The 57,671-nt window shown below is 70.2% G+C and carries 47 protein-coding genes, 1 tRNA gene and 2 pseudogenes (1 of these 50 only partly in view); 26 read left to right on the top strand and 24 right to left on the bottom strand.

What is annotated here, in order from left to right:
- Positions 1-222 precede the first annotated feature (222 nt).
- The 3 genes from ACIBK6_RS07370 to ACIBK6_RS07380 all read left to right on the top strand — a co-directional run bounded on the left by ACIBK6_RS07370 (position 223) and on the right by ACIBK6_RS07380 (position 3,090).
- Positions 223-912, top strand: a complete 690-nt coding sequence (locus ACIBK6_RS07370; protein ID WP_399049580.1) for a maleylpyruvate isomerase family mycothiol-dependent enzyme — start codon at positions 223-225, stop codon at positions 910-912.
- Positions 913-933: 21 nt separating this feature from the next.
- Positions 934-1,590, top strand: coding sequence for an MBL fold metallo-hydrolase (locus ACIBK6_RS07375; RefSeq protein WP_399049581.1), 657 nt, complete (start codon positions 934-936; stop codon positions 1,588-1,590).
- 213 nt (positions 1,591-1,803) lie between these two features.
- Entirely contained in the window at positions 1,804-3,090 is a 1,287-nt protein-coding gene (locus tag ACIBK6_RS07380) for an MFS transporter (RefSeq protein ID WP_399050158.1), read from the top strand.
- A gap of 32 nt (positions 3,091-3,122) precedes the next feature.
- On the opposite strand, the gene ACIBK6_RS07385 is transcribed toward ACIBK6_RS07380, so the two are convergent.
- The 5 genes from ACIBK6_RS07385 to ACIBK6_RS07405 all read right to left on the bottom strand — a co-directional run bounded on the left by ACIBK6_RS07385 (position 3,123) and on the right by ACIBK6_RS07405 (position 10,196).
- A complete protein-coding gene (locus ACIBK6_RS07385) occupies positions 3,123-4,103 on the bottom strand; it encodes a TerC/Alx family metal homeostasis membrane protein (RefSeq protein ID WP_399049583.1) in 981 nt (326 codons plus the stop codon).
- Positions 4,104-4,418: 315 nt separating this feature from the next.
- Positions 4,419-6,329, bottom strand: a complete 1,911-nt coding sequence (locus ACIBK6_RS07390; RefSeq protein ID WP_399049585.1) for a TerD family protein — start codon at positions 6,327-6,329, stop codon at positions 4,419-4,421.
- Between the two features lie 104 nt (positions 6,330-6,433).
- Complete coding sequence (locus ACIBK6_RS07395; protein WP_399049586.1) at positions 6,434-7,012, bottom strand: TerD family protein; 579 nt, start codon at positions 7,010-7,012, stop codon at positions 6,434-6,436.
- A 166-nt stretch (positions 7,013-7,178) separates the two neighbouring features.
- A complete protein-coding gene (gene uvrB / locus ACIBK6_RS07400; protein WP_399049588.1) occupies positions 7,179-9,284 on the bottom strand; it encodes an excinuclease ABC subunit UvrB in 2,106 nt (701 codons plus the stop codon).
- 51 nt (positions 9,285-9,335) lie between these two features.
- Positions 9,336-10,196 carry an MHYT domain-containing protein gene (locus ACIBK6_RS07405; protein WP_399049590.1) on the bottom strand — a complete coding sequence of 287 codons (861 nt, stop codon included), beginning with the start codon at positions 10,194-10,196 and terminating at the stop codon, positions 9,336-9,338.
- Between the two features lie 240 nt (positions 10,197-10,436).
- On the opposite strand from ACIBK6_RS07405, the gene ACIBK6_RS07410 reads away from it, so the two are divergent.
- On the top strand, positions 10,437-10,988 hold the full coding sequence (locus ACIBK6_RS07410) for a methylated-DNA--[protein]-cysteine S-methyltransferase (RefSeq protein WP_399049592.1): 552 nt from the start codon (positions 10,437-10,439) through the stop codon (positions 10,986-10,988).
- A gap of 98 nt (positions 10,989-11,086) precedes the next feature.
- Complete coding sequence (locus ACIBK6_RS07415; RefSeq protein ID WP_399049594.1) at positions 11,087-12,373, top strand: MFS transporter; 1,287 nt, start codon at positions 11,087-11,089, stop codon at positions 12,371-12,373.
- A gap of 140 nt (positions 12,374-12,513) precedes the next feature.
- On the opposite strand, the gene ACIBK6_RS07420 is transcribed toward ACIBK6_RS07415, so the two are convergent.
- Positions 12,514-12,912, bottom strand: a complete 399-nt coding sequence (locus ACIBK6_RS07420; protein ID WP_399050159.1) for a cupin domain-containing protein — start codon at positions 12,910-12,912, stop codon at positions 12,514-12,516.
- Between the two features lie 295 nt (positions 12,913-13,207).
- Between ACIBK6_RS07420 and ACIBK6_RS07425 the strand changes: the two genes are divergently transcribed.
- Positions 13,208-14,122, top strand: coding sequence for a pseudouridine-5'-phosphate glycosidase (locus ACIBK6_RS07425; protein ID WP_399049596.1), 915 nt, complete (start codon positions 13,208-13,210; stop codon positions 14,120-14,122).
- A 62-nt stretch (positions 14,123-14,184) separates the two neighbouring features.
- Positions 14,185-15,084 (top strand): carbohydrate kinase family protein, encoded by a 900-nt coding sequence (locus ACIBK6_RS07430; RefSeq protein WP_399049598.1) that lies wholly within the window; start codon positions 14,185-14,187, stop codon positions 15,082-15,084.
- On the opposite strand, the gene ACIBK6_RS07435 is transcribed toward ACIBK6_RS07430, so the two are convergent.
- Complete coding sequence (locus ACIBK6_RS07435) at positions 15,081-15,719, bottom strand: uridine kinase (protein ID WP_399049600.1); 639 nt, start codon at positions 15,717-15,719, stop codon at positions 15,081-15,083. The genes ACIBK6_RS07430 and ACIBK6_RS07435 overlap by 4 nt on opposite strands.
- Positions 15,720-16,130: 411 nt before the next feature.
- On the bottom strand, positions 16,131-16,862 hold the full coding sequence (locus ACIBK6_RS07440; RefSeq protein ID WP_399049602.1) for a hypothetical protein: 732 nt from the start codon (positions 16,860-16,862) through the stop codon (positions 16,131-16,133).
- Positions 16,863-17,015: 153 nt separating this feature from the next.
- On the opposite strand from ACIBK6_RS07440, the gene ACIBK6_RS07445 reads away from it, so the two are divergent.
- Together ACIBK6_RS07445 and ACIBK6_RS07450 are read left to right on the top strand one after the other, a co-directional pair.
- Positions 17,016-17,678: a DUF2293 domain-containing protein gene (locus ACIBK6_RS07445; protein WP_399050160.1), complete on the top strand. Its 663-nt coding sequence runs from the start codon at positions 17,016-17,018 to the stop codon at positions 17,676-17,678.
- A gap of 95 nt (positions 17,679-17,773) precedes the next feature.
- Complete coding sequence (locus ACIBK6_RS07450; protein ID WP_399049604.1) at positions 17,774-18,316, top strand: hypothetical protein; 543 nt, start codon at positions 17,774-17,776, stop codon at positions 18,314-18,316.
- A 56-nt stretch (positions 18,317-18,372) separates the two neighbouring features.
- Here the strand turns inward: ACIBK6_RS07450 and ACIBK6_RS07455 are convergent, their stop codons facing one another.
- The 3 genes from ACIBK6_RS07455 to ACIBK6_RS07465 form a co-directional block, all read right to left on the bottom strand.
- Positions 18,373-19,614, bottom strand: a complete 1,242-nt coding sequence (locus tag ACIBK6_RS07455) for an SWIM zinc finger family protein (protein ID WP_399049606.1) — start codon at positions 19,612-19,614, stop codon at positions 18,373-18,375.
- Positions 19,611-22,661, bottom strand: coding sequence for a DEAD/DEAH box helicase (locus tag ACIBK6_RS07460; RefSeq protein ID WP_399049607.1), 3,051 nt, complete (start codon positions 22,659-22,661; stop codon positions 19,611-19,613). Before ACIBK6_RS07460 ends, ACIBK6_RS07455 begins: the two co-directional genes overlap by 4 nt.
- A gap of 61 nt (positions 22,662-22,722) precedes the next feature.
- Positions 22,723-24,177: a carboxylesterase/lipase family protein gene (locus ACIBK6_RS07465; protein ID WP_399049608.1), complete on the bottom strand. Its 1,455-nt coding sequence runs from the start codon at positions 24,175-24,177 to the stop codon at positions 22,723-22,725.
- A gap of 413 nt (positions 24,178-24,590) precedes the next feature.
- On the opposite strand from ACIBK6_RS07465, the gene ACIBK6_RS07470 reads away from it, so the two are divergent.
- Entirely contained in the window at positions 24,591-24,959 is a 369-nt protein-coding gene (locus ACIBK6_RS07470) for a hypothetical protein (RefSeq protein WP_399049610.1), read from the top strand.
- Positions 24,960-25,027: 68 nt separating this feature from the next.
- On the opposite strand, the gene ACIBK6_RS07475 is transcribed toward ACIBK6_RS07470, so the two are convergent.
- Entirely contained in the window at positions 25,028-25,924 is an 897-nt protein-coding gene (locus ACIBK6_RS07475; protein ID WP_399049611.1) for an acyltransferase domain-containing protein, read from the bottom strand.
- Between the two features lie 182 nt (positions 25,925-26,106).
- Here ACIBK6_RS07475 and ACIBK6_RS07480 point away from each other — a divergent pair, with 182 nt between their 5' ends.
- A complete protein-coding gene (locus tag ACIBK6_RS07480) occupies positions 26,107-26,376 on the top strand; it encodes a DUF6343 family protein (RefSeq protein WP_399049613.1) in 270 nt (89 codons plus the stop codon).
- A gap of 231 nt (positions 26,377-26,607) precedes the next feature.
- Here the strand turns inward: ACIBK6_RS07480 and ACIBK6_RS07485 are convergent, their stop codons facing one another.
- The 5 genes from ACIBK6_RS07485 to rpsA all read right to left on the bottom strand — a co-directional run bounded on the left by ACIBK6_RS07485 (position 26,608) and on the right by rpsA (position 31,248).
- Positions 26,608-27,012, bottom strand: a complete 405-nt coding sequence (locus tag ACIBK6_RS07485; protein WP_399049614.1) for a tetratricopeptide repeat protein — start codon at positions 27,010-27,012, stop codon at positions 26,608-26,610.
- Positions 27,013-27,069: 57 nt separating this feature from the next.
- The gene (locus tag ACIBK6_RS07490; RefSeq protein ID WP_399049615.1) at positions 27,070-27,456 is read right to left on the bottom strand and encodes a DUF3592 domain-containing protein; all 387 of its coding nucleotides are present in this window, start codon (positions 27,454-27,456) and stop codon (positions 27,070-27,072) included.
- Positions 27,457-27,730: 274 nt separating this feature from the next.
- Positions 27,731-28,330 carry a dephospho-CoA kinase gene (gene coaE / locus ACIBK6_RS07495; RefSeq protein WP_399049617.1) on the bottom strand — a complete coding sequence of 200 codons (600 nt, stop codon included), beginning with the start codon at positions 28,328-28,330 and terminating at the stop codon, positions 27,731-27,733.
- 122 nt (positions 28,331-28,452) lie between these two features.
- Positions 28,453-29,391, bottom strand: coding sequence for a PAC2 family protein (locus ACIBK6_RS07500; protein ID WP_399049619.1), 939 nt, complete (start codon positions 29,389-29,391; stop codon positions 28,453-28,455).
- A 357-nt stretch (positions 29,392-29,748) separates the two neighbouring features.
- Positions 29,749-31,248 (bottom strand): 30S ribosomal protein S1, encoded by a 1,500-nt coding sequence (gene rpsA / locus ACIBK6_RS07505; RefSeq protein ID WP_100574468.1) that lies wholly within the window; start codon positions 31,246-31,248, stop codon positions 29,749-29,751.
- 364 nt (positions 31,249-31,612) lie between these two features.
- Here rpsA and ACIBK6_RS07510 point away from each other — a divergent pair, with 364 nt between their 5' ends.
- The 3 genes and pseudogenes from ACIBK6_RS07510 (at position 31,613) to hrpB (ending at position 35,650) form a co-directional block, all read left to right on the top strand.
- Entirely contained in the window at positions 31,613-32,452 is an 840-nt protein-coding gene (locus ACIBK6_RS07510) for a class I SAM-dependent methyltransferase (protein WP_399049621.1), read from the top strand.
- Positions 32,453-32,655: 203 nt separating this feature from the next.
- Positions 32,656-33,028: pseudogene (locus tag ACIBK6_RS07515) on the top strand (NAD(P)-dependent oxidoreductase); the annotation flags it as partial.
- Between the two features lie 129 nt (positions 33,029-33,157).
- On the top strand, positions 33,158-35,650 hold the full coding sequence (gene hrpB, locus ACIBK6_RS07520; protein WP_399049623.1) for an ATP-dependent helicase HrpB: 2,493 nt from the start codon (positions 33,158-33,160) through the stop codon (positions 35,648-35,650).
- On the opposite strand, the gene ACIBK6_RS07525 is transcribed toward hrpB, so the two are convergent.
- The 3 genes from ACIBK6_RS07525 to ACIBK6_RS07535 form a co-directional block, all read right to left on the bottom strand.
- On the bottom strand, positions 35,640-36,635 hold the full coding sequence (locus ACIBK6_RS07525) for a DUF3068 domain-containing protein (RefSeq protein ID WP_399049625.1): 996 nt from the start codon (positions 36,633-36,635) through the stop codon (positions 35,640-35,642). The two genes, hrpB and ACIBK6_RS07525, sit on opposite strands and share 11 nt — an antisense overlap.
- A 15-nt stretch (positions 36,636-36,650) precedes the next feature.
- A complete protein-coding gene (locus ACIBK6_RS07530; protein ID WP_399049626.1) occupies positions 36,651-36,806 on the bottom strand; it encodes an SPW_0924 family protein in 156 nt (51 codons plus the stop codon).
- Between the two features lie 137 nt (positions 36,807-36,943).
- The gene (locus tag ACIBK6_RS07535; protein ID WP_399049628.1) at positions 36,944-38,650 is read right to left on the bottom strand and encodes a lytic transglycosylase; all 1,707 of its coding nucleotides are present in this window, start codon (positions 38,648-38,650) and stop codon (positions 36,944-36,946) included.
- A 250-nt stretch (positions 38,651-38,900) separates the two neighbouring features.
- Between ACIBK6_RS07535 and ACIBK6_RS07540 the strand changes: the two are divergent.
- Positions 38,901-39,035: pseudogene (locus ACIBK6_RS07540) on the top strand (DUF4184 domain-containing protein); the annotation flags it as partial.
- A 240-nt stretch (positions 39,036-39,275) separates the two neighbouring features.
- Here the strand turns inward: ACIBK6_RS07540 and polA are convergent.
- The gene (gene polA / locus ACIBK6_RS07545; RefSeq protein ID WP_399049630.1) at positions 39,276-41,984 is read right to left on the bottom strand and encodes a DNA polymerase I; all 2,709 of its coding nucleotides are present in this window, start codon (positions 41,982-41,984) and stop codon (positions 39,276-39,278) included.
- Between the two features lie 237 nt (positions 41,985-42,221).
- Here polA and ACIBK6_RS07550 point away from each other — a divergent pair, with 237 nt between their 5' ends.
- The 8 genes from ACIBK6_RS07550 to ACIBK6_RS07585 all read left to right on the top strand — a co-directional run bounded on the left by ACIBK6_RS07550 (position 42,222) and on the right by ACIBK6_RS07585 (position 51,800).
- Positions 42,222-44,513, top strand: a complete 2,292-nt coding sequence (locus ACIBK6_RS07550; RefSeq protein WP_399049631.1) for an FdhF/YdeP family oxidoreductase — start codon at positions 42,222-42,224, stop codon at positions 44,511-44,513.
- A 192-nt stretch (positions 44,514-44,705) separates the two neighbouring features.
- Positions 44,706-45,173 (top strand): PaaI family thioesterase, encoded by a 468-nt coding sequence (locus ACIBK6_RS07555; protein ID WP_399049632.1) that lies wholly within the window; start codon positions 44,706-44,708, stop codon positions 45,171-45,173.
- Between the two features lie 114 nt (positions 45,174-45,287).
- On the top strand, positions 45,288-45,764 hold the full coding sequence (locus ACIBK6_RS07560) for a hypothetical protein (RefSeq protein ID WP_399049633.1): 477 nt from the start codon (positions 45,288-45,290) through the stop codon (positions 45,762-45,764).
- Positions 45,765-46,172: 408 nt separating this feature from the next.
- On the top strand, positions 46,173-47,390 hold the full coding sequence (locus ACIBK6_RS07565) for a branched-chain amino acid ABC transporter substrate-binding protein (RefSeq protein WP_399050162.1): 1,218 nt from the start codon (positions 46,173-46,175) through the stop codon (positions 47,388-47,390).
- A 99-nt stretch (positions 47,391-47,489) separates the two neighbouring features.
- Positions 47,490-48,419 (top strand): branched-chain amino acid ABC transporter permease, encoded by a 930-nt coding sequence (locus ACIBK6_RS07570; protein ID WP_399049635.1) that lies wholly within the window; start codon positions 47,490-47,492, stop codon positions 48,417-48,419.
- A gap of 5 nt (positions 48,420-48,424) precedes the next feature.
- Positions 48,425-50,218 carry a branched-chain amino acid ABC transporter permease gene (locus tag ACIBK6_RS07575; protein WP_399049637.1) on the top strand — a complete coding sequence of 598 codons (1,794 nt, stop codon included), beginning with the start codon at positions 48,425-48,427 and terminating at the stop codon, positions 50,216-50,218.
- A gap of 5 nt (positions 50,219-50,223) precedes the next feature.
- Complete coding sequence (locus ACIBK6_RS07580) at positions 50,224-51,087, top strand: ABC transporter ATP-binding protein (RefSeq protein ID WP_399050164.1); 864 nt, start codon at positions 50,224-50,226, stop codon at positions 51,085-51,087.
- Positions 51,084-51,800 carry an ABC transporter ATP-binding protein gene (locus ACIBK6_RS07585; RefSeq protein WP_399049638.1) on the top strand — a complete coding sequence of 239 codons (717 nt, stop codon included), beginning with the start codon at positions 51,084-51,086 and terminating at the stop codon, positions 51,798-51,800. Before ACIBK6_RS07580 ends, ACIBK6_RS07585 begins: the two co-directional genes overlap by 4 nt.
- A gap of 71 nt (positions 51,801-51,871) precedes the next feature.
- Here the strand turns inward: ACIBK6_RS07585 and ACIBK6_RS07590 are convergent, their stop codons facing one another.
- Entirely contained in the window at positions 51,872-52,525 is a 654-nt protein-coding gene (locus ACIBK6_RS07590; protein WP_399049639.1) for an ANTAR domain-containing response regulator, read from the bottom strand.
- Positions 52,526-52,620: 95 nt separating this feature from the next.
- Between ACIBK6_RS07590 and ACIBK6_RS07595 the strand changes: the two genes are divergently transcribed.
- The 3 genes from ACIBK6_RS07595 to ACIBK6_RS07605 all read left to right on the top strand — a co-directional run bounded on the left by ACIBK6_RS07595 (position 52,621) and on the right by ACIBK6_RS07605 (position 55,579).
- Positions 52,621-52,703: transfer RNA gene (locus ACIBK6_RS07595), tRNA-Leu, on the top strand.
- A gap of 83 nt (positions 52,704-52,786) precedes the next feature.
- A complete protein-coding gene (locus tag ACIBK6_RS07600; protein WP_399049641.1) occupies positions 52,787-53,575 on the top strand; it encodes a helix-turn-helix domain-containing protein in 789 nt (262 codons plus the stop codon).
- A gap of 117 nt (positions 53,576-53,692) precedes the next feature.
- Positions 53,693-55,579, top strand: a complete 1,887-nt coding sequence (locus ACIBK6_RS07605) for an alkyl/aryl-sulfatase (RefSeq protein ID WP_399049642.1) — start codon at positions 53,693-53,695, stop codon at positions 55,577-55,579.
- A 61-nt stretch (positions 55,580-55,640) separates the two neighbouring features.
- On the opposite strand, the gene pyk is transcribed toward ACIBK6_RS07605, so the two are convergent.
- Positions 55,641-57,077, bottom strand: a complete 1,437-nt coding sequence (pyk, locus tag ACIBK6_RS07610; RefSeq protein WP_399049644.1) for a pyruvate kinase — start codon at positions 57,075-57,077, stop codon at positions 55,641-55,643.
- Between the two features lie 176 nt (positions 57,078-57,253).
- A protein-coding gene (locus ACIBK6_RS07615) for an SIMPL domain-containing protein (protein WP_399049646.1) crosses the window boundary here: on the bottom strand, positions 57,254-57,671 show its 3' portion. Its footprint extends 278 nt past the window's final position; only the last 418 of its 696 coding nucleotides appear in the window; its start codon lies off the right edge, out of view; the stop codon is at positions 57,254-57,256.

Consider the following 57,671-nt stretch of genomic DNA (forward strand, 5'->3'; position numbering starts at 1 on the left):
CTTTCTAGAGAGAAGCGAGGGAGCTCCAGGAGCCCCCGTCCCAGGGTATGGGGGGCGCCGGATTGCTGTCGGTGAAGTCATCGGGAACAGCTTTCGGGGAACAGTGCGGCTCAGCGAGAAGCCGATGAGCGATCCCCCACCGAGCGTATAGCACGCGCATTCGATTTACGGACTCGTCCAGCCACCTTCACCCGAATGGGTGGCGGGGCTATCGTCGGCGCCATGATTGATCACGCGCGCGACCTGGACTCTGTACGCGAAGCCACCGAACGGCTGCTCAGCGCAGCCGCCGCACTGGACAACGCCTCCGTCACCGGGCCGTCACGGCTTCCCGGCTGGAGCCGCGGCCATGTGCTGGCCCATATCGCACGGAACGCGGATGCGCTCGTCAACGTGCTGGCCGGGCGGCCCATGTATGCGAGCGCCGAGGCCCGGGACGCCGACATCGAGCGCGACGCACCGCGTCCGCCGGCGGTCCAGCTCGCGGACGTGCGCGACAGCGCGGCTGCCTTCCAGGCGGAGGGCGACCGGCCCGCCGACTGGTCGCGCACGGTCGAGCTGCGCAACGGCGTGACCGACACGGCCGCCCGCGTGCCCTTCAGGCGGCTCGTGGAGGTCGAGCTGCACCACGTGGACCTCGGGATCGGATACGAACTGGAGGATCTGCCCGAGGACTTCGTCCGCCGCGAGATCGAATTCCTCGCCGACCGGTTCACCGGGCACAAGAACCTCCCGTCGATCGCCCTGACCGACGACACCGGGCGGAGCTGGACCACCGGGGGCGGCGCCGATGGAGGCTCGGTCCAGGTGACGGGCCCCGCTGCGGACATCGTCGGCTGGCTCGCGGGGCGGCGCGACGGGGCCGCCCTGAAGACGACCGGCGGGGCGCTGCCCGCACTGCCCCCGCTGTGATCCCGGCGATAGGCTGAGCCCATGACGTACAGCGGAGCGGTGAAGGTCGGCGGCCCGGCCGATGTGCACGAGTTGACGGACCTGATGATCTCCAAGGTCGCGGTCGGGGCGATGAACAACAACGCGTATCTGCTGCGCTGCCGGAACACCGGCGAGCAGCTGCTCATCGACGCGGCGGCCGAGCCCGGGACGCTGCTCACGCTGATCGGTGACGACGGCATCGCGTCCGTCGTCACCACGCACCGCCACGGCGACCACTGGCAGGCGCTCGCCGAGGTCGTCGCGGCGACGGGCGCGCGCACCTACGCCGGCCGGTACGACGCCGAGGGCATCCCGGTGCCGACCGATATCCCCGTCGAGGACGGGGACACGATCAGCGTCGGCCGCGTCGAGCTGACCGCGCGCCACCTGGTCGGCCACACGCCCGGCTCGATCGCCCTGGTCTACGACGACCCGCACGGCCACCCCCATGTGTTCACCGGCGACTGCCTGTTTCCGGGCGGTGTGGGCAACACCGGGAAGGACCCGGAGGCCTTCGCCAGCCTCATCCGCGATGTCGAGGCCAAGCTCTTCGACGCCCTGCCGGACGAGACCTGGGTGTATCCCGGTCACGGCAACGACACCACCCTCGGTGACGAGCGTCCGCACCTGCCGGAGTGGCACGCCCGGGGCTGGTAGCCGCGCGGCGGCGGGTGCGGCCCCCGCGATGACGGGCGTGCTCGGAGCGTCGGAGAGGTCCATGCCTCGATCGTGGCACCCGCCACTGACAATCGAGGGCGCGGGAGTGCGCCCGTCCGCCGTCCGGTGAGCTTCCGAGCGCCCCCGTAACCGGTGATCACGCGGGGTAGTTGGCGCGACATGCGCACCACCACCGCCCCAGCCGCTCCTTCGATGGTCCGTCTTGCCGCCGCCTCACTCGCGGGTACCGCCATCGAGTTCTACGACTTCTTCGTGTACGGGACCGCGGCCGCCCTCGTCCTCGGCCCGCTCTTCTTTCCGACGTTCTCCGCGCTCGCGGGAACTCTGGCCGCCTTCGCCACATTTGGGGTCGGCTTCCTGGCCCGCCCTCTCGGCTCGGTCGTCTTCGGGCACATCGGCGACCGCTACGGCCGCCGCCCGGTGATGTTCGCCTCGCTCGCGCTGACCGGGCTCGCGACGGTGGCCGTCGGCTGTGTGCCCCCGTACGCCACGATCGGTATCGCGGCGCCCTCACTGCTGCTTGTGCTGCGGTTCCTTCAGGGGCTCGGGCTCGGCGGCGAATGGGGCGGCGCGGTGCTGCTCACGGCCGAGCACGCGCCCGCCCACCGCCGCGCGCTGTGGGCGAGCTTCCCGCAGATCGGGCCCTCCACCGGCTTCCTGCTGGCCAACGGGGTGATGCTCGCGCTGTCCGCCGGGCTGAGCGACGCCCAGTTCCGCGACTGGGGATGGCGGGTGCCGTTCTGGGGCGCCGGGTTGCTCGCGCTGGCCGGGCTGCTGCTGCGGACCTCGCTGGCCGAGACCCCGCAGTTCCGCGAGATGGGCGAGCCGGCCAGGCTGCCGGTGCTCGAAGTGGCGCGCGGGCATTGGCGGTTGGTGCTGCTGACCGCGGGGGCCCTCGCGGTCGGGTACGCCGTCTTCTACGCGGTGTCGACCTGGTCGTTGGCGTACGCGACGGAACAGCTCGGGGTCGACCGCACGGTGATGCTGGTCTGCATCATGGCGGCCGTCGCGGTCATGGGTGCGTTGACGCCGCTCGCCGCACTGCTCGGCGACCGCTACGGGCGGCGGCCGCTCTGCCTGGTGGGGTGCGCGGCGACGGTCGTGTGGATGTTCCCGATGGTGGCGCTGCTCGGGACCGCCGAGCCGCTTCTGATGTTCGCCGGATTCCTCGGCGCGATGCTGGCGTTCATCTCGATGTTCGCGGTGATCGCGGCGTATCTGGCGGAGCTGTACGAGCCGAGGGTGCGCTGCACGGGAGCCGCGGTCGGCTACAACCTGGGCGGGGTGCTGGGCGGTGCGCTCACCCCGATCGTGGCGACTTCGCTGTCTCGCGGTGAGGGCCCGCCGTGGGGTGTCGCCGCCTATCTGACCGGGATCGGGCTGCTGAGCCTGGGCTGTTTCGCACTGCTTCCGGAGACCCGGCCCGCGCCGGTGGCGGAGCCGGGCCCCGGGGCGGAGCCGGAGGCCGCCCCGGCGTGACGGGCCGCCTCGCCCTGCGGGGCGGACGCAGGTCAGGCGTCGATGCTGTCCTTCCGGGACGCCTCGGCCGCCGACTGCTTCTTGGTGGCCACCAGGCTGGTGACGGTGGTGATGACCAGCACTCCGCAGATGACGGCGAGCGAGACCGGGATGGAGATCTCCGGAACGTTCACCCCGTTCTCGTGCAGGGCGTGCAGCACCAGTTTCACGCCGATGAAGCCGAGGATGACCGAGAGCCCGTAGCTGAGGTGCACCAGCTTCTTGAGCAGTCCGCCGATCAGGAAGTACAGCTGGCGCAGACCCATCAGCGCGAAGGCGTTGGCGGTGAAGACGATGTACGGGTCCTGGGTGAGGCCGAAGATCGCGGGGATCGAGTCCATCGCGAACAGCACGTCGGTGGTACCGATGGCGAGCATGACGACCATCAGCGGGGTGAGGATCCTCTTGCCGTTCTTCTCCACGAACAGCTTGGTGCCGTGGTACTTGTCGGCGACGCCGAACTTCTTCTCGACGGACTTGAGCAGGCGGTTCTCCTCGAACTCCGCTTCCTCTTCGTCGGAGCGCGCCTCCTGGATCAGCTTCCAGGCGGTGTAGATCAGGAACGCGCCGAAGATGTAGAAGACCCAGGAGAAGCTGGCGATGATCGCGGCGCCGGCCGCGATGAAGATCGCGCGCAGCACGAGGGCGATCAACACGCCGAACAGCAGCACCCGTTGCTGGAGCTGGGAGGGCACCGAGAACTTCGCCATGATCAGGATGAAGACGAAGAGGTTGTCGACGGACAGCGACTTCTCGGTGATGAAGCCCGCGAAGAACTCGCCCGACGCCTGGCTGTTGCCGAAGATCAGCAGGCCGAGGCCGAAGAGCGCGGCCAGCCCGATCCAGACCACGGTCCAGACGCCGGCTTCCTTGACCGACACGTCATGGGGTTTGCGCCCGATGAAGAAATCGGCCGCGATCAGGGCACACAGACCGAGAATGGTCAGTACCCACAGGGTCATTGAAACGTCCACTGCGCCTCCGGCGTCGTACGGCTACTGATCAGCGTCGTCGCTGCCGGAGGTCTCTTCCGCCCGGGCGCCTTCCCTCGCGCCGCGGGCCGGCGCCCCGGGACCCGTCCCATGGGTCCGTAGTGACGGGAACGCCGCAGCCGGGAGTACTCCCCTCCGCTGGAGGCAGCCTACCCGAACAACCAAGAAACAGTAAAGAGATTGGTAAAGTCGAGCCAAGTTACCAGGTCGGAGGTGGTCGCGCTGGTCCCTCTGGCGGGGCCACCCGGGCCTCGCCATCGGCCGGAGAGCCGACGCATGCCCGGTGGATCAGGGGCCCTAGCGTGGCCAGGCGTCGCGGGCCTCGCCGACCTGACCGAGGACCTGCTCCAGAATCCGGCTGCCGGGCGGCGCCAGTGGAGGCTCGTACGTCCAGGCATGGCCGACCCACGGGTCGGCGAGGTGGTCGTCGGGCACCGGGGTCAGCCGGAGCAGCGAGCGCCACAGCGGCTGCAGGACCGGCCCGTACTCACTGGCCTCCGCGCGGTCGGCGACCATCAGGAGGTGTACGCCCACCGACGGCCCCTCGTCGGCCAGGTAGCGCAGCTGGTTCAGGGCGCGGTCGTCGAAGTCGTGCGGGAAGTCGTTGACGATCAGGAGCTGTTCGGCGGTGTCCACGCCGGGCGGCAGCGCGTCGGCGCCCGCGCCGCCCCGGACCGCCATCTGTACGAGGTCCACGCGCCGGGTGAGCCGGGCGAGTACCTCAGCCACACCCGACGCGCCCGCCGCGGGCGGAGCGGCGAGCACCCCGGCACCGGTGAGCGGCGCGAGGCGGGCCGTTGCCGAGCCCGCCGCGTCGATGACCTGGACCGCGAACTCATGGGCCGGGTAGACCGCGAGCAGCCGGGCCGCGACCGCCACCGCCGTGTCCAACGCCAGACCCTTGACCTGGTCCGGGTCCATGAACGCCGCCGCCTCGGAGCCGGTGCGGCCGGAATCGATCCACAGCCCCCGCTCCAGCGGCAGCCGGACCAGCATCGGAATGCGCAGCTCCGGCCGCTCGGGCAGATGCAGATCGCCGATCCGCAGCGCCATGGGGAGCTCCATCGGGGCCCGGTAGGCGTGCCACACCGGGTTGTCCCAGCGGGCGTACGCGGGCGGCAGGGCGGGCTCGACGACCTCCGACTCGGCGGTCAGCTGGGCGAGATCACGGTCGAGAACCTCCCGGGCCCGGTCCACGAGCTGCTCGCGCTTGGTGCGGGCCTGCTCGCGCGCCTGGTGCCCGGCGGAGCCGATGCGGCTGTGCGGGTCGGACAGGACGCGGTCCAGTTCCTGCTCCATCCGTGAGTCGGCGAAGTCGACGGCGCTGCGATAGGCGGCGGTGGTGCGGGCCAGGTCCTCGAACATGCCCCACACCTGGTTGTACAGCCGCTCGTCCATGGACCAGCCGCCGGCGTCACCCGCGACGGGCCGCACGGGCTCGCCGGGAGCGGCGGGCGGTACGACCGGGGGCGGCGGGGGCGCGGTGGTCCGGCGGCGCGGATGCGCGTAGTCGATGGCACCGCCGACCGCGGACTGGGGTGCGGTGACCGGCAGTTGGCCGTCCGCGGGCCCGGTCCCGCCGGCCGGTCCGGGCGCGAACGTCCGTACCCGGGCGTCGTCGCTGGTACATGGTGGAGGCGCCGCCACCGAACGGGAGGCGCCGAGGGCGATCGCGTCCTGGATGACGGCAGCCAGCTGCTGCGCCTCGGGCAGGCCCTGGTCGGCGAGCATTTCGGCGAGGCCGCCCGCGTACCCCTGCCCGACGGCACGGATCTTCCAGCCGCCCCGGCGGCGGTAGAGCTCCAGGGCGACGACCGCCGACTCGGTGCTGAGACCGGTGACGGTGTAGCTGGCGATCTCGGTGCCGTCGTGGCCGGTGACGGCGACGAAGGGGGCCGCGACGGCGGCGAAGCGGCTGGGGCCCGGGGTGCCGAGCGGCAGCGCGAGGAGCACGTGCACCCGGTGCACCTCCTCGCCCAGGGCCGCCAGGTCCACGGCCAGGCGGTGGTCGGCGGCGGCCTGTCCGGAGACCTCGATTCCGGGCAGGGCCGGCGAGCCGGGGTGGGCGACCCGCTCCGCGCCGCACACCCTGCCCTGCTCGTCGCCGAGCGTGGCGCCGACCATGATCGGGGTGCCGACCGACACCCGGATCTCCAGTCTGGTCCGGGGCAGGGGGTGGTTCTGTCCCCGTACCAGCTCGGCCGTCATCGCCTCTGTCCCCTCGTCGAGTTGATGGTGGTGCGGGTGCGGTTGTGAGGCAGCTCCCGGTGGCGCCGGCCTCCGGGAGCTGCGGTGTCGGTGATCCGGTGCGGTCAGAGCTGCGGCAGGATCGCCGGCATCAGGTCCTGGAAGGTGCGGCCGTTGGCCGGGTTGCCGATGGCGGTCATCTGCCAGCCAGCGCCCACGCGGTGCACCTTGGCCATGATCTGCGCGGTGTACTGGCCGCCGCCGTCCAGCGTGTAGCGGGCCAGCTCCTGGCCGTTGGTCTCGTCGACCAGGCGGCAGAACGCGTTCCGCACCTCCTGGAACGTCTGGCCGGTGAACGAGTTGACCGTGAAGACGATCTGGTCGATGTGGACCGGCACGCGCGAGAGGTCCACCAGGATCGACTCGTCGTCACCGCCCTGGCCCGCGCCGCCCACGAGGTTGTCACCGGTGTGCCGGACCGAGCCGTCGTCGCTGATCAGGTGGCGGAAGAAGACCACGTCGACGGGCTGCTTGTCGGCGAAGAGCACCGCCGACGCGTCCAGGTCGATCTCCTGCGTCCGCTTGCCGAACAGGCCCCGGCGCGGTGCCGCCTGCCAGCCGAGCCCCATCCGCACCGCGGTCAGGGTGCCGCCACCCTGCTTCTCCAGACTGATGGCCTGGCCCTTGGACAGATTGACCGTCACGCGCTGTCCCCTCTCCCCATGTGTCGTTCTTGATGTGCTTTGCGTTCCGCTGCGTTCTCGGGCCGACCCTACGCAGTGGCCCGGACCACGCCGCCCCGCGGGTGTCTTTTGTGGCGGTGTTGCAACACACCGCCAACGCGCGGCACCGGCGCCCGCGGACGGCCGGTCAGGCGAGCCCCGCCTCCTTCATCTGGCGGAGCTCCTTCTTCAACTCGCCCACCTCGTCGCGCAGTCGGGCCGCCACCTCGAACTGCAGGTCCGCTGCCGCGGCCCGCATCCGGTCGGTCATCTCCTCGATGATTCCCGCCAGTTCGGCCGCGGGCCGGTCGGTGAGCTCCTTCTTGCCGCCCTTCGCCGCCTTGCCGCCGAGCGAGGGCACCGGCGCCTTGCCTTCCTTGCCCTTGCGGTATCCGGAGCCGAGCAGCTCCTCGGTGTCGACTTCCTCGCGCGCGATCGTCGCCACGATGTCGTTGATCTTCTTCCGCAGTGGCTGCGGGTCGATCCCCTTCTCCTTGTTGTACGCGACCTGCTTCTCGCGGCGCCGGTTGGTCTCCTCGATGGCCTTCTCCATCGCCGGAGTGATGCGGTCGGCGTACATGTGGACCTGGCCGGAGACGTTGCGCGCCGCTCGGCCGATAGTCTGGATCAGGGAGGTGCCGGAGCGCAGGAAGCCCTCCTTGTCGGCGTCGAGGATCGACACCAGGGAGACCTCCGGCAGGTCGAGGCCCTCACGCAGCAGGTTGATGCCGACCAGCACGTCGTACTCGCCGGCCCGCAGTTCGCGAAGGAGCTCGATGCGGCGCAGGGTGTCGACATCGCTGTGCAAGTACCGCACCTGGATGCCCAGTTCCAGGAAGTAGTCGGTGAGGTCCTCGGCCATCTTCTTGGTGAGGGTGGTGACCAGGACCCGCTCGTCCTTCTCGGTGCGCTTGCGGATCTCGTGCACCAGGTCGTCGATCTGGCCCTCGGTGGGCTTGACCACGACCTCCGGGTCGACCAGGCCGGTGGGACGGATGATCTGCTCCACGAAGCCGTCGCCGCGCGACAGTTCGTACTTGCCGGGGGTGGCCGACAGATAGACGGTCTGGCCGACGCGGCCGAGGAACTCCTCCCACTTCAGCGGCCGGTTGTCCAGCGCCGACGGCAGCCGGAAGCCGTGGTCGACCAGGGTCCGCTTGCGGGAGGCGTCGCCCTCGTACATCGCGCCGATCTGCGGCACGGTCACATGCGACTCGTCCAGGACGAGCAGGAAGTCCTCGGGGAAGTAGTCGATCAGGGTGTTGGGCGCGGTGCCCGGCTCGCGGCCGTCGAAGTGCATCGAGTAGTTCTCGACGCCGGAGCAGCTGCCGATCTGGCGGAGCATCTCGATGTCGTACGTGGTGCGCATGCGCAGCCGCTGGGCCTCCAGGAGCTTGCCCTGCTTCTCCAGCTCGGCGAGGCGCTGCTCCAGCTCCTTCTCGATGCCGTTGACGGCCTTCTCCATGCGCTCCGGGCCCGCCACGTAGTGGCTGGCGGGGAAGACGTAGAGCGACTGGTCCTCGCTGATGATCTCGCCCGTGATCGGGTGGAGGGTGGAGAGTGCCTCGATCTCGTCGCCGAACATCTCGATGCGGACGGCCAGTTCCTCGTAGACCGGGAAGATCTCGATGGTGTCGCCGCGCACCCGGAAGGTGCCGCGGGCGAACGCCACGTCGTTGCGGGTGTACTGGATGTCCACGAAGCGGCGCAGCAGCTGGTCGCGGTCGATCTCGTCGCCGACCTTGAGCTGGACCATCCGGTCGACGTACTCCTGCGGGGTGCCGAGGCCGTAGATGCAGGAGACGGAGGCGACCACGATCACGTCGCGGCGGGTCAGCAGCGAGTTCGTCGCGGAGTGGCGCAGCCGCTCGACCTCCTCGTTGATCGAGGAGTCCTTCTCGATGTAGGTGTCCGACTGCGGGACGTACGCCTCGGGCTGGTAGTAGTCGTAGTACGACACGAAGTACTCGACGGCGTTGTTGGGCAGCAGCTCGCGGAACTCGTTGGCCAGCTGGGCGGCCAGGGTCTTGTTCGGCGCCATGACGAGCGTGGGGCGCTGGAGCTTCTCGATCATCCAGGCAGTCGTCGCCGACTTTCCGGTGCCCGTGGCGCCGAGGAGGACGACATCCTTCTCACCTGCACGGATGCGCTTCTCCAGGTCGGCGATGGCCGCCGGCTGGTCACCGCTGGGCTGGTAGGGGCTGACGACCTCGAAAGGCGCCACCGTACGTTCGATCTTGGAAACGGGCCGCATGCAACCACCGTACGACCCGCCACTGACAACCGGGGTCCGATCGCGTCCCGGTTACCAGTCGTGCGGGGAGGCCGAGCCTTCGCGGTGGGGCTCGGAGGCCGCCCAGCTGGTGCGTTCCGGGAACGACGGGCGGTGCCGGGGCACCGGGACGGTGCGGGGCGGACGCTTGTCCCAGTCCGGCTTGCCCATCACGACCAGCGGGTCGAACATCACGACCACCCCGGCGAGGAGCAGGAAGGCGACGGGACCGATCAGCATCGGTGCGAGCAGGGCGGCCGGCGACTCCCCGCCGCCCGGGGTGGCAGTGCCGTGCAGCTGGACGCTGAGCGCGGCCATCCCCGTGTAGTGCATGCCGCTGACCGCCACGCCCATGACGAGGCTGGCCCCCAGACTGGCCAGGAAGCCGTGCACGGAGACGGCGGCCCAGAGCGCGGTGGTGGCGGCCACCACCGCGATCACCACGGAGACGCTGACGACGAGGGTGTTGTACTCGAACTGCCCGTTCATCCTGATCCCGGCCATACCCAGGTAGTGCATGGTGGCCACGCCCAGACCGGTGATCGTCCCCCCGGTGACCAGCGCCATGGGAGTGGCTCCCCGGTAGCCGACGATGAAGATGCCGATGCCCACCATCACGATCGCGACGGCGAGGCTGGCGAAGGTGATGCCCCGGTCGTAGCCGAGCGGCGCCTCATGGACCGTGAAACCCATCATCGCGATGAAGTGCATGGTCCAGATGCCCGACCCTATGGACGTGGCACCGAGGGCCAGCCAGGCGGCCTTGAAGGAGCGCTCGGTCCGCAGCGACCGGGCGGTGCAGCGCAGTCCCAGTGCTCCGCCGAGGCAAGCCATGATGAACGCCGCGACCGGCGTCACAAGGCCATAGGTGAATCCGTCGACCGTCCCGTGCATACCCGTGTGCCCTTCACCCCGTACCGACTGAAGAGGCCCTACCCCCGTTGCGGCCCTGGTTCGGGGCGACCTTAGGGCCCGCTGCGCGACAGGCAAACATTTTTCGGGCAATTTATCGACTCCGGGCACCTGGGAGTTCCGGTCTGAGCGGATCCGTTCGCTTTGGTGCCGCGAATCTCCACCCCTCGCACATCTCGCGGGCGGGCCGCGCTGTCAGTGGGCGGTCGTACGGTGGTCGACATGGACAGCAGTGCGCAGTTCGTCGAATGGGCCGTCGTCGAGAGCGACATCGGCCCACTGCTCCTCGCCGCCACCGGCCAGGGCCTGGTGAACGTGGTGTTCCACGCGGATGAAGCGGTGCGCGACCGGGCCGTGCGGGCCCTCGCCGCCCGGTTCGGCACCGAGCCGGCCCCCGCCGTGCCCGGCCGCGCGGGCCCGCTGGAGGAGCCCATACGTCAGATCGGGGCCTACTTCGCGGGCGGGCTGCGGGAGTTCACGCTGCCGCTCGACTGGTCGCTCGTGTCCGGCTTCAACCGGCAGGTACTGCGCGAGCTGGCGACGGGCGTTCCCTACGGGACGGTGGTGGGCTACGGCGATCTGGCCGGCCGGGTGGGCCAGCCCGGGGCGGCCCAGGCGGTGGGCGCGGCCATGGGGGCCAACCCGCTGCCGGTGGTGGTGCCCTGCCACCGCGTGGTGGAGAGCGGCGGCGGGCTCGGCGGATTCGGCGGCGGTCTGGAAACGAAGCGGCGCCTCCTCGCCCTTGAGGGGGTGCTGCCGGAGCCGCTGTTCTGACCGGGTGCGGGGAGGGGCTGCCGGGGCCGCTGTTCTGGCCGACTGCGGCCCGGGGGCCGTTTGTATCGTGCGCGGGTACGGGCTGGCACACTGCGCCAGTGACTACGCTCCCGGACACCTCCGACACCGGCCGTGTGCCCGACAGGGCCGCACTGCCCGCGCTGCGGCGACGAATAACCGCCGTGCTGATCGCGAGCCAGATACTCGGCGGACTCGCGAACGCCACGGGGATCGCGCTGGCCGCCGTGCTGGCCGCCGAGATCAGCGGCAGCCAGGCCCTGTCGGGGCTCGCCTCGGCGTCCATGGTGGCCGGGCCCGCGCTGCTTGCGATGCCGCTGGCCGCGCTGATGACCAAGCGCGGCCGCCGCCCCGGCCTGGTGCTCGCCTATCTCCTCGGCGTGGTGGGGGCCGTGGTCGTGGTCACCGGTGCGGTGCTCGACAGCTTTCCGCTGCTGCTCTGCGGCATGGCCGTCTTCGGGGCCGGTTCCCTGGGCAACCTCCAGGCCCGGTACGCCGCCGCCGACCTCGCCGAGCCCGGACGGCGGGCCCGGGCCATCTCCACCGTGGTCTGGGCGACGACGATCGGCGCCGTGCTCGGCCCGAACATCGCCGCACCCGCCGGGCGCAGCGTCACCGGCCTCGGCATACCGGCGGCCGCGGGCCCGTTCGTCTGGGCGGCCGGGGTGTTCCTGGTTTCTGCGGTCCTCGTTGCGGTACTGCTGCGCCCGGACCCCCTGCTGACCGCCCGCGAACTGGACGGCAGCGCGGCGCAGCCTCCGGCGGCCCGCTCGCTGCGGGCCGGGGTCGCGGCGGTCAGGGAGTCACCGAGGGCCCGCCTCGCGCTGGTCACCGTGGCCGTCTCGCACACCGCCATGGTCTCGATCATGTCGATGACGCCGGTGGCGCTCACCCGTCACGGCGCGGACATCGAGCTGATCGGCCTGGTCATCAGCATCCACATCGCCGGAATGTACGCGTTCTCGCCGGTGATGGGCTGGCTCTCCGACCGCCTCGGGCGGCTCTCGGTGATCGGTCTGGCGGCCGGACTGCTGTGCTGCGCCGCCCTGTTGGCGGGCACCGCGGGTGCGAGCCACAGGCAGACCATGGCGGGGCTCTTCCTGCTGGGCCTCGGCTGGTCGGCGGGGCTGGTCTCGGGTTCGGCCCTGCTGACCGACTCCGTACCGGGCCCCGCCCGCGCCGCCGTGCAGGGCCTCTGCGATCTGACCATGAACGTGGCGGCGGGCCTGGGCGGCCTCGCGGCCGGCCTGATCGTGGCCCGCGCGGGCTACGGCTGGCTGAACGCGGTGGGCGCGTCGTTGCTGCTGCCGATGGCCGGTTTGGCCCTGTTCACGTCCCGTCGGCACGCGGCGCAGGGCCCGGCTTAGGAAACGGCGGGGGACAGGTTTCGGCCCCGGTTCAAGACCCGGACCCGGGGAAATGGTCAAGACCCGGACCCGGAAGCGGTTCGGGGCCCGGACCCGGGGAACGCTTCGCGGCCCGGGCCTGGAAACGGTTCGGGGCCCGGCTACAGGCTGATCTGGTAGGCCTTGCGCAGCGTCTCGTGGACGGTCCAGGTCGTACGGTCGCCCTCGCGCAGCACGCATGCGTCGCCCGGGCCGACCTCCAGCGTGTCGCCGCCCGCCACCTCGATGGTGGCGCGGCCGCTGATCACCACGAAGAGTTCGCTAGCCTCGGTGTCGGTCACCACGCCCGGGGTGATCTGCCAGATGCCCCGGATCTGCTTCCCGTCCGCCGACTCCCACAGCACCTTCCCGGTCACCTCCGGGGTGCCGGAGATGATCTGTTCGGGGTCGAGCGGCTCCGGCTCCAGTTCGGCGTCGGCGATACGCACGGCAAAGGACGCGGGTGCGACGAGGGAGCGGGGAGTGGCAAGGGAGTCGGGGGCGGTGTGGGCCTGGTCCATGGTGCTCATGGCCGGTCAATCTAGCCGCGTACGGCAACGGCTCCGACCGGCAGTCCGGCCAGGTCTGCCCGCCGTTCCGCGACAGTCTGTCCAGCGCGCCCCCTTAGCTCGTACGCCGTATTTCAAACCGGCTTCGCCAGGACGGAGTTGAGACAGCGGAGCGGGCGGCCCGGTCCGGGCCGCTGCCCGAAGCCGGGCTACTCCTGGAGGCGGGCGCGTCGAGATCAGCAGCCCTGGCCCCCAGCCCCGTGCGGCAGAACGTTTACCCGGCTTCCGGACGTGCCAGGGATGGGGCATGCCCTTTGACGACGTACCTGATGCGAGCAAGGTGTCGGACGAAGTACGGACCGCCCTCGACGAAGGCCGCCCGGTCGTCGCCCTGGAGTCCACGATCATCTCGCACGGCCTCCCCCGGCCGCGCAATCTGCGCGTCGCCGCCGAGCTGGAGGAACTGGTGCGGGCCAGGGGTGCCGTTCCCGCGACGATCGCCGTCCTCGACGGGCGGCCCCTGGTGGGCCTGGACAAGGCGCAGTTGGAGCGGGTGGCGAACGAGGAGTTGCGCAAGCTGGGGCACCGCGATCTGCCGATGGCCCTGGCGACCGGCGCGAGCGGGGCGACGACCGTGTCGGCGACCGCGTTCCTGGCGGCGCGGGCGGGCCTGCGCGTCTTCGCGACCGGCGGGCTCGGCGGCGTGCACCGCGAATGGACCGAGACGCAGGACGAGTCGGCGGACCTGCGACTGCTCGCCCGGACACCTATCGCCGTGGTGTGCGCGGGCGTGAAGTCCATCCTCGATGTACCGGCCACGCTTCAGCGCCTGGAGACACTGGGAATCGGCGTGCTCGGCTACGGCACGGACCACTTCCCCGGTTTCTACCTCTCCAGTTCGGGCGAGCCGGTCGACTGGACGGTACGCACGCCTCAGGAGGCCGCGGACGTACTGCGGGCCCATCATTCACTCGCGCTCAACTCGGCGCTGATCGTGGCCAATCCCGTACCTGAGGCCGAACAACTCGATCCGAGACTGCACGACGAGGTGCTCGCGGCGGGCCTCGCCGCCTGCCGGTCCGCGGGCGTCACGGGCCAGGCGGTGACCCCGTTCCTCCTCAGCTACCTGGTCGAGCACACGGACGGGGCCTCGCTGGAGGCGAACGTGGCGGCGGTGCGCGGCAACGTCCGGCTCGCCGCGGACATCGCGGCGGCGCTGTGAGGGATGCGGCGGAAGCGCGAGCGGCTGACCGTGGGGCCGGGGCGGACGGTGGGCCGTCCGGCGTGGGCGGCGGGCTCCTTGTCGTCGGGGACGTGGTCACCGACGTGGTCGCCCGGCATCGCGGCCCCCTCGCATCCGCCACGGACACCGCGGCCGACATCCGTACGGTGCCGGGCGGCGCGGGCGCCAACGCGGCCTGCTGGGCGGCCCATTCGGGCTGTCCGGACGTACGCCTCCTCGCCCGGGTCGGCCGGGACTCGGCCGGCTGGCACGATCTCCGGCTACGTCGTGCAGGCGTACGCCCCCTGCTGATCCCGGACGCAGACGCACCCACCGCAACCGTGATCGCCCTGGTCGACACGGCGACGGCGGAGCGCACCTTCCTGACCGACAGCGGCGCCGTCCACCGCATGAACCCCGCCGACTGGTCGCCCGCCCTCCTGGACGGCGTCTCCCACCTCCACCTCTCCGGGTACCTGCTCTTCGCCGGCCCGAGCCGCGAACTGGCCTTCGCCGCAAGGAAGTCGGCCCGGCTGGCCGAAGTCACCGTGAGCCTGGATCCGGCATCGACCGGCTTCATCCACGCGCTGGGCGTCGACCGCTTCCTGGCCATGGCCGAGGGCACGGACGTCCTGCTGCCCAACGCAGACGAGGCGAGCTTCCTGACCGGACTGCCCGAACCAGCCGATGCCGCAGCCAAGTTGAGCCGCCAGTTCCCCCTGGTCGCGGTCACCCTGGGCGCCGCCGGAGCGCTGGTGGCCGCTGCCGGGGAGGTCGTCGCGGAGGCGGCGGCGCCGCAGGCGACAGCCCTGGACTCCACGGGCGCGGGCGACGCCTTCACCGGCGCCTTCCTCGCCGCCCGCCTGACCGGAGCGTCCCCGAGGGAGGCGGCGGAGGCGGGGTGCCGGGCGGGGGCGCTGGCGGTGGGGGTGGTGGGAGGGAGGCCACCAGGAACCCCCTAAGGGGTGGTCGCCCAAGCCGGATGCCGAGGATCGTCGACGCGTACGACAACGTCGGCGGCGTCCCCCGGCCGCACCTCGGCTTCGTAGCGTTCGAAGGCGGAGAGCGTCCAGCGGGCGCTCTCGTCCGTGCGGCGCCGCAAGGCGGGAGCGGACAGCCCGAGGTGCACGGTGAGGTCGAAGGGGAACCAGCGGCCGAGGAGCAGGGGGCCGTGGACGATCAGCACGCCTCCTTCGGGGAGGAGTTGGTAGGGGCTCCGGGTCGCCCGGTCGGTCGCCGGGTCCCAGAGGTCGGGCAGTACCCGGCCGGTGCCGCCCGGCTCCAGCGGCCCGAACACCTCCCGCCACAGCGCGCCGGTGTCGAACCAGCCGTCGTAGTACGTGTCCGGGTCCTCGCGGCCGTACTCGTAGCGCAACGAGGCGGGGCGCAGGAAGCCCTCGGTCGAGACGGTGAGAACGGATCTGCCGCGAAGGCGGAGCGATTCCGCAACGCGTTCCGCCAGCTCTGCGGGGCGGGCCGCCGGGGCGCCGTCGATGCCGACCCGCAGCCAGGGGCTGCCGTCGGCCGCCTTCAGGTCCATGGCTCGTTCGGTGAGGGCCCCGGTCAGCCGTTCCCAGGTGATCGCTTCGAGTCGCACGCCTCCATCATGCGCGGTGCCTGAGCCGCGGCAATGGGAGCGGGCCCGGAGGCGTAGCCGGCCCCCGGGCCCTGAGTGATGCCACCGAACTGCACACGCCGGCCCGCTTGAGAGCCCAGGTCAGTCTTAAGCCGTCGCGTCCTGCCTTTGGACCACCGCGGATCGGAATGGAACTCGACTGGAGCTCCGCGGGCCGGACTTGAACCGGCAACTCGACGCACATGGGCCTGGGCCCGGTTGTTCCGGCGATCGGCGGCGAATGCTGAGTCTGGAGCGAGAGTCTGAGATTGATGGCGGCACGCTTGAGTTGCGGCCGCACCGTCACGACAAGCTTCAGCTTCAGCTTTGCGCTCCTCGCGCACCCGGCCGTGCTGACGCACAACCGGGAGTCTTGGGAAAACTACCCGGCACTCAGCCGAAAAGGTAGCCAAATACGGCGTCGCCCACCCGCTGGTCGGTGACGTCGATGCCGTTGGCCTCTTCGCGCGCGAACTTCACGGCCTGCTGCAACTTCTCGATGCGGCCAAGGAGTTCATTGACGCGCCGGGCGGGCAGCGCACCGGAGAACTTCACGGTCGTCCAGTACCCGACCGGTACGTCCTCGTAGTACACCTCGACCTGCGCCGGGTGTTTGTCGGTGGCCTCCGCCTTCACGTGGTTGCGCGGCACCTTCTTCGTGCGCAGCGTCCGTACCGGCTCGGTCTTCCAGGAGTCGGTGGAGGGGTCCTGCACCCACGACTCGGCGGCGTCGAGCACCGGAAGCTTGCGCACAAAGGTGTTGATGTCCGTCAGCTGCTTTTCCAGGAAGAGCAGGTACGAGACCGGCACCGCTGCTATGAGGACCCGCCCGTCGATCGTCACGTCGGCGCGCGCCTCGCAGTTCGCCCAGTCCTTGGTGGCGGTCACGTCGAACAGCCGGGTCAGCGTGGCGGCCGTCTCGCGCAGCACGTCCTCGGACTTGACCTGCACCCGGGTGGACTCGGGCGGCAACTGCTCGCCCTCTTCGTCCTTGGGCTGATAGGTGCGGGAGATTCCGGCCAGCAACGCGGGCTTGTGCAGCCCGTACTGAGCGGCCGTCAGGTCCTGATGGGACTTCGACTTGATTCCCTTTTCGACTGCGATGATCTGATTGAGTTTCGCCACGTGATGAAACGTAGCAAGCCCAATCCGACCTGTTCCACCGGTTATTGATCGGGGAATCAAAGAAGGGCGAGTACGCGAAGAGAGCCCTGTGGGGGGTGTCGCGGAGGCAGGGTCGGGCGCCGCCCAGGGCGGCGTGAAGAAGGAGGCTGCCCCATCCTCGTCATACAACCCCGGCGGCACCATCGCTGCACCGACTGCGACCGCGCCCCGCTGCGCCATCTCGTCCTGGAATCCGGCTCCCCCCGCTGCCTGGACTGCTCGGACCTCGGCCATCTGGTCTTCCTGCCGCGCGGCGACACCGCGCTGACCCGGCGGGCCCGCGCGGGCAGTTCGCTCTCCGCCGTCGTGGTCCGCTTCAACCGGCGCCGACGACGCTATGAGCGCCAGGGCGTTTTCGTCGAGGAGCCGGCCCTCGCCGCCGCCGAGGCCGCCTGCCTGGCCGACGCCGAGGCCCGCGCCCGGCGGCGCGCCCGGGACGCCGAGCGCCGGGCCGCCGAGGACGTACGCTTCACCGCCGCGCTGACCGCGGAGATCCTGCGCCTGTTTCCGCGCTGCCCGGCCGAACGGGCCCGCGACATCGCGGTACACACCTCGGTGCGCGGCAGCGGCAGGGTGGGCCGGTCAGCGGCGGGCCGCGCGCTGGACGAAGCCGCCGTGACGGCCGCAGTACGCGCCTCCGTCCGGCATCTGGACACGGAGTACGACGCGCTGCTCATGGCCCGGGTTCCGCACAACCGGGCGCGGGCGAGGGTCGCGGCGGCCATTGACGCGGTACTGGCCTCCTGGGCCCCGGAAGCCGGGCCTCCCCCTGTGTAGCGCACGGAGGGGCGAGAGCAGGAGCGGACTGCCGACCTCCACAACTGCCCTTCCTCGCACCATACTTGAGGCATCCTCCTGGGTATCCCTCCCCCATGACGACTGCGCAGGCTCGCCCCTTGCTGCTCCTCGACGTGGACGGCCCGCTCAACCCGTACGCCGCGCGACTCCCCCAGCTGCGCGGCTACCGCACCCACCGCCTCCACCCGTCGTCCTGGCTCTCCCGCCAGACGCCGGGGTCCCGCGCGCACAGGTGGGGCCTGCGCGTGTATCTCAACGCGGCCCACGGCCCACGCCTCTGCTCCCTCCCCTACGAACTGGTCTGGGCCACCACCTGGATGAACGAGGCGAACGAAATGATCGCCCCGGTCATCGGCCTCCCGCCCGACCTCCCTTTCATAGCCTGGCCCGAGCTCTTCGCCACCGACCCCGACGGCCTGTACTGGAAGACCAGACCCCTGCTGAAGTGGGCCGCGGGCCGCCCGTTCGCCTGGGTGGACGACATGATCACCGACCTGGACGAGACCTATGTGCGCGACAACCATGACTCGCCCGCACTCCTGGTGCGCGTACACCCCCGGCAAGGCTTGCGTGCGGCGGACTTCAGGACGCTGACCCAGTGGGCGGCGAACGTGTGAGGCCGGCCGCCAAGGCACAACGGCCCCTGGGTCGGCACCCGTTCAGGCCTCGCGGCTCAGCCGAGCAGTGCCGTGAGCGCCCCCACCGGATCCGCGTCCGGAGTGCCGCGCGGCCACCAGTCCTCCCGTGCCGGGTCCGATTCGTATCCGTACCAGAGCCCGTCGCGACCGTAGCGGAGTTGGGTGGTGGGGGTGGCGAGGCGGTTGCGGCTGGGGCGGAAGTCCGGGAATCCGGCGGCGGTCAGGGCGGGGCGGGCTCGGTCGAAGGGGCCCGCGGGCGGGTCCCAGGGGGTTTCCAGTACGGCGAGTGCCGCTATGCCGCCCTGCCGCCAGGCGGCCACCGCGCGTGCCAGGTCGGTGGGCGTGCGGTCGGTGGCCCGGGTCAGGGAGGTGTAGAGCGCGCGGGTGGCCGAGGTGAGGCCGGAGCCGGGGTGGGCGGCGGCGAGGCGGACGGCGTCCTGCCAGGTGGAGAGCGGGGCGATCGGGTCCTCTCCGGTGCTGAGGAGTGTGTGGGCGCGGATGGCCGCCTCGGTGGCGAGGAGGTCGAGGGACAGCGGGTCGGGCCCTCCGTGCACCTCGGGGAAGGCGGGCGGGTGGCCAGGCCTCGGCGGCGTGGGGAACGGTGGCGGGAGAGCGGGGAGCGTGCGCGACTGGACCGCCGTACGGGCCTGAACGGTGGGGAGTTGAGGGGCGGGGGCCACCCGCTCGACGGCCATGCGGGTGGCATTGCGCCGGGTGAGCGCGGCGAGGACTTCCTGCTCGCCCCTCCCCCGCATCAGCAGCAGCACGAACGGATCCTCGTCCAGGAGCCGGGCGGTCTGGTAGCAGAGCGCCGCCGCGTGCTTGCACGGATAGCCGTCGTCGGGGCAGGAACAGTCGGGGATCAGGTCTCCGGAGGCGGGCAGCAGGGCCGCCTCATCGGCCAGTACGTGCGGAAGGTCCTTGTCGAGGAGCGCGGCGATGTGGGCGGGCGCCGCCGCCGCGGTGTCGAGGAAGTCCTCCCAGGCCTGGTCGGGGAGGGTGCGCAGACGTAGTTCCGTACGGTACGGGCGCGGGCGGGAGCCGTGTACGTAGGCGGTGATCCGGCCGGGCGTGACGGTGATCGCGTCCACGTTGCCGGCCGCCGCGTAGGCGCGCCCGCGCGCCAGCCTGGCCGGGTCCAGGGCGAGTTCCTCCAGGGCCTCCACCCAGGCGTCGCCCCACCAGGTCCCGGCCCGCTCGGAGCGCGCGCCGAGTGCGGGATAGGTACGGCGGCGATCGTCGTGACGCGGGGCGCGAACGGGCGGGCGGGGGGTCATGGCGTCCTCCGCAGCGAGATCAGGTCGGCCAGTTCCCGGTCGGTGAGCTCGGTCAGGGCACTTTCACCGGAGCCCAGGACTGCCTCCGCCAACTGCCGTTTCTGCTCCAGCATTTCGGCGATGCGGTCCTCGACGGTGCCCTCCGCGATCAGGCGGTGGACCTGGACCGGCTGGGTCTGGCCGATGCGGTAGGCGCGGTCGGTGGCCTGTTCCTCCACCGCCGGGTTCCACCAGCGGTCGTAGTGGATGACATGGCCCGCGCGGGTGAGGTTGAGACCGGTCCCGGCGGCCTTCAGGGAGAGGATGAAGACGGGGACCTCGCCGGACTGGAAGGCGTCGACCAGGCGGTCCCGCTCGGTCACCGGCGTTCCCCCGTGCAGCAGTTGGGAGGGCACGCCGCGGGCGGTGAGGTGCGTGGAGAGCAGCCGGGCCATGGCGACGTACTGGGTGAAGACCAGTACCGAGCCGTCCTCGCTGAGGATGGTGTCCACCAGTTCCTCAAGCAGGGCCAGTTTCCCGGAGCGGGACGGGAGGCGCGGAGCCTCCTCCTTCAGGTACTGCGCGGGGTGGTTACAGATCTGTTTCAGCGCGGTGAGCAGCTTCATGATCTGGGCGCGGCGGGCGATGCCCTCGGAGGCCTCGACGGCCGTCATCACCTCGCGGACCACCGCCTCGTAGAGGGCGGCCTGTTCGCGGGTGAGCGGCACCGGATGGTCTGTCTCCGTCTTCGGCGGCAGTTCGGGCACGATGCCCGGGTCGGACTTCTTCCTCCGTAGGAGGAAGGGGCGGACCAGGCGGGAGAGGCGGGCCGCCGCGTCGTCGTCCTCGCCGTTCTCGACCAGCCGGGCGTGCCGGGCCCGGAACGCCTTCAGGGGGCCGAGCAGCCCGGGAGTGGTCCAGTCGAGCAGCGCCCACAGCTCGGAGAGGTTGTTCTCCACCGGGGTGCCGGTGAGCGCGATCCTGGCCGGTGCGGGGATGGTGCGCAGCGCCTTCGCGGTCGCCGAGAAGGGGTTCTTGACGTGCTGGGCCTCGTCCGCGACCACCATGTTCCAGGTGTGGGCGGCCAGTTGGGGCGCGCTGCCGCGCATCGTGCCGTACGTGGTGAGGACGAAGCCGCCTTCGATGTCCTCCAGGGTGCGGCTGCTGCCGTGGAAGCGGCGGACCGGGACGCCCGGCGCGAACCGGGTGATCTCCCGCTGCCAGTTGCCGAGCAGTGAGGCCGGGCAGACCACCAGGGTCGGCTCGGTGCGGGCCCGGCGCAGATGCAGGGCGATCACGGTGATCGTCTTGCCGAGGCCCATGTCGTCGGCGAGGCAACCGCCGAGGCCCAGCGAGGTCATCAGCTCCAGCCAGGCCAGGCCGCGCAGTTGGTAGTCGCGCAGTGTCGCGTCCAGGCCGGGCGGCTGCTCGGCCGTCGCGGGTCCTTCGAGGAGCCGGTCGCGCAGCACCGCCAGCGCGCCGGCCGGGACCGCCTCGACCGTCTCGCCGTCGACCTCCGCCGTGCCGGTGAGCGCGACGGACAGCGCGTCCACGGGGTCGAGCAGGCCCAGGTCGCGCTTGCGGGCCTTGCGGACGAGCTCCGGGTCGGCCACCACCCACTGGTCGCGCAGCCGCACGATCGGGCGGTGGGATTCGGCGAGCACATCCATTTCGGCGTCGCTGAGCGGTTCCCCGCCGAGCGCCAACTGCCAGTTGAAGGCGAGGAGTTCCTCGGCGTCGAAGAACGAGGTGCCGTCGGTCGCCGAGCCGGGCGCCGGCCGTACGACGGCGGTGGCGCTCAGCGTACGGGCCAGTTCGCGCGGCCAGTGGACGGCGACGCCCGCCGCGTCCAGCCTCGCGGATGCCTCGCCGAGCAGCTCGTACAACTCGGTCTCGGTGAGCGGCAGTACATCGGGGACGCTCCGCTCCAGGAGCAGTCCGAGCGGCGGCCAGACGCGGGCCGCGCGGCGCAGGGCCAGCAGCGCGTCGATCCGGGCCCGTGGGCCAAAGGCGTCAACTCCGGCGCCGGTTCCGCCGGTTCGTGTGCGGACGCCGCTTCGGGCCCGGCCCCCCGGTTCCGTGTCGTCGGCCCAGAGGCGGGCCGCGTCGACGATGAGGGTCGGGTCGGCGAGGCTGTGCACCTGGACGATCGCCGAGCCCGCGCGCCGGGCCTCGCCCTCTTCTTCGGACGCCGTGTCGAACAACTCGTATCCGGACAGATCCAGACGGAGCGACACCCGTACGCCCGCGTCCATGCCCGCGGCCGCCTCCGCCGCCCAGGCCCGGGCGGCGGGCAGGTGCTGGGCGGCGGGCGCGGCGAACGGGGCTCCCGCCGCGTACGCCGCGGCCGGGGTGCGCGGCAGGCTGTCCGCGACCGCGTCCAGGAAGGACCGCACCAACGCCTCGGGATCGGGCAGCTGGAGCGCGCCCCGGCCCGGGACGGGGACGGCGTACGCCTCGTACGGCATGGCGGCGGCGATGGCTCGCAGCTGGGCGATGTCGGCGGCGTCCAGCGGTCCGGCCCGCCAGGCGTCGTGGCTGGTCGGGGTGAGCCCGGGAAGCAGCCTGCCGCGGGCGACGAGGTGCAGGGCGTGCAGGGCGGCGGCGCCCCAGCAGGCGGCCGCGGGGTGTGCGGCCGGGTGGCGGCGGGCCCCGATCAGCGCCGCAAGGGCGTCGGCGACGGGGACGAGGAGAGCGGGGACCTTGCGGCTGCGGGCGCCCGTGCCGTGGCGGCGCACCACGGTCAGCTCGGTCGCCTCGCCCGGCAGCCCCTGCGGCACCGGCCCCTGGGCTGGGTCCCAGAAGGCGATCTTTCCGTCGCGCGGCAGTCCGGCGGGCAGGAACACGGCGGCCGCGGCCGTCCAGGCCCACGGACGCGCGGCGGGCCCGGACTCCGCGGACCCCGCCTCGTGCTCCCGTGCGAAGCCGTGGCGGGGCTCCGGCCCATGCCCGTGCTCGGGCTGCTCCCGCCAGGCGCGGGAGGCCACCGGCCCCCGCTCCGGATATCGCGTCGGTGTCGGCTGGGTCATGTGGCCGGTCACCTCCCTCGTCCGCAGGTCGTCGTTCATCGCGTGGTCCACGACTGGTCTACGACCTTACGGGCGGGGTCTGACAATGCGCCCCGCGGCCTCAGCGCACCCCCTCCCACAAGGCACGTTCCTCGCCGCGGGGGTCGCTCTCGACGGTCGGCGCGATATCGAAGACCTTGGTCGTCCGCGTCTCGCGGTCGTACGCAGCCCAGCCCGGATCGCCGGTCTTCGCGAAGGACACCCAGGCCCCGTGCATCGCGTCCGCGAGCGCCTGCGGAGGCCGCTCGCCGAGGATCGGGGCGTACTGCGGATCACCGAGCCGGTCGAAGACGAAGGCCAGCTCGGAGGCGTGGCAGGCGCCGAGTCTGCCGCCGTGGGCCGGGGAGCGGCGGGCGAACTCGTACATGTACGAGCCGGGCACCGACTCGGCGATCCGGATGGCCGGGATCCGGAAGAACCAGTCGGTCGTGACCGCGTCGAACAGCTCACCGGGCACGGCGCCCGGCCGGCGCTCCGCGTACACGGGCAGCGCCTTGTCGGGGTCGAGTCCGTACGCCGTCGTCGCCAGCCGGAGCCTGGGCTGCGGCAGTACGTCGATGCGTTCGGTCGGCACCAGGAAGAGGCGGTACTCCTCGCGGTTGCTGCCGGCCAGAAGCTCCACTGCGCAGTCGGGCGCGGGCAGCGGCAGCTCGTCGAGGACGGGTTCGAACGGCATCATGTTGAGCGCCGCCTCGCCCCACAGTGCCGGATCCGGGCGGGCGCCGATCTCGCCCCGCAGCTGTGCCTGCGCGGGCAGCAGCTCTTCGAGGGGTACGGCGGCGAACTCCTCCGCCGTCGCCCCGATGCCGAGCTTCTCGGCGAGCCTGGCCGTGATCAGTTCGGCCGAGGCGGGCCGCAGGAAGTGGTGGGCGGCGCCGCTCTGCAGGATGGCACGCCGGAACAGTCCGCGCGTGCCGGGCAGTGACAGCAGCGCGCCGATGCTCATGGCACCCGCGGACTCGCCGAAGACGGTCACCCGGCCGGGGTCGCCGCCGAAGGACTCGATGTTGTCGCGGACCCATTCAAGGGCGGCGATCTGGTCGAGCAGCCCCCGGTTGTCGGGCCGGTCGGGCAGCCGCAGGAAGCCGTCGGTGCCGAGCCGGTAGTTGATGCTCACGTACACCACACCGTCGCGGGCGAAGGCGCTTCCGTCGTACGCGGACGCCGATCCCGAGCCGTTGGAGAAGGACCCGCCGTGGATCCACACCATCACGGGGAGTCCGCTGCCGGGGGCCGGGTGGGGTGTCCAGATGTTGAGGTTGAGGCAGTCCTCACCCTGGGGGCCGTCGTCCGGCATGAGGGTGTCGAAGGGCGGCGCGTACGGGGCTCTGAGGACGCTCGCTCCATAGGAGAGCGCGTCGCGGACGCCGTCCCAGGAGGCGGCCGGCGACGGTGCGCGAAAGCGTGCCTCCCCGAAGGGGGGCGCGGCGAACGGGATGCCGAGGAAGGCGGCCACGTCGTCGGCGACGAGCCGTCCTCGCACAGCGCCCTGGCGGGTCGTACGGATGGGTTCCATCAGGTTCGTGCGCCTTCCGACAGGGTTTCGAGCAGTGCCGCGCCGAACTCCTCGGGGACGTTCGACATGAACCGCGTGCCCGGTTCCGGGCACCGCTATCTCTCGTACCCTGCCGCCGGCCCGTGCGTAAAGGCCGGCGTTCGACCTTCTCCCAGCCGTTGGTCACGGTTCTCGCGCCGTAGCTCGCCTCCAGCGACAGGTAAGAGGGATCCCCGGCGGCCCGGCGGCGCTCGCTACACCGCCCCCGCCCGGCAGCCCCAGCAGCAGCGCCGTGACGACGGGGAAGTGCGGGCTGCGCGGCCCGGTCGCCCGGGCGGGCTATCGACGCCGCACACCGGATGCCGGAACCACGGACAGGGGGCAGGCTGGCGACACTGACCGCCGCAGCCATGCCGTACAGACGAGGACCGATCATGTCCGTGCCCGCGTCCCAGCCCCGCACCCCGGCTTCGCGCCGCCGTCGCACGGCGATCGTCGCCGGGACCGTGCTGTTCGCCCTCGCCACCGCGGCCTGCTCGGAGCTCGACCGGACGGCGGTCGGCACCGTCTCCTACTCGACCGGCACGGCGCAGGCCGTCACGCTGACCAGCCCGAAGGTGCGGGGCTGCCACCGGCTCCCGCCGACCGGCGCGACATACGTCAACAACAACACCCTGGTCGACATGGTCATGTACCCGACGCCGGACTGCACCGGCAAGGTGACGACGTACATCGGCAGCAAGTTCGCCGACAACGTGGCACCGAAGGCCGCGCCTTGGCGCAGCTACACCTTTGTGCACTGAGGCGTGCCGGACCATACCGGGCGGACAAGCGGGCCCCCACTGCTCGCCGGAGTCCCCGGCGCTCACCGCTAGAGCTCAAGCCATCCATGGCCTGCGTACCAGTGGCCACCGTCCAGCAGATGTCGGGCGACGGCCTGCTCCACCCGGGTGCGCTGCGGAAGCTGCGCCACGGGGAGTTCCGGGTCGCCGAACACGAAGCCGACCAGGTCGCGGTCGATCGGCTCGTCGTCTTTGTATGCGCTACGGAACAAACCTTGAAATCGCAGGATGTTGGAGCGCTCGGGGAGGTAGTCGCGCAACTGCGGGTCGAGCAGCCAGGAGTGGCAGACGCCCAGCTGGTACCGCTCCTCGGGGTAATGGCGCGCGAAGAACTCCTTGGCCTCGGCGATGGCGTCGGCGCAGGCGCGCGGCGTCAACGGGCCCTGGAAGTCAGGGATATGAAGACTCAGGCAGGTGTCGCCGGGGTCCGCTTCCAGGCCGGCGGCCCGGATGGCCCGGCTCGTGGGCTCCCCGAGCCGCGAGCGCTGGAACTGGAGCCGGCCGAGCTGGTAGATCTCCCCGCGGAAGTGCAGCCGCAGCCAGCCGGGCGCGGCGAGCCCGCCGTTTCCGCGCCGCCTGCGGTGCACCGCGATGTGCCGGCCGAGGTCGGCGAGCGTACGGCGGGCGATGTCCTCGGGGATGCTTCGCCGACGGTGGTACGCCCTGATGTGCGGCAGCGCCGCGATGGCGACGTACACGGGGAACCAGCGCTCCAGTTCCCCCAACCCGGCGGGCAGCGCGGTTGGTTCGGGGCGGAGTCCGATGGTCCCGATGTCCTGCACAAGGACCCGCGCCGATCGTTCCAGCAGCTCGACGAGCTCGGGTTCGGCGGTGAACCGGGCGGCCAGCGCGGTCAGTTCGTTGATGTCCTCGTGCGGGACGGCGAGGTCGAGCAGTGTCTCGGGGAGGTCGTCGACGAGCAGCATGCGCGTCACCCTAGCCATCCCGCTCCCGGTACACCCGGGCAATTCCGGGCGCGCCCACGCGCCCGGCCTCAGGAATCCGCTCCCTCCGCCTCGCGCCCCACGCGCCGGGCCCCAGGGATCCGCTCCCCTCTCCCGCTTTCACACTCGCCGCAGCGGGTAAACCCCTCTTAGAGGCGATCATCATGCTGCGCACCGGTAACGAACCGATCACCGCCCGCAGCCCCCTGCGGATGCGGCTGTGGCTGAGCATCTGGGGCCTGATCTGGGCCCTCGGCGGCACGGCGGGCTTCGCTCTGGAAGGTCGGCCGGGCTGGACCGCGGCGTGCGCGGTGCTGACCGTGGTGATCGTCGTCGACCTGATCATGATCATCCGCCACATCCGGCAGGGTCCGCACTATCAGCCCGGCCGCGACATCCCGCCGTACGAGCCGCCAAGCACGCGCTGGCCGTGACGCCGCCCAGAGCTCGCCACGCGCCGGACGGAGCCCCTACGGCTCTCGCCGCGCGACCCGAGCCGCCTCCAGCCGCTGCGCCCGTTGCTCGGCCGACAGCCGCCGGCACACAGCGTGGCAGCCACTCGCGAGAGCGAAGCAGGGGCGCACGATGCCTGGGCGAACGACGATCCCGTACGAACTCCGGCGCCGACGGCCCCGCAAACCGACGGCCGCCACCCCCCGCCCCCGCTACTCCCCCTCGAACCGCGCCGCCGCGAGGTACTCCGGCTTCGGGTCCAGGGCTGCCGCGAGGCGGAAGTGGCGTTTTGCCTGCGCGGGACGGGACTCGCGTTCGTAGGTGCGGGCCAGGGCGAAGTGGGCGAAGGCGTTGTCCGGTTCGCGCTCCAGGACCAGCTGGAACTCCAGCTCAGCGGAACGGAGTTGGGCCGAGGCGAAGAAGGCGCGGGCGCGCAGCAGGCGGGCCGCGGTGTTCTCGGGATGGGCGGCGATGACCGAGTCAAGAAGTTTGACGGCGCCGCGCGGGTCCCGGGCGGCCAGGAGCTGTTCGGCCGCGCGGTAGTCGATGACGTGCGTCTCAGGGGTGCTCTCCGCCACGTGCATGTCCTTTCCCTCGCTGCGCGTTGTCAACGCCATGCCCAGCTCGTGTATTCCGTACGCGTACGAACGCGGTCGCCCCCGGGACGGCGTGACTCAGAGCGCGGCCGTCGCCAAGGTCAGCCCCAGCAGCACGATGGCGGCTCCCGCCACCATGAACGCCCGGTCCAGGGCGGTGCGTTCGCGGCCGAGGAGGACGACGGTGCGCGGGTCCGCCGGGTCGTAGGACAGGCGGACGCTGGCGCCCGGCGGAAGCGGCTCCCGGCGGTTGGGAGGGACCGGCGAAGGGAGTTCGAGGACGCGGCCGTCAGCCGTCTCGTACTGCAGGAGGGGGCGCCCCGAGCCCTGCGGCGCCGGCTTCACCAGCGCCCACGTGAGCGCGCCCGCCGCCTCCACGCGCCGGGTCTCCCGCAGCCCGTACGCCCCGGCGAGCACCGCCACGAGTCCGCCGAGCACTGTGAAACCCGCCAGTATGAAGAGCACAGTCGGATCGTAATCCGCACCGGGTCAGGACGGCGGCCCAAGTTGCGGAAACCCGGCGTGCAGAGGAATCCGTACGGTTCGTGTACGCGCCGGTTCACGTGGATGCCGGGTTCACGCCCCCAAGACCGGTGCGGCCCGCAGTGCGCCGGGGCCGCGTATGTGCCCACGCATGTGCCGGGTCCGCCTATGCACTGGGCCACCTATGGGCCAGCTTCTCGCGCCCCAGAGCCGCGCCGCTCGCGCACCCCGGCGCGGCTCTGGGGCGCTCGCGGACCTACCGCCCCGCCCGTTCCACCAGCCCCTCCCACACCTTCCGCACCTGCGGCTCCAGCGCCTCCAAGGGGCCGTCGTTGTCGATGACGACGTCGGCCACGGCCAGCCGCCGGGGGCGGTCGGCCTGGGCGGCCATGCGGGACCGGGCTTCGTCGGGGGTCATGCCGCGCAGGCGCACGAGCCGGGCGAGCTGGGTTTCAGGGGCCGCGTCCACGACCACCACCAGGTCGTACAGCGGCGCCAGGCCGTTCTCCGCCAGCAGGGGTACGTCGTGGATGACGACCGAGTCGGGACCCGCGGCCGATTCCAGCGCCGCGGACCGCGCCCCGACCAGCGGGTGCACGATCTTGTTGAGGATCGCGAGCTTGCCGGGGTCGGAGAAGACGATGCCGCCCAGCTTGGGGCGGTCCAGCGTGCCGTCTGGCGACAGGACGCCGGGGCCGAACGCCTCGACCACCGCCGCCAGGCCCGGAGTCCCGGGCTCGACGACCTCGCGCGCGATCCTGTCCGCGTCGATCAGCACGGCTCCGTACGAGACGAAAAGCCGTGAAACTTCGCTCTTGCCGGCGCCGATACCGCCGGTCAGGCCCACCTTCAGCATGAGCGGAAGCCTAGGGGGTGCCGTGCTGGACGCCGCGACCCCGGCCATGAACCACCGGGCACCCCCTTAAGGGGATGCCCGTAAACCCGGCCTGGCCGGTGCGCCCCCCTGGGCGGCCGCCCCTACGCGTCGCCCTCCCGCTCCGCGAGGAAGCGTTCGAACTCGCGGCCCAGTTCCTCCGCCGATGGCAGGTCCGCCGGTTCGGCGACGAGATTGCCGCGGGATTCGGCGCCGGCCACCGCGTCGTACTGGTGCTCCAGGCCCTGGACCAGGCTGACCAGATCTTCGTCGCCCTCGCCGATCTGCCGCTCGATCTCGGTCTGCGTGCGCTGCGCCTCCGTACGGAGGCCGTGCGCAACGCTCGGCAGGACCAGGCCCGTTGCCGCCGTGACCGCCTCCAGGGCGGTCAGTGCCGCATCCGGGTAGGACGAGCGCGCCACGTAGTGCGGGACGTGCGCGGCGACGCCCAGGACGTCGTGGCCGGACTCCATCAGGCGGTACTCGATCAGCGACTCGGCACTGCCGGGCACCTGCGCCTCGTCGAACGGCGAACGGTGGCCGGGCATCAGGTCCGTGCGGTTGCCGTGCGGTGTGATGCCGACGGGGCGGGTGTGCGGGACGCCCATCGGGATGCCGTGGAAGTTGACGGAGAGGCGCACGCCGAGGCGCTCGACGATCTGGCGGACGGCGAGCGCGAAGCGCTCCCACTCGACGTCCGGTTCGGGGCCGGACATCAGCAGGAAGGGCGCGCCTGTGGCGTCCTGGACCAGGCGGATCTCCAGCGCGGGGACCTCGAACTCCGTCCAGCGGTCCCGCTTGAAGGTCAGCAGCGGGCGGCGGGCGCGGTAGTCGACCAGACGGTCGTGGTCGAAGCGGGCCACCACCTGGTGGGGCAGCGTGTCCAGCAGCTTCTCGACGACCTGCTCGCCGGTCTCACCCGCGTCGATGTAGCCGTCGAAGTGGTAGAGCATGACCAGGCCGGCCGACTCCTGCGCGAGCGCCATGTCGACGACGGCGAGGCCCTTCGGCTCCCATTCGTACAAATCCTGCGGATCAAGCACGATTACCACTCCTCCTCGTGTTCACCAGGAAGAACGACCGCAGGGACGCGGGCATTCCCGTCCGCGCCGCTTTCCCCGAAAGCCTCGCCACGTGCGGACGACTTCGCGGCGGCGAACTGTCCAGTGCCTCCCGCGCGGAAGGCGGTCCGGGCGCCGCATCGGCCAACCTCCGTGCCGGGGAGCCGAGTTGGCGAAGGCCGCCGACGCCCACCCGACGGGAGCGGCCAAGTGCGGGTACGCCGCAACGGCGTCACCCCCCAAGAGGGGTGCGGCACTTGGCGGGGGAAATGAAGTAAGGCCCGCTCCCCATGGGGAGCGGGCCTTACTTTCAGCTATCTACCAGCTGGGGTCAGAGCGTCAGCTCTGGCCGCCCGCCAGCTTCTCGCGCAGGGCAGCCAGCGCCTCGTCCGACGCCAGGGCGCCGGAGTTGTCGTCCGACTCCGAGGAGTACGAACCGCCGGAGACGCCCGCCGGGGCGCCGGCCGGGGCGGCAGCACCCTCGGCAGCAGCGGCCTCGTCGGCCTCGCGGGACTTGATGACCTGGGCCTGGTGCTGCTCGAAGCGCGACTGCGCCTCGGCGTACTGACCCTCCCACGCCTCGCGCTGGGTCTCGTAGCCCTCGAGCCAGTCGTTGGTCTCGGGGTCGAAGCCCTCGGGGTAGATGTAGTTGCCCTGGTCGTCGTAGGACGCGGCCATGCCGTACAGGGTCGGGTCGAACTCGACCGAGGCCGGGTCGGCACCGAAGGACTCGTTGGCCTGCTTCAGGGACAGCGAGATCCGGCGACGCTCGAGGTCGATGTCGATGACCTTGACGAAGATCTCGTCGTTGACCTGGACGACCTGCTCCGGGATCTCCACGTGGCGCTCGGCCAGCTCGGAGATGTGGACCAGACCCTCGATGCCCTCGTCGACGCGCACGAACGCACCGAACGGAACGAGCTTCGTGACCTTACCGGGAACAACCTGCCCGATCTGGTGCGTACGGGCGAACTGCTGCCACGGGTCCTCCTGCGTCGCCTTCAGCGACAGGGAGACACGCTCGCGGTCCATGTCGACGTCGAGGACCTCGACGGTGACTTCCTGGCCGACCTCGACAACCTCGGACGGGTGGTCGATGTGCTTCCAGGACAGCTCGGAGACGTGGACGAGTCCGTCGACGCCACCCAGGTCCACGAAGGCACCGAAGTTGACGATCGAGGAGACGACGCCGGAGCGGACCTGACCCTTCTGCAGGGTGGTGAGGAACGTCTGGCGAACCTCGGACTGGGTCTGCTCGAGCCAGGCACGGCGGGACAGGACCACGTTGTTGCGGTTCTTGTCCAGCTCGATGATCTTCGCCTCGAGCTCCTTGCCCACGTAGGGCTGGAGGTCGCGGACGCGGCGCATCTCGACGAGAGAAGCCGGCAGGAAGCCACGGAGGCCGATGTCGAGGATGAGACCACCCTTGACAACCTCGATGACGGTGCCGGTGACGATGCCGTCCTCTTCCTTGATCTTCTCGATGGTGCCCCAGGCACGCTCGTACTGAGCGCGCTTCTTCGAGAGGATCAGGCGGCCTTCCTTGTCCTCCTTCTGGAGAACCAGGGCCTCGATCTCGTCGCCGACCTTGACGACCTCGTTCGGGTCGACGTCGTGCTTGATCGAGAGCTCGCGGCTCGGGATGACACCTTCGGTCTTGTAACCGATGTCGAGCAGGACCTCGTCCCGGTCGACCTTCACGATGACGCCGTCGACGATGTCGCCGTCGTTGAAGTACTTGATCGTCTCGTCGATCGCGGCGAGGAAGGCTTCCTCGTTACCGATGTCGTTGACCGCAACCTGCGGGGTGGTGGCGGTGGTCTCGGTGCTGCTCGTCATGTGGGAAAGGGCTCCGGTTACGGACAGAAAGTCGTAGGTACTGCCACGCCGAGAGCCCGTATCGCCTCTGCAGAAGCCGGACAGCCTGGGAAGCGCCTGTCCGGGTCGGTCCGGATGGCGCCTCGACAACCGAGGGGACATACAACAGATGGAAGCGCGCCTGCTACGTCTGAGGTGCGCAGGCTCGCAGCGCAACTTGTAGCATACGGGGGCAGCCGGACACGGTCAATGCGCGAAGGCGCACACCCGGGGCGGATCCCCGCAATCCCGGCACAATTAAGGTTCCCCGAGGCCACGATGGGCCCCGCAGACCTCTTTCAGGAACACGAGGTCGCGTTCCGCGCAAACTACAACGACGGACACGATGAGCCAAGAGATCCAAGCGTACGAGTCCGGGAACGGGCCCGAATCCGAGCCCGCGGCGACCCGGCGTGCCGCCGGCGACACGGAGAGCAGTCGGGCGAGCCGCGGCTGGTGGGACCGGAACGCCGACGAGTACCAGACCGATCACGGAGCGTTCCTGGGGGACGACCGGTTCGTCTGGGGACCCGAGGGCCTGGACGAGGCGGACGCCCGCCTCCTGGGCCCGACCGAGTCCCTCAAGGGGCTCGACGTCCTGGAGATCGGCGCGGGCGCGGCCCAGTGCTCACGCTGGCTGGCCGCCCAGGGCGCCCGCCCGGTGGCCCTGGACCTCTCGCACCGCCAGCTTCAGCACGCGCTGCGCATCGACGGCGGCACGTTCCCGCTGATCGAGGCGGACGCGGGCGCGCTCCCCTTCGGGGAGGGCAGTTTCGACCTGGCCTGCTCGGCGTACGGCGCGGTCCCCTTCGTGGCGGACCCGGTGAAGGTCTTCCGCGAGGTGCGGCGGGTGCTGCGCCCCGGCGGCCGCTGGGTCTTCTCGGTCACCCACCCCATCCGCTGGGCGTTCCCCGACGAACCGGGCCCCGAAGGCCTGTCCGTCGCCGCCTCCTATTTCGACCGTACGCCGTACGTCGAGCAGGACGAGAGCGGCAGAGCGGTCTATGTGGAGCACCACCGCACGCTGGGCGACCGGGTGCGGGACGTGGTCGCGGGCGGCTTCCGCCTGGAGGACCTGGTCGAGCCGGAGTGGCCGGCCTGGAACACCCAGGAGTGGGGCGGCTGGTCCCCGCTGCGGGGCAATCTGATCCCCGGTACCGCCGTCTTCGTGTGCGTACGGGACTGACGGGGGCGCACTCCCGACCGGCCCCTGGGCAGGCGTTGCCCGGGGCCGGTCGCTGTGCCGCATCCCTTGTGGCGGGGCTGCCCGCTCGCGGCGGAGGGTTCCGAGGCGCTTCACGAGTCGGGTCGGTCTTGTCCCGTGATGCCGAGAACGGCGAGGAATGCGGTCGCCGCCGGCGTGCGGCCGAAGCGGCTCCAGATGACGTACGCGACGCGGCCGCGACGGCCCGGACGCGCATCCTCGTTGTCGGCGGCGCCAGGTCCCCTGCAGATCCCGGGGCGCCCCGGCCGGCGCGTTGTCGACAGCCCGGAGTACATGCCGCAGGAGTGGCGCGCCGTCGCCGTCGCCAGCGCCGCGCAACTGGACGCCTGCCGGGCACACGCGGCCGACCGGGTCTATCTCAGCCCGCCCGCCGTCCTCGAACCCGGACGCCGCACCGGAACGTACCGGCGCGGCACCATCACGCTCATCACCAGCGCCGACGGCACGTCCCGCATCTCAGCCGAAGACCTCGCCCTGGCCGTCGTCGACGAACTCGAGAGCCCGCGCGAAGACAGGCACTTCACGGTCGGTTACTAGGCTCTGGACGTTCGGCGCGCCGTGCGGCGGCAGCCATTCCGCTGCCACACAGCCCCATTAGTCATACAAGCCCACCACCCTTGTGGACAGAGCGTCACGCCGACCGGCGGGACGTACGACACTGAACACATGATCCGAACCGACGCACTCGACGTCCTCCCGGTACGCGACGCCGTGCCCGAGCTGCTCGCCGCGCTCGACGGGCACGGGACGGCCGTGCTGTGCGCGCCGCCCGGCACCGGCAAGACCACGCTGGTGCCCCTCGTGCTCGCCGGGCTCATCGGGGGCGGCCCGGTGCGCCGGGTCGTGGTCGCCGAGCCGCGCCGGATAGCGGCCCGCGCGGCCGCTCGCCGGATGGCGTGGCTGCTCGGCGAGCGGACCGGTCAGCGGGTCGGCTTCACCGTGCGCGGCGAGCGGTCGGTGGGGCCGGGCACGGTTGTCGAGGTCGTCACCACCGGCGTGCTCCTCCAACGCCTGCAGCGCGATCAGGAGTTGAGCGGAGTCGACGTCGTCGTCCTCGACGAGTGCCACGAGCGCCACCTCGACGCGGACACGGTGGCCGCCTTCCTCCTCGACGTCCGGGCAGCGCTGCGGCCGGAACTCCGCCTGGTTGCGGCGTCCGCGACGACGGACGCCGAGGGCTGGGCCCGGCTGCTGGGGGACGCGCCCGTGGTCGAGGCGGCCGGGGTCGCGCACCCGGTGGAGGTGGTGTGGGCGCCGCCCGCACAGCCGGTGCGACCGCCGCACGGCATGCGGGTGGATCCGGCCCTGCTCACCCACGTGGCCTCGACGGTACGGCGGGCGCTGGCCGAGCGGGACGGGGATGTGCTCTGCTTCCTGCCCGGGGTGGGCGAAATCGCCCGCGTGGCACGGCAGTTGGGCGAGCTGCCCGGCATCGAGGTGCTCCAGGTGCACGGGCGGGCCGCCGCCTCCGTACAGGACGCGGTGCTTGCCGGATCCGACGGGCGGCGGGTGGTGCTCGCCACCTCGGTCGCCGAGTCCTCACTGACCGTGCCCGGGGTGCGCGTGGTCGTGGACTGCGGTCTGGCCCGCGAGCCTCGCGTGGACCACGCCCGGGGCCTCGGCGCGCTGACGACGGTACGGGCCTCGCGGGCGGCGGCCCGCCAGCGCGCCGGCCGGGCCGGGCGCGAAGCCCCGGGCGCGGTCTACCGCTGCTGGACCGAGGCCGAGCACCTGCGCCTGACGCGCTTCCCGGCCCCCGAGATCCGGGTCGCCGACCTGGCCGCCTTCGCGTTGCAGGCCGCCTGCTGGGGCGACCCGTCGGCGGAGGGCCTCGCCCTTCTCGACGCGCCGCCGGCGGGCGCGATGGCCGCCGCTCGTTCCGTCCTGGCGGCGATCGGCGCGGTGGACGAGCGCGGCCGGGCCACCGACCGCGGCGCCCGGATGGCCCGGCTCGGCCTGCACCCGCGGCTCGCCCGAGCCCTCCTCGACGGTGCGGCCGAGGTCGGCGGGCAGCGCGCCGCCGAAGTCGTGGCGCTGCTGAGCGAGGAGCCACCCCGGGAGTACGGGGACGACCTGGCGGCGGCTTGGCGCACCGCGCGCCGGGGCGGGGACGCTTACGCCGCACGCTGGTTGCAGGAGGTGCGCCGCCTCGCCGCATTCGCCGGGAAGCACCCCGGGCAAGGGTCCGCCGAGGCCGCCGCCGGGCTCATCGCGGCGCTGGCGTTCCCCGAACGGGTGGCGCGGGCCCGCGGCGGCGGCTCCTTCCTGATGGTGTCCGGCACCGGGGCCGAGGTGGCGCAGGGTTCCGGGCTGCGCAGTGCGGGCTGGCTGGCGGTGGCCGTCGCGGACCGGCCCGTGCAAGCAGCCTCCGCGCGGGTGCGCCTCGCCGCCGTCATCGACGAGCCGACCGCCCGGCTCGCCGCCGGGCATCTGCTGACGGAGAGCGAGGAGGTGCACTGGGAGGACGGCGATGTCGTGGCCCGCCGGGCGGCCCGGCTCGGCGCGGTCGACATATCCGTACGCCCGCTGAAGAACCCCGGCCCCGCCCTCGTCCGCGCGGCACTGCTCGACGGTCTGGGGCGTGACGGGCTCGGTCTGCTGCGCTGGACCCGTGAGGCGCAGGGTCTGCGGGAACGGCTCGCGTTTCTGCACCGGGTGCTCGGGGAGCCCTGGCCCGATGTCTCCGACGCCGCACTCCTCGGCCGGGCCGATCAGTGGCTGGAGCCCGAGCTCTCACGGGCCCGGCGCCGGGCCGACCTCGGGCGGATGGAAGCGGGGCAAGCACTGAACCGGCTGCTGCCGTGGGCGACCGGGGAGGCGGCCCGGCTCGACGAGCTGGCCCCGGAGCGCATCGAGGTGCCCAGCGGATCGCGGATCCGGGTGGAGTACGGGGGTGAACAGCCGGTCCTCGCAGTGAAGTTGCAGGAGATGTTCGGTCTGGACGGCACGCCCGAGGTGGCCGGTGTGCCGGTGCTGGTGCATCTGCTCTCCCCGGCGGGGCGGCCCGCCGCCGTCACCGCCGACCTGGCGAACTTCTGGCGCGACGGCTACCGCGCGGTCCGCGCCGAGCTGCGCGGCCGCTACCCGAAACACCCGTGGCCGGAGGATCCGACGGCGGCGGAGGCGACGCGGTTCACGAAGGCGCGGATCAGGCAATGACGGGTTCGAGCCGCTCCGTCACGACAGGGGGCGGGTCGCTGGGGTGGCGGCTGCGCGCTTCCAGCCACAGGGAGAGGGAGAGCAGAGCGATACCGAGACCGAGGAAGCCCCAGGGAAGGTAGGAGGTGAGCAGGAGGACCAGGGTGCGGTTCTTCTTGACCAGGTCGACGGTGTAGTTGACGTAGTCGTCACGCATCTTGACGTCCCCCGCGAAGACGGTGACCTTGTCCCGGCCCCCGAGCAGGGTGCCGCCCCGCAGCTCCTCGTGGTTGATCTCCTCGCCGTTGACCGGAGCGCCGGTCACCGGGTCGATCCAGAACCTCCGCTGGGTGGTGTACCAGAGGGTGGTGCCGGTGGTCTTCTCCAGGGTGCTGGAGTCGACGCCGGGCAGCGGCATCTTCTTGGGGTAGGGCACCTTGGTCCACGGGATGGTCTGCTCGAAGTAGTAGACGTCGAGGCCGTGGAACTTCTGGGTGCCCTGGTAGTGGATGGGCGCGGAGGCGCGGGCCTGGAAGTCGAAGTACTCGTAGTCCCGCTTCTCGGTCAGGAACGGCCACTTGAACTCGATGCCCTTGCGCTGCACCGGGTCTCCGTCGACCATCTCGCCGGTGGCGTGGACGGGTGCCTGGCTGTGCGCGTCGAAGATGTAGCGCTCGGGGATCTGGGAGACCATCTTGCCGTCGGGGCCCTGGATGTAGGAGAGGGTGTCCCAGACGACGACGTCCTTGCCGGCGCTCTTCTCGATCTCTCTGGCCGCTTCCACATTGCCCTTGAGCGTCTGGACGACGGTGACCTTGGGGACCTGCTTGGACTGCATGGTGCCGTAGTCGATGAGGGTGGCGTCCTTCGCTTCGAGGACGGCCTCCTGGTACTGGCTGGGCGGGATCTTCGCCAGCCGGGGAAAGGCGTACCAGCGCAGCAGCGGCGACAGGGCGCCGAAGAACACGGCAAGGGCGAGCAGGACGAGACTGGCTTTGCGTCGCATGGACCTGCTCTCCCTCTACTTGGTCTGGGTGATCTTCCCGGGGGCGCTCGGCACCGTGGTGAGCAGCGGCTTGGGCGAGGTCTTGCCCGCGGGGGCGCCGATGGCCGAGACGGTCAGGACGATGGCGAGGGCGGCGGCCAGCCCGATCGCGGCGGCTATGAGGGCGCGCATGCTCGGCCTCCGTGGAGCTGATGGGTCGTCAGGAGGGGGCACCGTAGCAACGCCCGGCCAAGATGAGAACACGTCGAACAGCCCCTCTGCCGACGGGCGGCGGAGGGGCTGCTGGGAAAAACGGGGACCAGGCGGGCCTAGGAGGCGGTGGCCACCTTGAGGGCGGTGGCCACCTTGAGCTGGACGGTGAGCGTGGCGCCGCCGTCGGTGGTGAGGCGGAGCAGGAACGTACCGGTCTGGCCGTCGGCGTACATCTTCGGCAGGACCAGCTCTCCGTTCGCGTCCGTCTTGAGGTCCTTGAGCTCGCGGACCGGGTTGCCCTTGGCGTCCTTGAAGTACGGGCCCTTGTCGTTGACCTTGGGCTCGGCCTTCGGGTCGGCACCGGCCGCCGGCGTCACGATCATGGCCGCGGAGGCCGCGACACCGGAGGCGGCCGCGCCCTTGAAGGTCGCCTTGACGCACACCTGGTTCGCGAACTCGCCGTTCGGCGCGGCCGTCAGCTCCTTGGTGTCGCTGCGGGCCAGCTTGTCGGCCTGCCGGGCGACGACCGTCGCCTTCCACTCCACGGCGGACAGGGTCGCGTCAACGACGGTGGCCCGCACGGTGAACGTGCCGGTCTTCTCGCCCGCCGTCAGCGCCGGCGCGGCGGCCGTGCCGTCCGCGGAGGTGGCGACGGTCACGGTGGTGGCCCCGCCGGTGAAACGGGTGTCGGTGTCGCCGACGATCTCGAACTTCACCGGCACCTTCGCCATCGCCTTGCCGGACGCGTCCTTCACCCGCGCGGTCGGCTGCCCGCCGAACGCGCCGCCCGCGAAGGCCGTCAGCTCCTTGGTGCCCGCGTCCTCGAACGTCGTCGGCCGCGGTACGGGCGTCGGGTTCGGGGTGCCGCCGCCACCCGGCTTGGCGGGCGGCACCGGCGACTTCACCGGCGGGGCAGGCGGGGTCGGGGTCGGCTTGGGGGTCGGCTTCGTGCTCGGCGGCGCCTTCGGTGTGACCGGCGGCGTGCCGGCGGACTGGTCGCTGCGGCGGCCGGGCAGCGAACCCGTGCCGTCGGGGACCTGGTAGCCGCCGCGCCGGTAGAAGTCGAACCACGTCATGACCGTGGTCAGGTACTCCTGCGACTGGTTGTAGCTCAGGATCGCCTTGTCCAGATCGGCCTTCACCGCGAGGTCGCGACCGTCCGCGCAGAGGTAGAACCCTGCGGCGAGCGCCGCGTCGTAGACGTTGTTGGGGTCCTTGATGCCGTCGCCGTTGCCGTCCTTGCCCGAGGTCGCCCAGGTCGACGGGATGAACTGCATCGGCCCGACCGCCCGGTCGTGCACCTTGTCGCCGTCGTACTTGCCGTTGTCGGTGTCGGGGATGTTGGCGAACCCGGCGCCGTTGAGCACCGGGCCGAGGATCGGGGTGAGGGTGGTGCCGTTGGCGTCCACGCGGCCGCCGTTGGCGTGCCCCGATTCGACCTTGCCGATGGCCCCGAGGAGCTGCCAGGGAAGGTGGCAGCCGGGCCGGTCCGTCGCGAGCGCCGCCTCCGCCCTCTTGTACGCGTCGAGGACGGTCGCGGGTATGCCCTGCTGGTCACCGCCGACGGGGTTGGTCGCCGACGCCGTCGGATTCGGCGGTGTCGGCGACACGAGCGGCGGAAGGTCCGTGTAGTACGGGGAGTTGCCGGAGGCCGGGTTGCTGGGGGTGGGCGTCGGCGTCGCGTCCGAGGCCGACTGGTCGCCCGGGCTGCTCGCGTGCACGATCCCCGGCGCCTGCGATGCGGAAAGCGCCGCCACCGCCACCGCGGCCACCGCCGTGGTGCCCGCTCCCTTGCGCAGTCGTCGGCCCATGTGCGGTGCCATACGTCAAGTCCCTCCCCGTACTCGGCTGTCCGCGCTCCCCAGCGCGAGAACTCAGGTGACACTACGGCAACCGACGGCGCTATGACACCGCGGTCTGACCGGTTTTCACTGATTCGCCACCTGTGCGTTGCCTGTTGATCGTTGGCGAACCCGTTCCGGATATCGAACGTTGTTGATCGCTGGCGGGTAAATTCTGTCTGTCACCTGGCAGTTGACGTCCACCGATCGACGAGGGCCGCATGCCGTTCGGCCGGGTTCGGCCGGGTTCGGCCGGGTCACGCACTCCGCGCTCGGCGTCGTCACCGTGGACGTCCTGACCGCGTACGCCCTCGTCGCGCCGTGGCTGCCGCTGCGGGAACCGCTGGTCGCGCTGCTACCGAGGGCGTCCTGGCGTTCACGGGCGCTCGCGGGCCGCACCTGACAGCGGGCCGGGATCCGGCCCCTGATTGGCTGGTTCTCGCCGAGGGAGTCAGGCCAGCTCGGCCGGGGCGAGCCGCGCCGGACCCCCGCCGCGGCCAACCCGGTCCCGGCCGGGTCCCGCGAACCGCCCCGGACAATCATGCCGTTGGCGGGGGCGGTGAATCCGCGGGCGGAGCCCCCAGCGAGGCTCCGCCGCCCATCCTTGTCAGTGCGCCGCCGACTCCCAGTCGTTGCCCGCGCCCACCGACACGTCCAGCGGGGCGCGGAGTTCCACCGCTCCGGCCATCTCTCGGCGGACCAGTTCCTCCACCCGCTCGCGTTCGCCCGGCGCGATTTCCAGGACGATTTCGTCGTGGACCTGAAGGAGGAGGCGCGAGCCGAGGCCCGCTTCGGTCAGGGCGCGGTCCACGTTCAGCATCGCCACCTTCACGATGTCCGCCGCCGTGCCCTGGATCGGCGCGTTGAGCGCCATCCGCTCGGCCATCTCGCGGCGCTGGCGGTTGTCGCTGTTGAGGTCGGGCAGATAGCGGCGCCGGCCCAGCATCGTCTCCGTGTAGCCCGTCGCGCGCGCTTCCTCCACCACCCGCTGCAGATAGTCCCGCACTCCGCCGAAGCGCTCGAAGAACGTGTCCATCAGGCCACGCGCCTCCCCCGCCTCGATGTTCAGCTGCTGCGAGAGACCGAAGGCCGACAGACCGTACGCGAGGCCGTACGACATCGCCTTGATCTTGCGCCGCATCTCCGGGTCGACCTTCGACTTGGCCACGCCGAAGACCTGCGAGGCGACCGTGGTGTGCAGGTCCTCGCCGGAGGCGAACGCCTGGATGAGGCCCTCGTCCTCGGACAGGTGGGCCATCACGCGCAGTTCGATCTGGCTGTAGTCCGCGGTGAGCAGCGACTCGTAGCCCGCACCCACCACGAAGCCCCGCCGGATCGCGCGGCCCTCGTCCGTACGGACCGGGATGTTCTGCAGGTTGGGGTCGGTCGAGGAGAGGCGGCCCGTCGCCGCGACCGTCTGGTTGAACGTGGTGTGGATGCGGCCGTCCGCGGCGATCGTCTTGATCAGGCCCTCGACGGTGACCCTCAGCTTCGCCTGCTCGCGGTGGCGCAGCATGATGACCGGCAGCTCGTGCTCGGTCTGGGCGGCCAGCCACGCCAGCGCGTCAGCGTCCGTGGTGTAGCCGGTCTTGGTCTTCTTCGTCTTGGGCAGGGCCAGTTCACCGAAGAGGACTTCCTGGAGCTGCTTGGGCGAGCCCAGGTTGAACTCGTGGCCCACCGAGGCGTGCGCCTCCTTCACGGCCTGCTGCACCGCACCCGCGAACTGCTGCTCCATCGCGTCGAGATGGGCCCGGTCGGCCGCGATGCCGGACCGCTCCATACGGGCGAGGAGAAGGGAGGTGGGCAGTTCGACGTCGTGCAGCAGGTCCGCCGCGCCGACCTCCTGCAACCGCTCCGTGAACGCGCCGCCCAGATCGAGGACGGCTCGCGCCTGGGCCATCAGCGCGTCGGCCTCCGCCTCGTCGTCCGCGCCGAAGGCGAGCTGCCCGTCGGCGGCGGCCGGTGCCAGCTCGCGGCCCAGGTACTCGACGGACAGCGCGTCGAGCGCGAAGGAGCGGCGGCCCGGCTTGACGAGGTAGGCGGCGAGCGCGGTGTCCATCGTGACACCCGCGATGCTCCAGCCGTGCTCCGGGAAGACCCGCATCGCGGCCTTCGCGTTGTGCATGACCTTGGGCTGCGCGGCGTCCGCGATCCAGGCGGCGAAGGCCTGCTCATCGGCGGGGTCGAGCTGGGCCGGGTCGAACCAGGCCGCGGCACCGGCAGCCGCGGCCAGCGCGATCTCGGTGACACTGCCGGTGCCCAGCGCCCAGGTGTCGACGGTGGCCACGCCCAGCGGCTGCCCGCCGTGCTCGGCCAGCCAGGGGGCCAGCTCACCGGCGGTCAGGACCGCGCCGTCCAGCTCCACCCCGGCGGCCGGCGCCGACGCCTCCTCCTCGCCCGCGCCCGGGTCGACGGCGAGCAGCCGCTCGCGCAGCGACGGGTTGCGGATCTCCAGGACGTCGAGGACGCCGGTCACCGCGGCCCTGTCGTACGGGGCACGCGCGAGGTCGGCCGGGCCCTTGGGCAGCTCGACGTCCTTGACCATCTCGGTCAGGCGGCGGTTGAGCTTCACCGCGTCCAGGTGGTCCCGGAAGTTCTGCCCCGCCTTGCCCTTGACCTCCTCGGCGCGCTCGACGAGCTCCGCGAACGAACCGAACTGGTTGATCCACTTCGCGGCGGTCTTCTCACCGACACCGGGGATGCCCGGCAGGTTGTCCGACGGGTCGCCGCGCAGCGCCGCGAAGTCCGGGTACTGCTGCGGGGTGAGGCCGTACTTCTCCTCGACCTTCTCCGGCGTGAAGCGGGTCAGCTCGGAGACGCCCCTCGTCGGATAGAGGACGGTGACGTGCTCGGAGACCAGCTGGAAGGAGTCCCGGTCGCCGGTGACGATGAGGACTTCGAAGCCCGCCGCCTCGGCCTGGGTGGCGAGGGTGGCGATGATGTCGTCGGCCTCGAAGCCGTCGGTCGCGAACCGGTCGGCGTGCATCGCGTCGAGCAGCTCGCCGATCAGCTCAACCTGGCCCTTGAACTCGTCCGGGGTCTTCGACCGGTTCGCCTTGTACTCGGGGAACTCCGTGGAGCGCCACGTCTTGCGCGACACGTCGAACGCCACCGCGAAGTGCGTGGGCGCCTCGTCACGCAGGGTGTTCGCGAGCATCGACATAAAGCCGTAGACGGCGTTGGTCGGCTGACCCGCCGCCGTCGTGAAGTTCTCCGCGGGCAGCGCGAAGAACGCCCGGTACGCCAGGGAGTGCCCGTCCATGAGGAGCAGGCGCGGTCGGTTGTCCGGGGTCTTCTTCGATGCTGTCTCAGCCATGCCCCGATCCTGCCACGCCCCACTGACAATCCTGGCCAGTCCCGGACCCGGCCGACCCTGTCCGACCTGTCCGACGCGGCTGTCAGTGCCGCGTGACAGGATCGGATACGTACACATCTCGTGTCCGCACGAGGTGCTCGCACGAGATGACCGCACGACGTGCGGACACGACGTGCCCGCTCGCAGTGTTCGATCAACGTAGTCGCCCGAAGTGTTCGCTCGAAGGGGAGCAGCGCCATGGTCAGCAAGCCGCCCGCAGGTGATCCGGTCCAGGACGCGCCGCAGGTCGCCGCGCCGAAGCATGCCGCCGCCGGCCTCCCCGCCATCGGCCACACCCTGCTCATGGCTCAGCAGCAGATGGGCCTGCGCCGCACCGCGCAGACCCTGCTGAAGGTCAACCAGAAGGACGGCTTCGACTGCCCGGGCTGCGCCTGGCCCGAGGGCGACAAGCGGCACACGGCGGAGTTCTGCGAGAACGGGGCGAAGGCCGTGGCCGAGGAGGCCACCCTGCGCCGGGTCACCCCCGACTTCTTCGCCGCGCACCCCCTTGCCGACCTCGCCACCCGCAGCGGTTACTGGCTGGGCCAGCAGGGCCGCATCACCCAGCCGATGCTGCTTGAAAGAGGCGCGCTGCCCGAGGGCGCCGAGAAGTACCAGGCCATCAGCTGGGAGCGCGCCTTCGAGATCATCGCGGAGGAGCTCAACGCGCTCGGCTCCCCCGACGAGGCCCTCTTCTACACCTCGGGCCGCACCAGCAACGAGGCCGCCTTCCTGTTGCAGCTGTTCGCCCGCGAGTTCGGCACCAACAACCTGCCGGACTGCTCCAACATGTGCCACGAGTCGTCCGGTTCGGCACTGACCGAGACGATCGGCATCGGCAAGGGCAGCGTCTCCCTGGAGGACCTCCACCAGGCCGACCTGATCGTGGTGGCCGGGCAGAACCCGGGCACCAACCACCCCCGGATGCTGTCCGCCCTGGAGAAGGCGAAGGCCGCCGGAGCGAAGATCATCTCGGTGAATCCGCTGCCGGAAGCGGGACTTGAGAAGTTCAAGAACCCGCAGACCCCGCAGGGCATGATCAAGGGCGCCGCCCTCACCGACCTGTTCCTGCAGATCCGCATCGGCGGCGACCAGGCCCTCTTCCGCCTCCTCAACAAGCTGATCCTCGAAACCGAAGGCGCCGTCGACGAGCTGTTCGTACGCGAACACACCCATGGATACGAGGAGTTCAAGGCCGCGGCACAGGAAGCGGACTGGGACGAGACGCTCGCCGCGACCGGTCTGAGCCGCACCGAGATCGAGCGGGCCCTCGCCATGGTGCTCGCCTCCAAGCGCACCATCGTGTGCTGGGCGATGGGCCTGACCCAGCACAAGCACGCCGTGCCGACCATCCGCGAGGTCGTCAACTTCCTTCTGCTGCGCGGCAACATCGGCCGCACCGGCGCCGGAGTCTGCCCGGTGCGCGGACACTCCAACGTGCAGGGCGACCGCACCATGGGCATCTTCGAGCGGCCCGCGCCCGCGTTCCTCGACGCCCTGGAGAAGGAGTTCGGCTTCGCCCCGCCCCGCCACCACGGCTACGACGTCGTGCGGTCCATCGAAGCCCTGCGGGACGGCAAGGCGAAGGTGTTCTTCGCCATGGGCGGCAACTTCGTGGGCGCCACCCCCGACACCGAGGTCACCGAGGCCGCGATGCGACAGGCCTCGCTCACCGTCCACGTCTCGACCAAACTCAACCGCTCGCACGCGGTGACCGGCCGCCGCGCCCTGATCCTGCCCACCCTGGGGCGCACCGACAAGGACGTGCAGAAGAGCGGCAAGCAGTTCGTGACCGTCGAGGACTCCATGGGGATGGTGCACGCATCGCGCGGCAACCTCACCCCCGCCGGCCCCCGGCTGCTGTCCGAGCCGGCCATCGTCGTCCGCATGGCCCAGGCCACCCTCGGCACCAAGTCCGCCGTCGACTGGGCCGAGTTCGAGAAGGACTACGCCACCATCCGCGACCGCATCGCGCGCGTCGTGCCCGGCTTCGAGGACTTCAACAAGAAGGTCGCCCACCCCGGCGGCTTCCAGCTGCCGCACGGCCCGCGCGACGAGCGCCGCTTCCCCACCGCCACCGGCAAGGCCAACTTCACGGCCGCGCCCGTCGAGTTCCCGGCGCTGCCCGAGGGCCGGCTGCTGCTGCAGACCCTGCGTTCGCACGACCAGTACAACACCACCATCTACGGCCTGGACGACCGCTACCGCGGCATCAAGGGCGGCCGCCGCATCGTCATGGTCAACCCCGAGGACGCACGCGAACTGGGCCTGGCCGACGGCTCGTACACGGATCTGGTCAGCGAGTGGAAGGACGGCGTGGAGCGCCGCGCCCCCGGCTTCCGCGTCGTCCACTACCCGACCGCGCGCGGCTGTGCCGCCGCCTACTACCCGGAGACCAACGTCCTGGTGCCGCTGGGCTCGACGGCCGACATCAGCAACACCCCGGCCAGCAAGTCGGTGGTCGTACGTTTCGAGCGCACCCAGGAGTAGCCGCAACCGAGGAAGACGCGCCGAGTAGCCGCACGGAGCGGTACGGCAGCGAACAGTGGGCGCCCCCGGTACGGCCGGGAGCGGTGGGCGCCCGCGGTCCGCCATGAGAGCTGGGTCCTAAGCGTTTGCTCAGGGCATCTGATATGACGGTGCCCACAGCGCAGTCACCGCAGATGAACGGAGCCGGAGCCCATGGGCGAGCAGAGCAGCGTGAAGTTCCCGCAGGAAGTCATCGACGAGTACGCGGCCCTCGGTGTCGACCTGCCCGCCCTGTTCTCCGCCGGGCACCTCGGCAACCGCATGGGCGTGCAGATCATCGAGGCCTCCGCGGACCGGGTCGTCGGCACGATGCCCGTCGAGGGAAACACCCAGCCGTACGGGCTGCTGCACGGCGGCGCCTCCGCGGTGCTCGCCGAGACCCTCGGCTCGGTCGGCTCGATGCTGCACGGCGGCCTCACCAAGATCGCGGTCGGCGTCGACCTGAACTGCACCCACCACCGCGGGGTGCGCAGCGGCCTGGTCACCGGGGTGGCCACCCCCGTGCACCGCGGGCGCTCGACGGCGACGTACGAGATCGTCATCACCGACGAGCAGGACAAGCGGGTCTGCACGGCCCGGCTGACCTGCCTGCTGCGCGAGGCCGAGGGCCTCAAGGACTGAGCCCCGGGCCGCCCCACTGCGGGCATCCCGGATCGCCCAACTCCGCTTCCTGGCCGGTGAGTTGACGACTCACCGGCCATTGTCATGTCACACCCCGCGTTCTAACGTCGTTCCATGGGGACCCAAGTGCGGTCACGGGCACGGAAACAGTCACGGGAACGGCTGATCCTGGCGGGCGCGCTCGCCGCATCGGCCGCACTGGCCGTATCGGCCGCCCTGACCGGCTGCTCCACCACGAGCGAAGCCCCCGCACACCCCTCCCTCTCCCCCAACTCGCCCTCCGCGCAGCCCACTTCACCCCAGGACCTCTGCACCCATCTGATCGTCTACTGGGCGAAGCAGGAGCTGGACGCGGGGCAGGGTTCCGGTCTGGACTACCAGGAGAAGGGCCTGTCCGACGGGCAGAACGAGATCCTGCTGGCCACGCTGACCGCCGCCCGCAAGGAGCGCGCCGCCCACGGCGCGGCCGCCGGGGACCGGCTCATCGAGCAGCAGGCGCAGCGCGGTTGCGCCGAGCGCTACCGCAACGGCACCCCGACGACGGACCCTTGGGCGCAGACGAAGCTCCCCACCCCATCCGGATCGCCGTGACGCTCCGTAACATTCGCGCCGACCGCCGAGGGCGGATACCGGCCACCGACCGACGCCCTCCCGGCCACCGACCGGCATCCGGACGCCCAGCAGCCTGTCAGCAGCATGATCCCCTCAAGCCCCTTAGCGGAACTGGGCGTTCTCATCATGCGAGAAATCCGAGCGTACCAAAATGTACAAATTGTCCACACTGCACCGGCAGGGTTTGGCCTTGGCATAACAAGAAAGTCACATCCTGTCCCGGCCGCTCCCCACCCTCCCCGGCCGGGCTTAGAGTCACGGCCAGTCACCGCGCCGCCGGGTGCGACTGCTGCACGGCTCTACCACCCAGTACGGCCCGGCGACGACACGGCACCTCATCACGAGGAGGCCGCGCCAGGGAAAGGACCCACCGTGCGACACCGTTCCTTGCTCATACTCACCACAGTGCTCACCACAGGCGCACTCACGCTCACCGCCTGCGGGTCGCGCGACAACAAGGGCGGCGGCGACAGCAGCGGCACGAAGCAGACGGTCGTCATCGGCGTCGACGCACCCCTCACGGGCGACCTGTCCGCCCTCGGCCTCGGCATCAAGAACTCCGCCGACCTCGCCGCGCAGACGGCCAACACGCAGAACCTCGTGCCCGGCGTAAAGTTCACGACCCAGCCGCTCGACGACCAGGCCCAGCCGTCCGTCGGCCAGCAGAACGCCACCAAGTTCATCGGCGACAAAACCGTCGTCGGCGTCGTCGGCCCCCTGAACTCCAGCGTCTCGCAGTCCATGCAGAAGCCGCTCAACGACGCCGGCCTCACCCAGATATCCCCCGCCAACACGGGCACCGAGCTGACCCAGGGCGACGGCTGGAAGACCGGCACCAAGAAGCGCCCCTACAAGACGTTCTTCCGCACCGCCACCACCGACCAGGTCCAGGGCGCCTTCGCCGCCAAGTACCTGTTCAACAACGCCAAGCTCGACTCGGTCTACCTCATCGACGACCAGAAGACCTACGGCGCCGGCCTCGCCGCCTCCTTCAAGGACACCTTCACCAAACTCGGCGGCAAGATCGTCGGCTCCGACCACATCAACCCCGACGACCGCGACTTCAACGCCATCGTCGCCAAGGTCAAGAGCACCGGCGCCAAGGCCCTCTACTACGGCGGCGAATACCCCGCCGCCGGCCCCCTGTCCCAGCAGCTCAAGGACAGCGGCACCAACATCCCGCTCATGGGCGGCGACGGCATCTACAGCGCCGACTTCATCAAGCTCAACAAGAAGGCCGAAGGCGACCTCGCCACCTCCGTCGGCAAGCCCGTCGAACAGCTCGACTCCGCCAAGACCTTCATCGCGAACTACAAGACCGCCGGATACAAGGACGCCTACGAGGCCTACGGGGGCGGCACCTACGACGCCACCTGGGCCATCATCCAGGCCGTCAAGGACGTCGTCGCCGCCAACAACGGCAAGGTCCCCAGCAGCGACCTGCGCGCCAAGGTCCTCGACGCCGTCGGCAAGGTCAAGTTCGACGGAGTCACCGGCCCCGTCTCCTTCGACGAATACGGCGACACCACCAACACCATGATGACCGCCTACAAGGTCACCAGCGGCGCCTGGAAGCCCGAGCTCAGCGAGGCCTACAAGCCGTAACCCGGCGACATCCCGCCACACGCACTCAAAGGACCGCGCGGGAGCGCCACCAGCGCTCCCGCGCGGTGCCATATCCGATCACTTCACGGAGGCCCCGCGGTGCACGAACTGCCGCAACAGCTGGCCAATGGACTCATCCTCGGCGCGATGTACGGACTGATCGCGATCGGCTACACGATGGTCTACGGCATTGTCCAGCTCATCAACTTCGCCCACGGCGAGATATTCATGGTCGGGGGCTTCGGGGCCCTCACCGTCTTCCTCGCCCTCCCGGCCGGCTTCTCACTCCTCGCCGCCATCCCACTCATGATCATCGGCGGAGTCATCGTCTCCGTCCTCGTCGCCACCGCAGCCGAGCGCTTCGCCTACCGGCCCCTGCGCAACGCACCCCGCCTCGCCCCCCTCATCACCGCCATCGGCCTCTCCCTCGCCCTCCAGCAAGCCGTATGGAAGTGGTACCCCGACGCCAAGAAGGACCGCTCCTTCCCCCAGTTCGACGGAGCCCCCTTCCACATCCTCGGCGCCAACATCCAGCGCGGCGACCTCTTCATCCTCATCGCCGCCCCCGTCTGCATGATCGCCCTCGGGTTCTACGTCACCAAAACCCGCACCGGCCGCGGCATGCAAGCCACCGCCCAAGACCCCGACACCGCCAAACTCATGGGCATCAACACCGACCGCATCATCGTCATGGCCTTCGCCATCGGCGCCGCGTTCGCAGCCATCGCAGCCGTCGGCTACGGCCTCCACAACGGCCAAGTCGGCTTCCGCATGGGCTTCATCATGGGCCTCAAAGCCTTCACCGCCGCCGTACTCGGCGGCATCGGCAACATCTACGGAGCCATGCTCGGCGGCATCGTCCTCGGCCTCGCCGAATCCCTCGCCGTCGGCTACATCGGCAACATCCCCAGCATGGAACTCTTCGGCGGCGGCGCCTGGAAGGACGTATGGGCCTTCGTCCTCCTCATCGTCGTCCTCCTCGTGCGGCCCCAAGGCCTGCTCGGCGAACGCGTCGCGGACAGGGCGTGAACACCATGACCGACACCACCACCCGCACCGACAGCGCGAACCCGCTCATCCCGCTGCCGGCCACCCTCGCCCGCCACACCACCACCGCAGGCGCAGCCCTCGCCCTCATCGGCACCTTCATGGCCTGGACCTGGACCGCCAACTTCCCCGGCGACCTCACCGTCACCGGCTACCCCGGCGGCCTCCAACTCCTCACCCTCACCAGCGCCGCCCTCACCATCCTCTTCGCACTCTCCGGATACGACATCCCCGGACTGCGCTGGCTCACCCCCGCCGCCACCAACGCCCCCCTCCGCCTGCTCGCCCTCGGCACCCTCGGCACCACCGGCTACACCCTCGGCGCCATCTCCACCGAACTCGGCGGCATCGTCAACCTCGAACCCGGCGCCTGGATCTCCGGCATCGGCGCCCTCCTCGCCACCACCGGCGCCTTCGCCCTACCCGCCGACACCCACCCCACCGACACCACCGGCGACAACCTCTGGCAACGCATCCGCCACACCCTCGCCGCCCCCACCCCCCGCCGCGCCAGGCCCATCCCCGACTGGGCCGGCATCCTCATCATCGTCGCCGCCTTCGCCATCGGCCTCTACACCTTCGCCTACGGCATCGACACCGCATACTCCGAACTCTTCATCGGCTTCCTCATCACCGCCGTGTTCGCGTTCGCCGCACTCACCCAAGCAGGCCTCATCGCCCGCCTCTCCCAACTCACCGCACAACACCGCACCGTCACCCTCAGCGCCGCCTTCGTCGCCGCCATCGGCTTCCCCTTCACCCAAAACAGCGACGAATACTCCCTCATCGGCGCCAACATCCTCATCTTCGCCACCGTCGCCCTCGGCCTCAACGTCGTCGTCGGCCTCGCCGGCCTCCTCGACCTCGGCTACGTCGCCTTCCTCGGCGTCGGCGCCTACGCCGCAGCCCTCGTCTCCGGCGCCACCCAATCCAGCATCGGCATCCAATTCCCGTTCTGGGCAGCCGTACTGACCGGAGCCGGCGCATCCCTCGTCTTCGGCGTCCTCATCGGCGCCCCCACCCTGCGGCTACGCGGCGACTACCTCGCCATCGTCACCCTCGGCTTCGGCGAGATCTTCCGCATCACCATGAACAACCTCAACGGGAACAGCGGACCCAACGTCACCAACGGCTCCCGAGGCATCCCCGCCATCCCCGACATCACCATCTTCGGATACGACCTCGGCACCTCCCACGACGTAGCCGGCTTCACCCTCGGCAAACCCGGCAACTACTACCTCCTGATGCTCGTCATCACCCTCATCGTCGTCACCGTCTTCCGACGCAGCGCCGACTCCCGCATCGGCCGCGCCTGGGTCGCCATCCGCGAAGACGAAACCGCCGCCACCGCCATGGGCATCAACGGCTTCCGCGTCAAACTCATCGCCTTCGCACTCGGCGCCACCCTCGCCGGACTCGCCGGCACCGTACAAGGCCACCTCACCAGCACCGTCACCCCCGAGCAGTACCAATTCGCCGGCTCCGTACCCCCCAACTCCGCCTTCCTCCTCGCCGCCGTCATCCTCGGCGGCATGGGAACCATGAGCGGACCCCTCATCGGCGCCTCACTGCTCTACCTCATCCCGGCCAAACTCCAATTCATGCAGGACTACCAGCTCCTCCTCTTCGGAGTCGCCCTCATCGTCCTCATGCGCCTGCGCCCCGAAGGCATCGTCGCCGACCGCAGGAAGAAGCTCGAATTCCACGAGACCGGCCAACTCGACATCCCAGAACAAGGCCTCACCGACACACCCGTCGGCGTCACCAAGGCGGGGGCGTGACCAGCATGACCACCACCACGACCACCACCGTCCTCCACGCCAGCGGCGTCACCATGCGCTTCGGCGGACTCACCGCCGTACGCAACGTCGACCTCACCGTCAACAGCGGCGAAATCGTCGGCCTCATCGGCCCCAACGGCGCAGGCAAAACAACCTTCTTCAACTGCCTCACCGGCCTGTACGTCCCCACCGAAGGAAAAGTGACCTACAAGGACACCATCCTTCCCCCCAAACCCCACCTCGTCACCAAAGCCGGCGTCGCCCGCACCTTCCAGAACATCCGGCTCTTCCCCAACATGACCGTCCTGGAAAACGTCCTCGTCGGCCGCCACACCCGCACCAAAGAAGGCCTCTGGTCCGCCCTCCTACGCCTCCCCGGCTTCAAAAAAGCGGAACAAGCCTCCACCGAACGAGCCATGGAACTCCTTGAGTTCACCGGCCTCGCCCACAAAGCCGAACACCTCTCCCGCAACCTCCCCTACGGCGAACAACGCAAGCTCGAAATCGCCCGCGCCCTCGCCAGCGAACCCGGACTCCTCCTCCTCGACGAGCCCACCGCCGGCATGAACCCCCAAGAAACCCGCGCCGCCGAAGAACTCATCTTCGCCATCCGCGACCAAGGCATCGCCGTACTCGTCATCGAGCACGACATGCGGTTCATCATGAACCTCTGCGACCGCGTCTCCGTCCTCGTCCAAGGCGAAAAACTCGTCGAAGGCACCCCCGACATCGTCCAAGCCGACGAACGCGTCATCGCCGCCTACCTCGGCACCCCCTTCGAAGGCGCCCCCGGAGACGAGGAAATAGCCGAAGTCGAAGCCGCCGAAACGGCACAAAGCACCACCAGCACCGAAGGAGACACCCCGTGACCGCACTCCTCGAAGTCGAGGACCTCCGGGTCGCCTACGGCAAAATCGAAGCCGTCAAAGGCATCTCCTTCAGCGTCGAAGCAGGCCAGGTCGTCACCCTCATCGGCACCAACGGCGCCGGAAAAACCACCACCCTGCGCACCCTCTCCGGCCTCCTCGAACCCCTCGCCGGTCACATCAGATTCGACGGCAAACCACTCAAAAACGTCCCCGCACACAAAATCGTCGCCCTTGGAATGGCCCACTCCCCCGAAGGCCGCCACATATTCCCCCGCATGACCATCGAGGACAATCTCCGCCTCGGCGCCTACCTCCGCGACGACAAACCCGGCATCGAAAAAGACATCCAACGCGCCTACGACCTCTTCCCCATCCTCGGCGAACGCCGCAAACAAGCCGCAGGCACCCTCTCCGGCGGCGAACAACAAATGCTCGCCATGGGCCGCGCGTTGATGTCCCAGCCGAAACTGCTCATGCTGGACGAACCATCCATGGGCCTGTCCCCGATCATGATGCAGAAAATCATGGCCACCATCACCGAACTCAAAGCCCAAGGCACCACCATCCTGCTCGTCGAACAGAACGCCCAAGCCGCGCTCTCCCTCGCCGACCAGGGCCACGTCATGGAAATCGGCAAAATCGTCCTCTCCGGAACCGGCCAGGACCTCCTCCACGACGAATCCGTCCGCAAGGCCTACCTCGGCGAAGACTGACACGACGATGGTACGAAAGTGGCCCGCATCCAGAACTCGGATGCGGGCCACTCCCTTACGTACCCCGGGAGCTACTCCCCCTTCGCCGCCTTCTTCTCCTCAGCGTCCTCAATAACCGCCTCGGCAACCTGCTGCATCGACATCCGCCGATCCATTGACGTCTTCTGAATCCACCGGAACGCCGCAGGCTCCGACAACCCATACTGCGTCTGAAGAATCGACTTCGCCCGGTCCACCAGCTTCCGCGTCTCCAGCCGCTGCGAGAGGTCCGCGACCTCCTTCTCCAGCGCCTTCAACTCCGTGAACCGCGACACCGCCATCTCAATGGCAGGCACCACATCGCTCTTCGAGAACGGCTTCACGAGATACGCCATCGCACCGGCGTCCCGAGCCCGCTCCACCAGATCCCGCTGCGAGAACGCGGTCAGCATCAGGACCGGGGCGATGGACTCCTTCGCGATCAACTCAGCGGCAGAGATCCCATCCAGCACGGGCATCTTCACATCCAGGATCACCAGGTCCGGCTGGTGCTCCCGGGCGAGCTCGACGGCCCGCTGCCCATCACCCGCCTCGCCCACGACCGCGTAGCCCTCTTCTTCGAGCATCTCTTTGAGGTCGAGGCGGATGAGCGCCTCGTCCTCGGCGATGACGACACGGGTCGTCAGCGGCGGAACGTGCGACGCATCGTCGTCGGCGACGGGCTGGGGCGACTCGGGGGCGGTCACGGGGGCTCCTCGGTGCGGGGCAGGTTGCTGCTCCCCTGAAGGGTACCTAGCTGCTACCGCAGCGGGTGAACGGGTATGCTCCTGCCAACAACCTTGCCGGGTTGGCGGAATGGCAGACGCTGATGTCTCAAACACATCTGTCCGAAAGGACGTGCGGGTTCGAATCCCGCACCCGGCACTCTTTGTAAGCGGAGGACCACGTTCGCGTGAACCTCCGCTTTTTGCTACCTGGAGCGACGATCTGTCACGCAGGGTTGCCGCATGAACTTCCATGGCACAGAGGTGCGACAGAAGGCGCTCACGCTGCTGCGGGGCGGGGCGAAGAATGCGGATGTGGCGCGGCGGCTGAACGTACCTCCCGGCACCATTAGCTACTGGCTCCACATGGACCGGTCCAAGCGCGGCGAATGTCCAGGCGCGCACAACCCGAAGTGTCCCCGGTGCGACGGTCGGGCTTTGGACCACCACGCCTACGCGTACCTGCTGGGGCTCTATCTCGGCGACGGCCACATCAGCCAATATTCGGCACACCGAGCACCCAACCTCATGATCACCCTCGATGACGCGTGGCCCGGGGTGCAGGCCGAAGCGGAGGCCGCCTTACGCGCAGTCTTCCCCGACAACGCCACCTGCCGCGTTCGCAGAATCGGCTGCCACAACATCAAGGTGTACTCCAAGCACCTCCCCTGCATGTTCCCTCAGCACGGGCCCGGCAAGAAGCACGAACGTGAGATCAGGCTGGAAGCCTGGCAGCAGCAGATCGTCGACGCGCACCCTTGGGCGTTCGTCCGGGGGCTCGTGCACTCCGACGGGTGTCGGAACATGAACTGGACCACTCGCGTCGTAGGCGGCGAGAAGAAGCGGTACGAATACCCCCGGTACTGGTTCACCAACGTTTCGGACGACATCCGCCAGCTCTACACCGACACTCTCGACAAGCTCGGCATCGACTGGAAGCACTGCACCCGGCACGGAAAGCCGTACAACATCTCGGTCGCCCGCAAGGCATCCGTCGCCCTCATGGACCAGCACATAGGCTCCAAGTACTGACCGTACGGACCACCCCGCCATGTGACCCGTCACAGTGTCTCAGCCCCCTGCCAGGGAGCTTTTCCAAATAGCGCCAGAACCCTTGAAGCCCCCGCGCCGCCGCGCGATCTTCGGCGCATGACCCCCATCAATCGCCGCGGCTTCGTCGCCGCCACCGGGGCCGCCGCCGCGGCCATCGCGCTGAATCCGCAGACGGCCGCCGCCGCACCGGCCGAGGACGACTTCGCCGATGCCGAGCGGGGGTTCATCGCCGCCCTCACCCCCGGCGTCGTGAAGGACGCCAGAGGCAAGGTGGTGTGGGACAGCGATGCGTACGGCTTCCTGAAGCAGAGCGCAGCTCCCCGCACGGCCAACGCCAGCCTTTGGCGCCAGAGCCAACTCACGGGAAAGCAGGGCCTGTTCAAGGTCACGGATCGGATCTACCAGGTCCGTGGGCTGGACCTCTCCAACATGACCATCGTCGAGGGTGACGCCGGCATCGTCGTCATCGACCCCCTCATTTCCGCCGAGACAGCGGCCGCCGCCCTGGCCCTCTATCGCAAGCACCGTGGCAACAGGAAGGTCACCGGGCTCATCTACACCCACCCTCATGTCGATCACTTCGGGGGCTGTCGCGGGGTGCTGCCGGACGGGCCGGGCAGTGTGCCGGTTCTCGCGCCCGAGGGGTTCATGGAGCATGCCGTCTCCGAGAACGTGTACGCCGGTACGGCGATGACCCGCCGCTCGGTGTACATGTACGGCGCGCAGCTCCCGAAGGGGGCGGCGGGGCAGATCGGTTGTGGGCTGGGTCAGGGTGTTTCGTACGGGACGATCGGGTTGATCCCGCCTACCCGTTACGTGTCGAAGACCGGGCAGGTGGAGACGGTCGACGGGGTGCGGATCGAGTTTCAGATGACGCCCGGTACTGAGGCGCCCGCCGAGATGAACTTCCTCTTCCCGGATCTGCGGGCGGTGTGCATGGCGGAGAACGCGACGCACACGATGCACAACATCATCACGTTGCGGGGTGCGCAGGTGCGTGATGCGCGGCAGTGGGCGCACTATCTGGGTGAGTCGATCGAGTTGTTCGAGGGCCGGGTCGATGTCGCCTTCGCGTCGCATCACTGGCCGACGTGGGGTGGTGCGGGGATCGTTTCGCTGCTCGGGGTGCAGCGGGACCTGTATGCGTACATGCATGACCAGACCTTGCGGATGATCAATCAGGGGTTGACGGGCCGCGAGATCGCGGAGGAGATCGAGTTGCCGCCGGCGCTCTCACAGGTGTGGGCGAATCGGGGGTACTACGGTTCGCTCAGTCATAACGTCAAGGGGATCTACCAGCGCTACATGGGTTGGTTCGATGGGAACCCCGCGCATCTGTGGGAGCATCCGCCCGTCGATGAGGCGAAGCGGTATGTGCGGGCCATGGGTGGGCAGCGGGCCACTGTCGTCAAGGCGCGGCGGTTCGTGGCGGATGGGGATCTGCGGTTTGCCGCGACGCTGCTCAATCATTGTGTGTTCGCCGATCCGGAGGATCGGGACGCCAAGTCTCAACTGGCGTCTGTCTACGATCGGTTGGGGGTCGCCACTGAGAATGCGGTGTGGCGGAATTTCTATCTCACCGGGGCGCAGGAGTTGCGGCATGGGGTGAGGGTTCCTGATGCGTCCACGGCGGGTGTGGACATGCTGATGGCGTTGTCGGTCGATCAGCTCATTGATTCGGTTGCCATACGTGTCAATGGGCCGCGTGCGTGGGATGTGGCGCTGACCATGGACTGGGTGTTGCCGTCGCTTGGTCGGGTGTGGCATTTGCGGTTGCGGCACGGGGTGTTGACGTATCGGAGTTCGGGCGGGCCCGACAAGGCGGCTGGGGTGACGTTGACGATGACCAAGCCGCAGTTGCTCGCTCTGTTGGGCGGGAAGGGGTTGGGTGGGATCGGGGTGTCGGGTGATGTTTCGCTGCTGACTACCTTGCTTGGTGTGCTGGACAAGCCGGATCCGTCGTTCGCGATCGTCACGCCGTAGGGAGCATGACGTTGTGCGGGAGTGGGGCCTGCATGAGGCCCCAACTCCCGTGCGTAACACGCTACTTCGGGCTGTCGTCCTCGCCGATGTGGTGGACTCGGACGAGGTTGGTGGAGCCGGGGACTCCGGGTGGGGAGCCTGCGGTGATGACGACGACGTCGCCCTTCTGGCAGCGGCCTACTGTGAGGAGCATTTCGTCCACTTGGGCCACCATTTCGTCGGTGGATTCGACGTGGGGGCCGAGGAAGGTTTCTACGCCCCAGGTGAGGTTGAGCTGGGAGCGGGTGGCGGGGACGGGGGTGAAGGCGAGGAGGGGGATCGGGGAGCGGTACCTCGACAGTCGTTTGACGGTGTCGCCGGACTGGGTGAAGGCGACGAGGAATTTCGCTCCGAGGAAGTCGCCCATTTCTGCTGCTGCGCGGGCGACGGCGCCGCCTTGGGTGCGGGGTTTGTTGCGTTCGGTGAGGGGTGGGAGGCCCTTGGCCAGTACGTCTTCTTCCGCTGCCTCCACGATGCGGCCCATGGTTTTGACGGTTTCGATGGGGTATTTGCCTACGCTGGTTTCGCCGGACAGCATGACGGCGTCGGTGCCGTCGATGACGGCGTTGGCGACGTCGCTTGCTTCGGCCCTGGTGGGGCGGGAGTTGTCGATCATCGAGTCGAGCATTTGGGTGGCTACGATGACTGGCTTGGCGTTCCGTTTGGCCAGCTTGATGGCGCGTTTTTGGACGATGGGGACTTGTTCGAGGGGCATTTCGACGCCGAGGTCGCCGCGGGCGATCATGATGCCGTCGAAGGCGGCGACGATGTCGTCGATGTTGTCGACGGCTTGTGGTTTTTCGATTTTGGCGATGACGGGGAGGCGGCGGCCTTCTTCGTCCATGATGCGGTGGACGTCTTCGATGTCGCGTCCGCTGCGGACGAAGGAGAGGGCGATGATGTCGGCTCCGGTGCGCAGTGCCCAGCGGAGGTCGTCCTGGTCCTTGTCGGAGAGGGCGGGGACGGAGACGGCGACGCCGGGGAGGTTGAGGCCTTTGTGGTCGGAGACCATGCCGCCTTCGACTACGAGGGTGTGGACGCGGGGGCCGTCGACGTCGATGACTTGGAGGGCGACTTTTCCGTCGTCGACGAGGATGCGTTCGCCGGTGGTGACGTCGGTGGCGAGGCCGGGGTAGGTGGTGCCGCAGAGGTGGCGGTCGCCTTGGGTGCCGTCTTCGACGGTGATGGTGAACTCGTCGCCGCGTTCAAGGAGTACGGGGCCTTCGCGGAAGCGTCCGAGGCGGATCTTCGGGCCTTGAAGGTCGGCGAGGATGCCGATGCTGCGGCCGGTCTCGTCGGAGGCTTTGCGGGCGTGTTGGTAGCGCTCCTCGTGTTCGGCGTAGGTGCCGTGGCTGAGGTTGAAGCGGGCTACGTCCATTCCGGCTTCGACCAGTGCCTTGATCTGGTCGTATGTGTCGGTGGCTGGCCCTAGGGTGCAGACGATTTTGGCTCGGCGCATGGTTCGAGCCTAGGGCTTACCGGCGGGTAGAGAATTGGTCGCGCGTTACTACTCAACAACCTTTGCGTGAAGGGTTATTGACAAGTGTTGAATTGTGCGCGGGGGCGCTCCGATGAGCATTTCGGGGCGCCCGGCGTGCGGGCTTCACAACGGCGTCAGCTGCACCACGGCGTTCGCTACAGCGCGGGCGGGGTCATGATGAAGCGGGCGTTGATGCGGGCGTGGACCGTTTGGCGTTGGGGTTCGAGGTCGAGGGCGGGGACGGGTTCGGGGGCCGCGCCGGCGACGGCCCGGTAGGCCATGCCGCCTGGGGCGGGGCGGCCGTAGAGGGGGGTGGTGTTCTCGGCGCCGGGGTCGGAGAGTTCGACCAGGGCGGTGAGGGTGGCGCCGAGGGCGTCGGCGTATGCGCGGGCGCGTGCGACGGCTTCGTGGACGGCTCGGCGGCGTACTTCGGTGTGGGCGGGTGAGTCGGGGCGCAGGGACCACCAGGGGCCGTCGACGCGGGTGAGTTCGAGGTCGGCGAGGCGGGTGGTGAGTTCGCCGAGTGCGGTGAAGTCGGTGAGGTCGGCGGTGATGTGGGCGGTGCCGTGGTAG

Source organism: Streptomyces sp. NPDC050485, assembly GCF_044458185.1.
Classification (GTDB): Bacteria; Actinomycetota; Actinomycetes; order Streptomycetales; family Streptomycetaceae; genus Streptomyces.

Coding starts and splice junctions, on each gene's coding strand:
- ACIBK6_RS07370 (WP_399049580.1), top strand. CDS start 223: ATGATTGATCACGCGCGCGACCTGGACTCTGTACGCGAAGCCACCGAA.
- ACIBK6_RS07375 (WP_399049581.1), top strand. CDS start 934: ATGACGTACAGCGGAGCGGTGAAGGTCGGCGGCCCGGCCGATGTGCAC.
- ACIBK6_RS07380 (WP_399050158.1), top strand. CDS start 1,804: ATGGTCCGTCTTGCCGCCGCCTCACTCGCGGGTACCGCCATCGAGTTC.
- ACIBK6_RS07390 (WP_399049585.1), bottom strand. CDS start 6,329: ATGACGGCCGAGCTGGTACGGGGACAGAACCACCCCCTGCCCCGGACC.
- uvrB (WP_399049588.1), bottom strand. CDS start 9,284: ATGCGGCCCGTTTCCAAGATCGAACGTACGGTGGCGCCTTTCGAGGTC.
- ACIBK6_RS07405 (WP_399049590.1), bottom strand. CDS start 10,196: ATGCACGGGACGGTCGACGGATTCACCTATGGCCTTGTGACGCCGGTC.
- ACIBK6_RS07410 (WP_399049592.1), top strand. CDS start 10,437: ATGGACAGCAGTGCGCAGTTCGTCGAATGGGCCGTCGTCGAGAGCGAC.
- ACIBK6_RS07420 (WP_399050159.1), bottom strand. CDS start 12,912: ATGGACCAGGCCCACACCGCCCCCGACTCCCTTGCCACTCCCCGCTCC.
- ACIBK6_RS07425 (WP_399049596.1), top strand. CDS start 13,208: ATGCCCTTTGACGACGTACCTGATGCGAGCAAGGTGTCGGACGAAGTA.
- ACIBK6_RS07450 (WP_399049604.1), top strand. CDS start 17,774: ATGACGACTGCGCAGGCTCGCCCCTTGCTGCTCCTCGACGTGGACGGC.
- ACIBK6_RS07455 (WP_399049606.1), bottom strand. CDS start 19,614: ATGACCCCCCGCCCGCCCGTTCGCGCCCCGCGTCACGACGATCGCCGC.
- ACIBK6_RS07460 (WP_399049607.1), bottom strand. CDS start 22,661: ATGAACGACGACCTGCGGACGAGGGAGGTGACCGGCCACATGACCCAG.
- ACIBK6_RS07465 (WP_399049608.1), bottom strand. CDS start 24,177: ATGGAACCCATCCGTACGACCCGCCAGGGCGCTGTGCGAGGACGGCTC.
- ACIBK6_RS07470 (WP_399049610.1), top strand. CDS start 24,591: ATGTCCGTGCCCGCGTCCCAGCCCCGCACCCCGGCTTCGCGCCGCCGT.
- ACIBK6_RS07475 (WP_399049611.1), bottom strand. CDS start 25,924: ATGCTGCTCGTCGACGACCTCCCCGAGACACTGCTCGACCTCGCCGTC.
- ACIBK6_RS07480 (WP_399049613.1), top strand. CDS start 26,107: ATGCTGCGCACCGGTAACGAACCGATCACCGCCCGCAGCCCCCTGCGG.
- ACIBK6_RS07485 (WP_399049614.1), bottom strand. CDS start 27,012: ATGGCGTTGACAACGCGCAGCGAGGGAAAGGACATGCACGTGGCGGAG.
- coaE (WP_399049617.1), bottom strand. CDS start 28,330: ATGCTGAAGGTGGGCCTGACCGGCGGTATCGGCGCCGGCAAGAGCGAA.
- rpsA (WP_100574468.1), bottom strand. CDS start 31,248: ATGACGAGCAGCACCGAGACCACCGCCACCACCCCGCAGGTTGCGGTC.
- ACIBK6_RS07510 (WP_399049621.1), top strand. CDS start 31,613: ATGAGCCAAGAGATCCAAGCGTACGAGTCCGGGAACGGGCCCGAATCC.
- hrpB (WP_399049623.1), top strand. CDS start 33,158: ATGATCCGAACCGACGCACTCGACGTCCTCCCGGTACGCGACGCCGTG.
- ACIBK6_RS07525 (WP_399049625.1), bottom strand. CDS start 36,635: ATGCGACGCAAAGCCAGTCTCGTCCTGCTCGCCCTTGCCGTGTTCTTC.
- ACIBK6_RS07530 (WP_399049626.1), bottom strand. CDS start 36,806: ATGCGCGCCCTCATAGCCGCCGCGATCGGGCTGGCCGCCGCCCTCGCC.
- ACIBK6_RS07535 (WP_399049628.1), bottom strand. CDS start 38,650: ATGGCACCGCACATGGGCCGACGACTGCGCAAGGGAGCGGGCACCACG.
- polA (WP_399049630.1), bottom strand. CDS start 41,984: ATGGCTGAGACAGCATCGAAGAAGACCCCGGACAACCGACCGCGCCTG.
- ACIBK6_RS07550 (WP_399049631.1), top strand. CDS start 42,222: ATGGTCAGCAAGCCGCCCGCAGGTGATCCGGTCCAGGACGCGCCGCAG.
- ACIBK6_RS07555 (WP_399049632.1), top strand. CDS start 44,706: ATGGGCGAGCAGAGCAGCGTGAAGTTCCCGCAGGAAGTCATCGACGAG.
- ACIBK6_RS07560 (WP_399049633.1), top strand. CDS start 45,288: ATGGGGACCCAAGTGCGGTCACGGGCACGGAAACAGTCACGGGAACGG.
- ACIBK6_RS07575 (WP_399049637.1), top strand. CDS start 48,425: ATGACCGACACCACCACCCGCACCGACAGCGCGAACCCGCTCATCCCG.
- ACIBK6_RS07580 (WP_399050164.1), top strand. CDS start 50,224: ATGACCACCACCACGACCACCACCGTCCTCCACGCCAGCGGCGTCACC.
- ACIBK6_RS07600 (WP_399049641.1), top strand. CDS start 52,787: ATGAACTTCCATGGCACAGAGGTGCGACAGAAGGCGCTCACGCTGCTG.
- ACIBK6_RS07605 (WP_399049642.1), top strand. CDS start 53,693: ATGACCCCCATCAATCGCCGCGGCTTCGTCGCCGCCACCGGGGCCGCC.
- pyk (WP_399049644.1), bottom strand. CDS start 57,077: ATGCGCCGAGCCAAAATCGTCTGCACCCTAGGGCCAGCCACCGACACA.